This is a genomic window from Rhizobium sp. 05L419, assembly GCF_056397845.1.
In genome coordinates, this window is record NZ_JBFTOF010000001.1 from 222,587 (window position 1) to 278,893 (window position 56,307).

Sequence of the window (56,307 nt, forward strand, 5' to 3'; positions counted from 1 at the left end):
TCGGAGGATGGCATTATACCCAGCCATACTGTTCTTTCTCATCGTTGGCGGCTATTTCTCCTATCTCGCGGCCACGGACAACTTCCATACGGTCATTCCCGGAGAGGTCTATCGCTCGTCGCAACCGTCCGCCGAAGCGATCGCGGACCTGGAGAAGCGGTACGGGATCAAGACGATCCTGAACCTGCGCGGAGAATCCAACAAGCCGGAGTGGTACAACGCCGAAGTTGCGCAAGCCAAGGCGCTCAACATAACGCACATCGACTTCAGCATGTCCGCCGCCAGGGAACTGTCCGAGGAAAAGGCGCAGGCCCTCATCAAGATCATGCGCGATGCGCCGAAGCCCATCCTGATCCACTGCCGGTCCGGCGCCGACCGGACCGGACTTGCCTCGGCGCTCTATCTGGCGGCGATCGCCAATGCTAACGAAAAGACAGCCGAAGGCCAGATGTCGATCTTCTACGGCCATCTCGGGCTGCCTATTTCCCGCTCCTTTGCCATGGATCGCACGTTCGAGATGATGGAACCCCTACTTGGCTTCGCTCAATCCTGATTGTCGCGCGTAAATCAATCTGCAACATTGACCAGCTACCCGTGATCGCGCGACATTTTGCGTCGCAATGATTCCAGCTTTCCAATCGGGGCCAGCTCATGTTCCAGTACGATCTCGTTGTTGTGGGTAGCGGCCCGGCAGGCCGCCGTGGCGCAATCCAGGCCGCCAAACTCGGCAAGAAGGTGCTGGTCATCGAACAGGGCAAGCGTGTCGGCGGCGTCTCCGTTCATACCGGCACGATCCCGTCCAAGACGCTCCGCGAAACGGCGCTCAATCTTTCCGGCTGGCGCGAACGCGGCTTCTACGGCAAGGCTTACCGCGTCAAGGACGAAATCAGCGCCGACGATCTCAGGCGCCGACTGCTGATCACGCTTGATCACGAAGTCGAGGTTCTCGAGCATCAGTTCGCGCGCAATCGCGTTCAGCACATCCGCGGCAAGGCGAGCTTTGCCGATCCCTCGACGCTCGAGGTCGTCAAGGACGATGGCGAAGTGCTGAAGGTGACAGGCGCGAGCATTCTGCTTGCCGTCGGCACCAAGCCGTTTCGGCCGGACTACATTCCCTTCGACAACAGGACCGTTCTCGACAGTGACGAACTGCTGGAAATCCAGGAGCTGCCGCGCTCGATGACCGTCATCGGCGCAGGCGTCATCGGCATCGAATACGCGACGATCTTCAGCGCGCTGGACACCGCAGTCACGGTCATCGATCCAAAGCCGACGATGCTCGACTTCATCGACAAGGAAATCATCGAGGATTTCACCTACCAGCTGCGCGATCGCAACATGAAGATCATGCTCGGCACCAAGGCCGACAAGGTGAAGCGGCTAGACAATGGCAAGGTCGAACTGCTGCTCGACAACGGCCGCCGGTTGGTGAGCGACATGGTTCTGTTTGCAGCCGGTCGCATGGGCGCGACCGACACGCTCAATCTTGCTGCTGCCGGCCTGGAGGCAGACAGCCGCGGTCGTCTCAAGGTCAATCCCGAGACCTTCCAGACCTCGGTGCCGAACATCTATGCCGCCGGCGACGTCGTCGGCTTCCCGAGCCTTGCCTCCACCTCAATGGAACAGGGGCGCATCGCTGCGCGTGTCGCGATCGGCGCTGTCGCCAAGGAGCCGCCGAAGTATTTCCCCTATGGCATCTATGCCGTGCCGGAAATTTCGACCTGCGGCCTTACGGAAGAGGAGATGAAGGAGCGCGGCATCCCCTACGAATGCGGCATCGCCCGTTTCCGCGAGACCTCGCGCGGTCATATCATGGGTCTCGACACCGGACTGCTGAAGCTGATCTTCTCGCTGAAGACGCGCCGTTTGCTGGGCGTCCATATCGTCGGCGAGGGTGCGACCGAACTGGTCCACATCGGCCAGGCGGTGTTGAACCTTAAGGGCACCGTCGAGTATTTCGTCGAGAACACCTTCAACTATCCGACTCTCGCAGAGGCATACAAGATCGCTGGCCTCGATGCCTGGAACCGCATGGGCGACATCAAATCGGAACTTTGATGTCGTGCCCACCAGAAGACCGTTCCGGGCTTCTGGTGGTATATCCTTCTAAACCAATGACTTACATACGATATCGATCGTTCCGGGCAGAACGCTTTTCCGCTGGGTGACCCCGGGCAAAGCTTCCCTTGTAATATTCGCCGTCTCTGATAGCGTCCCCTGCATGGGGTTCTCTCTTACCAGCGAGTAACCGTGCGAGATCTGTCCGAGACTTCTGAACGGAATTTCCAGCTCATCCTGATCAAGCCGTCTCACTACGACGACGATGGCTATGTGATCCGCTGGTGGCGAGCGATGATCCCATCGAACTCGCTGGCTGCGCTCTATGGGATTGCCGCCGATTGTGCCGAGCGCAAGGTGCTCGGGCCGAATGTGGGCATCGACATAACGGTCATCGACGAGACCAACACCCGGGTCAACATCCCCTCCCTTCTCAGCCTTCTGAAGGCAAACGGCAATTTCGGCATGGTCGCTCTGGTCGGCGTACAGTCGAACCAGTATCCCCGTGCGCTGGATATCGCCCGGCCGTTCCGCGATGCAGGCGTTGCCGTGTCGATAGGCGGCTTCCATGTTTCCGGATGCCTTGCAATGCTCGACGGCAAGGCGGTGGGTCTCGATGCCTGCCGGGAGATGGGAATCTCGATGTTTGCCGGAGAGGCGGAAGGGCGTCTCGACAAGGTGCTGCAGGACGCCGCTTCCGGCAGGCTGGCGCCGCTCTACAATTTCATGAACGACCTGCCGAGCATCGAGGGCGCGGCCGTTCCCTTCCTGCCGAAGGCCAATGTTGCGCAGACACTCGGCCTCAGCACAAGCTTCGATGCCGGCCGCGGCTGTCCCTATCAGTGCTCCTTCTGCACCATCATCAACGTGCAGGGTCGAAAATCGCGCTTTCGCACCGCCGACGATGTCGAGAAGCTGGTTCGGATGAACTGGGCGCAGGGCATCCACAAATTCTTCATCACCGACGACAACTTCGCCCGCAACCGGGATTGGGAAGCGATCTTCGACCGGCTGATCGAGCTGCGGGAGAAGGATGGCATTCCACTCGGCCTGATGATCCAAGTCGATACGCTCTGTCACAAGATCCCGAATTTCATCGAGAAATCCAAGCGTGCCGGTGTGACGCGGGTATTCATTGGCCTGGAGAACGTCAATCCGGACAACCTGACGATCGCCAAGAAGAATCAGAACAAGATCACCGAATACCGCAAGATGCTGCTTGCCTGGAAAGCCCAGGGCATCATGACGCTTGCCGGCTACATTCTCGGGTTCCCCGCCGATACGGCGGAATCGATCAGGCGCGACATCGCCATCATCCAGCACGAACTTCCCCTCGATGTGATCGAGTTCTTCTGCCTGACGCCGTTGCCCGGCTCGGAGGATCATCAGACGTTGTGGAAGAAGGGTGTCGAGATGGATGCCGATCTCAACATCTACGACGTCGAGCATGTCTGCACCGCGCATCAGAAGATGAGCAAGGCAGAATGGGAGAGCATCTACCAGGAGGCTTGGTCTCTCTATTATACGCCCGAGCACATGAAGACGCTGCTGCGCCGCGCCGTCGCGACCGGCGTCCCGCTTGCGAGCCTCGTCAAGATCCTCGTGTCCTTCGCCACGACCGTGCCCCTTGAAAACGTGCACCCGCTTCAGAGCGGCCTGCTTCGGCTGAAGCATCCGTCGGAGCGACGCCCCGGATTGCCGCATGAAAGCGCACTCGTCTTCTGGCCACGATTCATCTGGGAGACAGCCGCCAAACATGCGTCACTGGGCGTAACCATTGCGCGGCTGGCGACAACTGCATTCTTCATTGCGCGCGACAAAGCGACGAAGACCTATATGGATCAGGCGCTGACCCCGGTCGGCGACCATGAGGACGAGACGCTCGAACTGTTCACCAAGACGGCAGGCGGCCTCGCAGCAGTCTCGCATATCAAGAAAATTGCGGAGCTGACGCATGCACACCGGGCCGGCTGAGCCTGATGAAGGGGCGTATCGTCTTTCCTGAACCCCGTCCAACGGGGCAGGTCGGGTTGGAGTTTCTCGCTACATCGGCGCGACAGCGGCTGGATCAGATCGAGCACCACGGCAGTCCGAAGCGTAGCGATGAATTCAACGCGCTCCTTCACCCCGCCGTCCTCGAGTTTCGCGTGGGAGAAGCCGGGCTAACCTGCGCCGGAACGCAAAAAACCCCGCAACGAGGCGGGGTTTTCCATTGGGATCGAACGGCCGAAGATTACTCGGCGCTGTCCTCGGAAGCCTTCTTCTTCGGAGCGGCCTTCTTCTTCGGAGCAGCGGCTTCTTCGCCTTCGGCGGCTTCAACCTTTGCAGCTGCCTTCTTCTTCGGCGCAGCCTTCTTGGCTTCGTTCTCGGAGCCTTCACCTTCTTCTTCGGCGAGCAGCTCTTCCTTGGTTACCTTCTTGTCCGTGACGTCGATCTCGGTCAGCAGGTGGTCGATGACCTTTTCTTCGAAGATCGGCGCGCGGATCGAAGCGGCGGCACCCGGCTGGCTGCGGAAGAATTCGAGGATCTGCTTTTCCTGGCCCGGGTACTGACGCAGCTGTTCGTAGATCGCGCGCTGCATTTCGTCTTCGCTCACTTCGACGCCGGCCTTTTCGCCGATTTCGGAGAGGACGAGGCCGAGACGGACGCGGCGCTCAGCGAGCTTCTTGTACTCTTCGCGAGCCTGTTCTTCAGTCGTGTCTTCGTCTTCGAAGGTCTTGCCGGACTGCGCGAGGTCGTTGGAAACCTGGCTCCAGATACCGTTGTATTCAGCTTCGACGAGCGAGGTCGGGGTCTCGAACTTGTACATTTCGTCGAGCTGGTCGAGGATCTGACGCTTCACCTTCTGGCGGGTCAGCGAGCCGTACTGCGACTCGATCTGTCCGCGGACGATTTCCTTCAGACGGTCAGCCGATTCAAGGCCAAGCTTCTTTGCCAGTTCGTCGTTGATTTCAACGTCAGCTGGAGCAGCAACATCCTTGACGGTGACGTCGAAGGTGGCTTCCTTGCCAGCGAGGTTCTTGGCCGGATAATCAGCCGGGAACGTAACGTTGACGGTCTTTTCTTCACCGGCCTTGGTACCGACCAGCTGATCTTCGAAGCCGGGGATGAAGCGGCCGGAGCCGAGAACGAGTTCAGCGCCCTGATCGGTGCCGCCTTCRAAGGCTTCGCCGTCGACCTTGCCGACGTAGTCCATCGTGATGCGGTCGCCGTCGGCAGCCTTGCCCTTCTTCGTTTCGTATGTACGGGCGCTTTCAGCGACCTTCAGGACTTGCTCGGTGACTTCCTCGTCGGAGATGTCAACGACTTCGCGTGTGATCTTCACACCCTTGACGGACTTCAGTTCGATCGGCGGCAGGACTTCGTAGGAGAGCGTGAACTCAAAATCCTGCTCAGCGGCGAGGATCTTGTCCGCTTCGTCCTTGTCTTCCGTCATCGCGACCTCAGGCTGCGTTGCGGACTTTTCGCCACGCTCGGCAAGGATGGCGGTCGGCTGCTCGCGGACGATCTCGTTGACGAGGTCGGCCATGATCGACTTGCCATACACCTTCTTCAGGTGTGCAGTCGGAACCTTGCCCGGGCGGAAGCCGTTGATCCGGACCTTGTCCTTCACGTCGGCAAGACGCTCGTTCATCTTGACTTCCATGTCCTTGGCCGGGATTACGACCTTGATTTCGCGCTTCAGCCCTTCAGCGAGCGTTTCGATAACCTGCATGTCTTCCTACCTTCATTTCGTGGCGGCCGTGCCCAGACGCCGTTCGTTTCGATGAGCACGACGCCGGAAAGTTGCCGGGCGTGGCTTGTTCTCAATTCTTATTCATTCCGCCCCAGGCGGAACGGCGCTTGCTACCGGGCAATCGAGGGACACCTGGTCGGTCCCCCCGCCTGCAAGCTCTTGGTGCGGGTAGAGAGACTTGAACTCCCACGCCTTGCGGCACCAGAACCTAAATCTGGCGTGTCTACCAATTTCACCATACCCGCGTTCTCAAAAGCCGCATGCATATGCCTGCACATGAGGCCTTCCGGAGCGCGGCGTCTCTATAACACCCGATTTGGTAGAGGCAAAGGAAAAATGAAGGCCTGATGACAGGGATTTTTGCCTATCCAGCCGGCCTTCCACACGATACCGCTCCAAGTCAGTAAAGGGGCTCCTCGTAGGCAGGCTTGCCGTCCACCAGCAGGCTCCGTATCTGGGGTGTTCCGTCGGCGGCAACGCGTACCGCAATTGAAACCTCGCCCTCCTGCCGCGCCTGCTCCAGCGCCAAGCCCGCGCCCTCAGGCACGTAATAGCGCTCGATGCCATAATCGACATGGATGCCCTCGGCCTGAGCGGTGCCATAGCTGTAGAATGGCCTTGTATGCAGAACGGCCGTGGCCTCCTGTTCCGGCAGAGGCTGGAACGATGATTCGACAACACCCCAGAAGCCGCCCTCGCCTTGCTTCACCCGCACCCAAAGGCTCCGTTCTCCCGGTTCCTTGGGAATCTCACCGGTGATCGACCGAACCGGAACCGAGGATATGTCATAGTTCAGCACGACATAATCGCCCCGCAGGAAATCACGCGGGTCGACAGGTGCGGTCTTCAGCAGCACATCCGTTCCGTTGCGCAGGATGGCCGCCCGGCTTTCGATCACATAACCAAGCACCGCCGTCTGGAGGGCGGCAACAGCGACGGCGGCGACGAGGTAGCGACGCCCGGACTGCTGTTTGAGTGAAAAGATACTCATAGGCTTGCCTCCCCTCCTGCCTTGCCGGCAAATCGGCGTTCGAGCCGGATGACGACCCAGGCGAGGAATGCCACGAACAGGCCTGAGCACAGGAAGAGACCGGAGGTCCCGAGGATCGAGCCAACCGTGACCGAAGCCAGGTAAAGCATCTCGACGGCAAACACCGTGTAGGCAAGGTAGCGAACGGCACCGTTGTCGCGCCCCTGCAGCGCAATGGCCAGGATGGCGGCCGCCAGCGTGACCAGCCCCAGGACAATGAGCCGTCCACCTTCGTCAATATCTACATGGAGGAAGAACAAGCCGATGACGGCAACGAGGAACACGTAGAAGGCCGGTGCGGCGCCGGCACTCCTCACCAGACCGGACAGCCGGGGCACAGGAAGGCTTACAAGAATGAAGGCCGCCATGCCGCCTGCGGCATAGAGCGCCGCAAGCCGGAGATCGGAATCCAGCGTATACAGCCATGCGAGCCAACCGACGAGCAACAGATAGGCAAGATGGCGGGCGCGATCCGCACCGGTATAGCGCACGAGGCCAATGACGGCCAAAGCCATGACCGGCGCCATCCAGGCATCGAAACGCATCCACCGCATGTTGGAGGCGTCGAGATAGACTGCAAAACTTGCCCAGGCCAGAAACCCCGCCACAGCGGCGACGACGCCCGAGCGAAACAAGACGGCCGAAACGGCTGCCATCGCGAACCAGAGATACATCACCGTCTGTTCGTCTCCGGACAGATGATACATCTGCCCGACGAGCGAGATCGCCCCGCCAAAGCTCAGAGTGCCGATGACCAGGAGCCCGTTGGCGGCCGCTACCGCCCCGCGCGCAAGCATGGCTGCTGCACCGAGATGAACGGCCCAGATCAAAGCTATGATCAGGCATACCCGCACGAGGCGTGGGATCGCCTCCCAGTTCGACGCAACGACGAGAAGGATTGCTGCGGCCAACAATATGGCCGCGAGGATCATCAGCACGTTGCCGAGGCTGAAGCTTGCCGGGCGCGCGTCATATTCCTTCAACAACGCATCAGCCGTTTCCCCAGCCAGCAGTCCCTTGCCGACCCACACCGATAAATCTCTTTCCAGACGCCCGCGGTACATGCCCCACTCCGCAATATGCGCGACGACGCGCCCTCAATCTGCAACGTTATAGACGGTGATTGGCCGCCGAGGAAACGGCCCCATGCAAATTCCTGTCTAGGGAAATTGGGGGCGGATATTAATTAAACGATAAGCTTCATTTGCTAATATAAATCCATCATGAAAGAGCTATGCGAAATCCGCATTGGTGCCACGAGAATATTGCACTGCAATATTTCAATAAGTCATACTATTTAGATCTCAAGAAGCATCGGGGATCGTTCCCCGATCTGGTACGCCGAATGCCTGCGGAGATGATTTCCGCAAAGAGATTCGGAGCTGCGCACTCCTCCTCCCAGCGCGCTCTGATAGACTGACGACGCTCCTCCTCCCAGTTGTCAGTCATTTACACAACGCCCACCGGATCCTCCCCCGGTGGGCGTTTTGTCTTCTCACGCAACATTTGAGTTAAGCCTCGGAAACCTCTAACCTTGCAGGACTTCAGCGACATCCGAATTCCGGTATTGGCCGCCTCCGCCGTACCGATGATCAACAGCAAAACTCCTGAGGCAAAAGACGGCTAGTGAGCGGGCAAGAGCAGGCACCAGGCGCCCACACTCGCCGATTGTCGAGATATTGCGACATACTCGGCGCCGAAAACACCTAACCGCACAGATTCTGCCTATTCATTAACCAGACTACGATGAAATCGCGTATTTCACACTATGAGCTTTGCATCCTGCGCATATGTGTCGTGAAAACTTGGCTCTACCGCTCCTTCGCGGTGCAACATATATTCTGCTCATCAAATACAGGTCAGCGCCGATGGGCGGCAGCTGGCAGACGCAGCCCTCGGAAAGGGGACCAAAATGAACATCACTCGCTCTTTCAACAACTGGCGCAAGTATCGTCAGACCATCAGCGAACTCGGCCGCATGACCAACCGCGAATTGCATGACCTCGGCATCGACCGTTCGGACATCCATCGCGTTGCGCGCGAAGCAACCCGTTAATACCAAGAGATCAGCTTCCTCCCAAGCAGATCGCCTTTCAAAAAAACGCCCGCTGCCTTCGGCAACGGGCGTTTTCTTTTGTCCAAATCACGGGATAACGCACTGGTTGCACAAAATCCTCCGCTCCCCCGTCTGCTCAAAAATTATCGCCTGCACGTTCCATGTGCATCACATGCACAATTGCATGGCAGGAGCCTAATAATTGCACTGCACAATTTCGCGGCGAACGCCTATATGAATGTCAACGGTTGAGGCGGCAATCACGCCGCCCACGATCATCATTCTGAGGAACAAGACCATGAACCCGATCCGCATTGCAAAGAGCTGGCTCAGCTACCGCCGCACGCTTAGCGAACTTGGCAGCCTCTCCAACCAGACGCTCTCCGACATCGGCGTAAGCCGCTACGAGATCCGCAACATCGCTTCCCGCGCCTTCCGCTAATAGCGGGGCGCGTGAAGCTTCCAAGACGGCGCCATCAGGCGCCGTTTTTGATTCCAGGGCCACGTTTTCCGGCCAGCGCGGTTTCGAAGAGACAACGGGTTGCCGCGCTCCTCATGAAGCGCCCGAGGCTCAAAGTTCGAGCGCCCGCAGTCTTTGAACCGCGAAATCCACGAAGCTGCGCGTCTTGGCGGACACATGCCGGCCCTCGGTGTGAACGACATGGATGGGCAGCGGCTCCTCCTCATAGTCTTCCAGAACCATCCGCAGCTGGCCGGCGGCAACCTGCCTGACGACCTGATAGGAGAGCGCGCGCGACAGCCCCCAACCCGTCACCGCCGCGGCAATCGACGCATCGACGGTGTTGCAATACAGGCGCGGATGAAGCGTCACCGCCGCATGGTTCGGAGCAAAGTGCCAATCGAGCGGCGCCGAAGAGCCGGTGTTCACGATCGTGACGTGCCGGGAGAGATCGCTCGGTGTCTTCGGCTCGCCACAGCGCGCGAAATAGGATGGCGCTCCGCAAACCACGCGGCGGACGCTCCCGACCTTGATCGCAGTCTGATCGGAATCCTGCAGGTGCCCGATGCGGATCGCGACGTCGATGCCCTCTTCCACAAGGCTGACTATCCGGTCGAACAGCAGGGCTCGGCCTGTGACGGCTGGATGCAATGCCAGAAACTCAGTCATGACGGGGATGATATGGAACTGTCCGAACAAAACCGGGGCGGTGACCGTCAGTATTCCAGACGCGGTGGCATGGGAGCCGCCCGCAGATGCTTCCGCCTCCTCGATTTCGGCGAGAATTCTCCTGCAATCATCGACATAGCGACTGCCGGATGGCGTAAGCTTCACGGAACGGGTCGATCGCACGAACAGCCGCGCGCCCGTGGCATCCTCCAGAAAGGCAATGGCGCGGGTAACCGCCGGAGGGCTCATGTGCAATTGCCGCGCCGCCTCGGCAAAGCTTGCCGTCTCGGCAACCCTAACCAACACCCTCATGCATTGAAGTCGATCCATCGCTCACCTGTTGGTTATTCCATTTTATGAAACAGTATCTTTCTAAATTTTGAAATTCCATATGCCTGGTGAAACAATTATCGTTTGCTCAATTCAACCGGAGACCAGGCCAATGAAACTCCATGTCCATCCCCTTTCGGGCCATTCCCATCGGGCTCGTCTCTTCCTCTCGCTGATCGGCGCCGACGTGGATATTATCGAAGTCGATCTTGCTTCCGGCGAGCACAAGAGCCCGGCCTTTCTCTCGCTCAATCCCTTTGGCCAGGTTCCGGTACTCGAGGACGGTGATGCCGTTATCACCGACTCCAACGCGATCCTTGTCTATATCGCCAAGAAGCATGGACCGGAAGGTTGGCTTCCGGATGATGCCGCGGGGGCGGCTGCGGTGCAGCGCTGGCTGTCGGTTGCTGCCGGCGAGATCGCTTACGGGCCAGCTGCCGCCCGGCTGGTGACCGTCTTCGGGGCCAAGTTCGACGCGGAGGAAGTGATTGCACGCGCTCACCGGATTCTCGCGTTGATCGACGCCCAGCTTGCCGATCGCGACTGGATCGCGGGCGGCCGGCCGACGATTGCCGATGTCGCGCTCTACAGCTACATCGCCCGCGCGCCAGAAGGAAACGTCGATCGTTTCATCTACCGTAACGTCACGGCCTGGCTTCAACGGGTCGAGGGCCTGCCCGGCTTCCATCCCTTTCAAAAGACACCTGTCGGGCTAGCCGACGCGGCCTGATATCCAATTGGCCCATCACGGCGGATACTGCCATCCGCGAAGGAGCGAGCCATGCTCACGAACGAGAAAGGCGAGACGCTCTCTCCCTGGCATGGGGGAGAGATTGCGCTGCAGGAAAGGGCGGGCGTCGCCGAGCGCATGGGCGAAGTCGGCCGGCGCGTCCTGCGCGATCACCTGATTGATCAGCACCGGCAGTTCTACCCGCAACTGCCTTTCATTGTCCTTGGGACGGTGGACGCCGAAAGCAATGCCTGGGCGACATTGCGCGCCAACCGTCCGGGCTTTCTGGAGAGCCGGGATCCCCATAGCCTCAGCGTCAACCTCCCGCGCGAGCCTGACGACCCCGCAGATCGAGGCATGGAAGACGGCGATGCCATCGGCATGCTCGGCATCGAACTGCACACGCGCCGGCGCAATCGGCTGAATGGGACGATCAGCCGAAAGACGACGGACCGCTTCGATGTGCGTGTCGGCCAGGCCTACGGCAACTGTCCGCAGTATATACAGCTGCGGGATTTCACGTTCGTGCGCGAAGGCATGCAACCCTCGGGGCAACGTCCGGTCGTGCTTGACAAGCTCGATCGGCGCGCCGCGGAGATGATCCGAAATGCGGACACCTTCTTCGTCGCCTCCTACGTCGAACGCGAGAACGGCGAGCGGCAGGTCGACGCCTCGCATCGCGGCGGCAAGCCGGGTTTCGTCAGGATCGGCGACGACGGCGCTCTGACGATTCCGGATTTTGCCGGCAATCTATTCTTCAACACGCTCGGCAACATCCTCGCCAATCCACGCGTCGGCCTCGTCTTTGCCGATTTCGAGAGCGGCGACATGCTGCAATTGTCGGGCGATGCCGAAGTTGTGCTCGATTCGCCGGAGATTGCAGCCTTCCAGGGTGCCGAACGCTTATGGCGCTTTCGTCCCCGGCAGATCGTCTACAGACCCGATGCACTGGCGCTCAGATGGCAATCGCGTGCCGACGGACACTCTCCCAACTCCTCGATGACCGGGAATTGGGATGAAGCGGCCGGCCGGATGCGCGCGGCGGAGCTTTCGCGCAGTTGGCGACCGCTGCGCGTTGCACGGGTCGTCCAGGAAAGCGCAAGCGTTCGCTCCTTCTATCTCGAGCCAGCCGACGCCGGCGGTGTTGTTGCTCATCTTGCCGGGCAGCACCTGCCGATTCGTATCAGACTGAGGGGATCGGACGCGCCAGCGATCCGCACCTACACGCTTTCAGTGGCGCCGTCCGATGGCATCTACCGCATCAGTGTCAAGCGTGAAGGCGTAGTCTCGACGCATCTGCACGACGCCATCGGGCCGGGCGACATCATCGAGGCGCGGGCGCCGACGGGTGCCTTCACGATCGACGCGCGGGAGGCGCGGCCTGCTGTGCTGCTTGCGGCTGGAATAGGCATTACGCCTCTGCTCGCAATGCTTCGGCATGTCGTCTATGAGGGGTTTCGAACGCGACGGATCCGACCGACCTGGCTGATCTACTCTGCGCACAGCAAGGCAGAGCGCGCGTTCAACGACGAGATCCAGTCACTCGTCGCAGCGGCCGGGGGCGTCGTCAGGTTCGTTCGGCTGCTCGGGGACGCCACAGGCGCCGTCGCCGGAGACTATGAGAAGCAGGGCCGTGTGGATATGGCGCTGCTCTCGGCGCTATTGCCGTTCGACGACTACGACTTCTATCTCTGCGGTCCGCCTGCCTTCATGCAATCGGTCTATGACGGCCTCCACGGCCTCAACATTGCCGATCGCCGGATTCACGCCGAAGCGTTCGGAGCAGCATCGCTTGCTCGCGCCGAAGACACCGCTGCAAAGAGTGCGCCGTTGCGCCCGGCAGCCGATAGCCCGGTGCCAGTGTATTTCATGCAATCGGGAACGGAGGCGCGCTGGGAGCCAGGTGGCGGCACACTGCTAGAACTTGCGGAAGCGCGCGGGCTGGCACCAGAATTCAGCTGTCGGCTCGGCCAGTGTGGAAGCTGCCGGACGAAGGTTTTGTCCGGCGCCGTCGCCTACACCCGGATGCCGACGGCCGATGTCGCCGAAAATGAGGCGCTGATATGCTGCAGTGTACCGGCTGCGGACAGTAGCGGCGCACGCCTGGAACTCGATCTCTAGGCTCCTCCTCTGTAGGATAAAGGTCGTGCGCGCATTTCGATTCTTCGGTTTCCTGCGCCGGCTCGGCGTGATAATCAGCCACGCATGAATAAGACCTCTTCCCAAACTCCCATCCACGTGGTCGGCGGCGGACTCGCCGGCTCTGAAGCGGCCTGGCAGATCGCCCAAGCGGGTGTCCCGGTCGTCCTGCACGAGATGCGCGGCCTTCGCGGCACCGATGCGCACAAGACGGACGATCTTGCCGAGCTCGTGTGCTCGAATTCGTTCCGCTCCGACGACGCGACCAGCAATGCAGTCGGCGTGATCCACGCTGAAATGCGGATGGCCGGCTCGTTGATCATGGCCTGTGCCGACAAGCATCAGGTGCCGGCCGGCGGGGCGCTTGCCGTCGATCGCGACGGCTTTTCGGCTGCGGTGACCGCGGCTGTCCACGGCCACCCGCTGATTTCAGTCGTTCGCGAAGAAATCACCGGCCTGCCGCCGAAGGAATGGGATCTGGCAATCGTTGCAACCGGACCACTGACGGCACCCTCGCTTGCAAGCGCCATCCAGGCGGAAACCGGCGCGGATGCGCTTGCCTTTTTCGACGCCATCGCCCCGATCATGTACCGCGAGAGCATCGACATGGATATCTGCTGGTATCAGTCGCGCTACGACAAGGTCGGCCCGGGCGGTACCGGCAAGGACTATATCAACTGCCCGATGGACGAAGCCCAGTATAACGCCTTCGTCGATGCCCTGATCGCCGGCGACACGGTCGGCTTCAAGGAATGGGAAGGCACGCCCTATTTCGACGGCTGCCTGCCGATCGAAGTCATGGCCGAGCGCGGGCGTGAAACGCTGCGCCACGGCCCGATGAAACCGATGGGACTGACGAACTCCCATAACCCGACCGTGAAGGCCTATGCGGTCGTTCAGCTGCGTCAGGACAATGCGCTTGGAACGCTTTACAATATGGTCGGCTTCCAGACGAAGCTGAAGTACGGCGCTCAGGCGGATATCTTCCGGATGATTCCAGGCCTGCAGAATGCGGAATTCGCCCGCCTCGGCGGCCTTCATCGCAATACCTACATCAATTCGCCAACGCTGCTGGACTCTTCGCTGACGCTGAAATCCCGGCCCGGCCTACGCTTCGCCGGCCAGATCACAGGCTGCGAAGGCTATGTCGAGAGTGCCAGCATCGGCCTGCTGGCAGGTCGTTTCGCGGCGGCGGAGCGCAAGGGCGAGGCAACATCGCTGCCTCCTGCGACCACGGCGCTCGGCTCGCTGCTTGGTCACATTACCGGTGGGCATCTCGTCACCGACGAAGAGCCCGGCAAGCGTTCGTTCCAGCCGATGAATATCAACTTCGGCCTGTTCCCGGAGCTTGAGCCGGGCTCGATCGTCAAGCCGGAGGGCGTCAAGCGCTTCCGAGGCAAGGACAAGACGATCATGAAACGGCAGCTGATCGCCAAGCGCGCACTTGCCGATTGCGCGGACTGGCTCGGCCATACCGTGCACCTGGCTGAAACAGCCTGATTCCAAGGCGGCGGATACTTACGGGTCCGCCTTCTCGTCGTGTCAGTGAGTGACCGGGCCGCTTGCCTTCTTCCAGGCGTCGATGCCGCCTTGGATATGAAAGGCAGACGCAAGCCCGGCGTCGTGCGCGGCTTGAACCGCCATCGCCGAACGTTCGCCGAAGGCGCAATAGAAGACGAGGCGCTTGTTGGTGGATTGCGCCAGCGCATGCAGCATGCCGCCGTCCCCGATGTTTTCCTCCAGGTCGGGATAGGGAACATGCAGCGAGCCCGGGATCGTGCCATTTCGCTGCCGTTCGCCGTTTTCGCGCAGATCGATCAGGGCAACATTGGCATCGCCGAGAAGCCCTAGCGCCTGCTGGGCCGTCAGTACCCAGCCATGACGGACGACCTCTTCCTGATTCAGCCCGACGTGCATGTTGGCCGGCACGGCAACATCCATCATCTTCGGGTTGGCGAGCTTCAGGTTGTTCATCACGTCGGCATATTCATCGACCGAGCGCACCTGCAGACGCGGATTGTATGCCTTCTCCTCGCCAATCGTCGAGACCGTGTCGCCCTTGTAGTCGTGGGCGGGGTAGACCAACGTGGTATCGGGCAGTTTCAGAAGGCGCCCGAAGATGGATTCGAATTGCGCCCGCGGATCGCCGTTCTGGAAATCGGTGCGGCCGGTCCCGCGAATGAGCAGCGTATCGCCGGTGAACACCCGGTCAGGTAGCGCAAAACTGTATGAATCGTCCGTGTGACCGGGCGTGTATATGACATCAAGCGACAGGCCTTCGATCGTAAGCTTGTCGTTGTCCGAGAGACGCATGGAGACGATATCGGCCTTCGTCTGCTCGCCCATGACGGTAATGCAGTGGGTCTTGTCGCGCAGGGCGCCAAGACCGGTGATGTGGTCGGCATGGAGGTGAGTATCCACCGCCTTGACGAGCTTGAGGTCCAGCTCGTGCACGAGCTGCAGATAGCGATCGACCTTCTCGAGAACTGGATCGATGATCAGCGCCTCGCCGCCCTGTCTGCTTGCCAGCAGATACGAATAGGTACTCGACGCGGGATCGAAAAGCTGACGGAAGATCATCCTCATCTCCTGCTTCCGTTTAGAGTGACCCTGCGACCCGGCTATCCGTGCGGCTGCGGCACGATCCGGATATAAGGCTTCGGAGCGGCCCAGCCTTGCGGATACTGCTTCTTGGCGTCGTCGTCGGAGACCGAGCCAGCGATGAAGACATCCTCGCCTTGCTTCCAGTTCACAGGCGTCGCAACCTTGTGCTTGGCCGTCAGCTGCAGGGAATCGATGACACGCAGCACCTCATCGAAATTTCGCCCGGTGGTCATGGGATAGACGAGGATCAGCTTGATCTTCTTGTCGGGACCAATGACAAAGACGTTGCGCACCGTCTGATTGTCGGCAGCGGTACGGTCGGTCGGATCGCCGGAGACCAGAGCCGGCAGCATGTTGTAGAGCTTCGACACCGCGTAATCGATGTCCGCGATCATCGGATAGTTCGGCCTGACGCCCTGCGTCTCTTCGATGTCCTTCAGCCAGCCGGCATGGCGTTCCAGTGGATCGACCGAGAGGCCGATGATCTTGACGTCGCGCCTATCGAACTCGGGCTTGATCTTGGCCATGTAGCCGAGCTCCGTCGTACATACAGGCGTAAAATCCTTGGGATGGGAAAACAGCACGGCCCAGGAATTACCGATCCAGTCGTGAAAACTAATCTTTCCTTGGGTGGTCTGGGCTTCAAAATCTGGAGCGATATCATTGATTGCGAGAACCATCTTGCACCTCCATCGCGTTGTGAACCGCGTACAAACGTTTGCCAGATGATTTAAATCTTGCACTTGTTTGGGTGGCAAGGCAACGCAAAACGGCGGCAGGCAACTCATCAAACCGGATGAGGCACTGCTTCAATCCATCGCTGCGCCAGCAAGGGCCACCCCGTCCCTATGGCCCTAGTGGCGGTTGGCGGCTGTGGGAATGCTCGCCTGAACCTCCCTGTCCGGCTCGGCGACATAATTGCCGAGCAGCCAGAGCGAAACTTCCGATGCCTCCTTGGGCGAGGCAAACTCGAACGTGCCGTTATGGTGGGGGGCGTCGAGGAATTCGATGGTCAATCCCTTGCCTGTTTCAGAGCTCAAGACACGCACCCTGCCCGGCTCGATGAGGTGGCAGGCATAATGTCTGAGCATGTTGCGCATGAGGCCCGCCTTGTTGTCGTGCAGGCGGACGAACACGGCCTGGCCGTTGGCGGTCGCCTGCAGCTGGCGGATCGCCTCGTTGGGGAATGCACGATTGAACTCGATGATCGCGAGCCCGGTATCGTGCAAGCCCTCTTCCTGGTTCCGTGCGGCCATGCGCACGCAGATAAAAGCGATAACGATCACGATGGCAAAAAGAACGCACCAGACGATAATGCTCACGCCGCTCTCCGTTCAAAACTGGCAACAACGACCATCATAGCGCACGAGGCTTGCGCGAGTTTAAACAGCATCAGATTTTCTTCCGCATGAGGGCCCGCGTCATGCTGATCTGCCGGCGCCACTGAGATTGTTGAAGCGACCGCTCGAACAGCGCCGCGCCAGCCTTCTGTGCCTTGACAAGGACGGGCCCCGCCAACGTGGCGGGCAGAAAGGCAGGAAACACGACAGATGAGATCGAGACGCCTCTCGCCCTTTCGAGATGATCGCGCCCGAGCCCGGCAAAAGCCTCGATCGCCGCGGAAATGCGCATCTTGTCGGGCCCCGCGAGAAACGTGTCTCGGTCGAGACCGGTCGCAGCGAGAATTTCCAGAGGAATGTAAAGTTGGCCCCGATGACGATGCAGCGGCATTAGCAGAAGCAACCCGGCGATCGCCTGGGCCACCCCCGCATGGCCGGCGGCTTCGGCGGAGCGCACCGCGTCCTCCGGCCCAAGCACGAGACTTGCGAGTTGGATCAGGGCCGACGCCGTTTCACCGGCATAACCTTCCAGTGAGACGCGCGTCTCCATCGGATCATCGTAGAGATCGAAAATGCGCGCATCGATCATGTCGACAAGCGTCTGCCGAGGCAAGCGGTAGGCCTCGATTGCCGACAACAGAGCAGACGCAACCGGGTTTGCTTCCGTCGCTCCATGCGCATTGCCTTCCAGAAGATCACGCCAGTATTGCATGCGCACTTCACCGGGAAGCGGTTCGTGGACGAGGTCGCGGATGCGGGCAAGCTCTGCGTTGAAGGCATAGAGTGCCGCCAGAGCGCCGCGCTTGTCCAGCGGTGACAAAAGGCAGGCAAGATAGCGGTCGCGATCGCTGTCGCGCAGCATCGCCAGGCAGATATCCTGGTTCTTCGACAACAGATCGGCCATGCTCAAACCGCGATCAATGCCGCGGCCACAGCGCGGGATTCCAGAAGCATGATGTTGAATGTGCGCACCGCCGCGCCGGTATTCATCGGATCGGAGGAGATCCCGGCGGCTTTGAGCGCCGCCTTCAGATCGGCCGGTATCAACCGCATGTCAACGCCTGTGCCGACCAGCAGGAACTCGATATCGCCCGCCTCGGCGAGGACCCGCTGGAAATTCTCGATCGACAGCGGTTTCGTCGCATCCATGTCCCAGCCATGGATGCCGGAGGGCAGGCAGAGGATCGAACCGCGATGCGACATATCGGCAAAACGGAAGCCGCCATTTCCGTAAGTGTCGATCGGGGCGCGTCCGGGAAAATGCGCCTCACGTATTTCTATGCCTCTAGCCATATTCTCACACTGCCGGATTGCCGGATCGGGAATCCGGTTCCGCTGCTTTCTTGTCTTGATCATTGTCGAGCGCATCCGGGCGAAGTTTGAAAACAATCAGCACCGGTGCTGCGATGTAAATGGAGGAGAAAGTGCCCAGGGCAACGCCGATGAGCATGACGAATGCAAACGAGCGAATAACCTCGCCGCCGAAAAGCGAAAGTGCCGCGAGCGCGAGCAGCGTGGTCGCCGCCGTCAAGACCGTGCGTGACAGCGTCTGATTGATGGACGCGTCGATCAGGATCGGCAGCGGCATCTTTCGGTAGCGCTTCAGATTTTCGCGCAATCGGTCGTAGACCACCACGGTGTCGTTCAAGGAGTAGCCGACGATCGTCAGGAGTGCCGCCACGCTCGTCAGATTGAACTCTATTCCTGTGAGGACGAATAGGCCCAGCATGAGGATGATGTCATGCAGCGTCGCCACGATAGCACCTACGGCGAACTGCCATTCGAAGCGTGCCCAGATATAGATGAGGATGACCAAGAGCGAGGCCAAAACGCCAAGTGTCGCGGCCCTCGTCAGTTCGCCCGATATCGCCGGACCGACGACTTCGACGCGGCGGAAATCATAGTCCTGACCGAGCTCATCGCGCACCAGCGTGATCGCCGATTGCTCGGCATTCTCACCGCCACCCTGGGACTCCAGCTGGATCAACGCGCTTGAGGTATCCTCGAGGCGACGAGCCGAAATATTGCCGATATTCAGATCGCTGAGGCGCGCGCGGATATCGTCAGTGTCGGCTGCGCCCTGCCTTGCCTTGACCTCTACGATCGAGCCGCCGGCAAAATCGACGCCGAGATGCATGCCGACGGTGGCGAATCCGATCATCGCAGCAATCGACAAGGCCGCCGATACGGTAAACGTGTAGCGGCGGATCCCCATAAAGCGAATGTTTGCGTGGTCGAAGATGCCTGTGTGAACATCCTTGGGCAAATGCTTCGGGTGACGTCTGTGAAGCCAGGTTACGACAATCCAGCGTGTCAGCGTGACGGCTGTGAAAACAGTCGTCACGATGCCGGCGGCAAGCGTCACCGCGAAGCCGCGGACTGCGTCGTTGCCCAGGAAATAGAGGATCACGGCCGCAATGAAGATCGTGACGTTCGCATCGAGGATCGTCATGATCGCCTTGGAGAAGCCGCTCTCGATCGCCTCGGCAAACGGACGGCCGCTCTTGGCCTCTTCGCGAATGCGTTCGTAAATCAGAACATTGGCATCAACGGCCATGCCCATGATGAGGACGATGCCGGCTATTCCGGGCAACGTCAGGGTCGCGCTTATCAGGCTCATCACGGCGAGAATCAGGATAAGATTCAGCAGCAGCGAAAGCGCGGCGATGATACCCAATCCGCGATAGAAGCCGAACATCAGGCCTATCACCAGCATCGCCGCCACGACCCCGGCCAGGAGGCCCGCCCGTGTCGATTCAGCGCCAAGAGCAGGGCTGACAGTGCGTTCTTCGACGGTCGTCAGCGTGGCGGGCAGTGCCCCAGCTCTCAGCATCAGTGCGAGATCGTATGCTCCGTCTTCGGTAAAGCTGACGGGGATGATACCCGTGCCGTCGACGATCGGGGCGGTGATGAGCGGTGCTGCCATCACCTGACCATCGAAGATGATCGCGAGATGGCGGCCGATATTCTGCCGCGTCTTCTGCGCCAGACGCTCAGTCCCTTCCGCATCGAGCTTGTAGCTGATCGACACCGCCTGCGTCTGAGCATCCGCCGCCGATTGCACGTCGGTGATGTTCTTGGCCGCGATAAAGTCCGTGCGGTCAACGAGATAGGGAATCGGCGGGTCGTCCAGCGAGTAGAGTACCTCCGAGGTCGCCGGCCAGCGTCCACCAAGCGCGTCCTGGCCCGACATGCTCTCGTCGATCATCCGAACGGAGAGCTTGGCGGGTTCGTTCAGAATTCCCTTCAAGCGCTCGGCGTCGACGGCGCCGAATACCTGCACATCGATCCGATCTGCGCCTTCGGCCCGAACCTCGAAATCAGCGCTGCCTGCCTCAGCAATGCGGCGACGGACGATCTCCACGGACTGCGCCTGCGCAGCGGCTATGCCGCTCTCGATCGCGGTGTCGCCAATCTGAAGGGTGAGTTGGCCGCCATCGCTCTGCTGCAGCCTGACGTTCTGGCTCGAACCACCGAGCAAGCCGCTCTTGGTGGTCGCAGTCAGGCCCTTGAGGGAATCGATTGCCACCTGAACCTGGTTCGGATCGGTGATCTTCACGGTAACGGTCTGATCGTTGCCTGTCAGCCCCGTATAGCGAATGTTGGCCCGGCGCAGCGTGCCGCTGATCTCGCGAACCGTACTCTCTAGCCGCTCCCTGGCGATATCGGCGCGCTCGATCTGGAAGACCAGATGCGTGCCGCCCTGCAGGTCCGCCCCCAGGGCGACGCGATTGTGGGGCAGCCAGGACGGCAAAAAGCCGAGTTTCCTGTCCGACAAGAGATTGGGGGCCGCAACCATCACGGCCACCAGAACCACGAACATGATCAGAACGGTCTTCCAGCGGGAAAAATGAAGCATTTTCTCTCGACTATTTCAGATCCGGGCAATCCGGTTCGCGGATATGTATGGTCTCTGTTACGCGGCGTCTGCCTTTACAGGTTCGCCCTTGACGCGGACTTCGGAGATACCGGTGCGGACGACGCGAACGCGCACGCCATCGGCAATTTCCACTTCGACTTCCTTGTCGTCAATGACCTTGGTGACCTTGCCGACGAGACCGCCACCGGTGACGACCTGGTCGCCGCGACGGATCGCCTTCAACGTCTCCTCGCGCTTCTTTGCCTGGGAGCGCTGTGGACGGATCAACAGGAAATACCAGACGACCATCAGCGGCACGAACAGGATGATCATTTCAAAGCCCGAACCGAACGGCGACGCCGCGGTGTCGGTTGCGGCCTGGGCGAATGCCGGGGTGATGAACATGCTAAACTCCTCAAAACTTTTCCGGTGGCGAAACGTCGCCATTTCTCGGGTGGCCGGACTATAATTATGGTCTTTGCGATTGCAACAGAAACAGCTGGAAACCGTACCGATTCCAGTGCCTCTTAACCTTTCCGCTGGCAAAAGGCCATGCTACCTCCCAGCGAAATCAATAAACTGCATCCGGGAGGAGCCGCCATGACCGAAGAGTTGAATAATAGCGTCATTCTGGCGGAACTGCGCCGTCTGGCGGATGCTGTCGAGCGCCTTGCTGGCCCGGCGCCCGGAGCCAACGACTGGGACGCGGCAGACTGCTTCGTGTGGTCTCCTGCCCGCCTCCACCTCCAGCCCGTCGCGCGGCCGAACCGTGTCGCCCTGAAGCTCATCCGCGGCGTCGACCGTGTGCGCGATATCCTGCACGAGAACACTGTTCGCTTCGCCGATGGGTACCCGGCCAACAACGTTCTTCTTTGGGGCGCGCGCGGCATGGGTAAATCCTCGCTGGTGAAGGCCGTGCACGAGGATGTCAGGAGCGAAAGCGGCGTCTTGTTGAAGCTGGTCGAAGTCCACCGCGAGGATATCGCCAGCCTGCCGACGCTGCTTGACCTGCTCAAGGACACACCCCACCGCGTCATCGTCTTCTGCGACGATCTGTCCTTCGACCACGACGATACCGCCTACAAGTCGCTGAAGGCGGCGCTTGACGGCGGCGTCGAGGGCCGGCCGGACAACGTGCTGTTCTATGCGACCTCCAACCGCCGGCACCTGCTGCCACGCAACATGATGGAGAACGAGCAGTCGACCGCGATCAATCCGTCCGAGGCGGTCGAAGAGAAGGTGTCGCTTTCCGACCGCTTCGGCCTCTGGCTCGGCTTCCACAAGTGCAGCCAGGAGGACTACCTGACAATGATCGATGGCTATGCCGATCATTTCAAGCTGACCCATGACCGCCAGAGGATGCACGCGGAAGCGCTCGAATGGGCAACGACGCGCGGGGCGCGCTCCGGCCGCGTCGCGTGGCAGTATATTCAGGATCTCGCCGGCCGCATGCGGATCCTTCTCGATCGCGCCTGAAACGCCGAGGATGCTCCTCCAAACGACAAAAGCCCGGCTTTCGGCCGGGCTTTTGCATAGTCCTCGAGACGCAATACCTATTCGAGGAAAGTGATCGGGTTCACAGGGGTCGCGTCCTTGCGGACTTCGAAGTGAACCTGCGGCTGCTTGACGTTGCCGCTCATGCCGGAGACTGCGACCGTCTGGCCGCGCTGGATCTTTTGGCCACGGGCAACGCTCAGCGTGTCGGCATTGCCGTAGACCGTGACGGTACCGTCATCGTGGCGCACGAGAACTGTGTTGCCGAGCTCCTTCAGGCCGTTGCCGGCATAGATGACCACACCGTTTTCGGCGGCCTTGATCGGCGTGCCCTGCGGCACGGAGATGTCGATACCGTCGTTTCGGCTGCCGTTCACATTGGCCCCGTAGGCGGCGATGACCGCTCCACGGACTGGCCAGCGATACTTGGAGATTCCGGTCGCCTCGGGGGCAGCGGACGCAACCTCCTTCTTGGCGGCTTCATCGACGGTTTCGGTCGCGACCGGTGCCTTGTAGGTGGCCGGCTGAGCGGCTGCCGTGGCCGTTGCAGCCGCTGGCTGCGCGACCGGCTTCGGCTCGGCCTTGGCCGGGATCGACGCCGTCTTCATGCCATCCGGGGAGCTGGCGCCATTCGGCAAGTTGAGTTCCTGGCCAATGCGGATCGAACCGGCCGAAAGGTTGTTTGCAGCCTTCAGCTCATCGATGCTGCTGCCGGTCGCCCTGGCAATCTTGGCAAGCGAGTCACCCGGCTTTACGACATAGGTGCCACCTGCGCCCTTCGGGCTCTTGCCCGCGCCCGGCGCCTTGCTGGTCGGATCGGCGTTCGCCAACGACTTGTCGCGGGCGGAATTTGCTCCAGGAACAACCGCGAGGTTTTGCTCGTGCGATTTGCCGGGCTGTGGCGACTGGCCGTTCTTCGAGAGGTCGGCGGCCTGGGCCGATGCCTTGGCGGCATTGCCTCCATTGTAGGTCGGGATCAGGACGACTTGACCGGGCTTGGCGGCGGAAGCCGTCTTCAGGCCGTTGGCACGCAGAATTTCCTTCTCCGGAACACCGTAGCGCTTGGCGAGTATCGCAACGCTCTCGCCGGGCCGGAGCGTCACGGACGGTGCGTTTGTGGAGGACCAGCCGGACACCTTAGGTGTCGTACCGGTGACGATCGCGTCCGTGTCCACCTTCGGCGGCACCAAGACCGACGCAGATCTCGTGGGTGTGGTCGACGCGGGGAAAGGCTGAGCGAGCGCGACTTGCTTTTCGCGGACCGGCGCGACCGTGCCTGGTGCTGAAAGTTCCGATCGCTGCACGGAGACGGGAGCCGAGGCCATGCGGGCGCTGGAGCCGTAAGCGGGCTGGGCCGGATAAGATTGGCTCATCGCCTGACCGCCTGCCGAATAGCCACCTTGCAAATCCGCTTGCGGCACAGGATCAGCCTGCAAGCCGCTGGCGCTTCTGCGCGGAATGGAACCGGTCGTCAACTGGTCCTGACCGGACGAAGAAAACAGACCGCCGAAACGTGTCACATCGGAACTGCATCCCGTTGCGACACTCGCCAGGAAAGCCGCAATCAGGACATTACTGGCAGACTTCCCGAACTTTGGCGAAAGACTGAAACGCATGACTCGACCCACTAAATGACGCAACCGTTTGTGGGATTATTAAAGCGCGTTAGTATTACCACCCGGTTAAGGCGTAGGAATCAGTGCGATTTTTTTGAGAGATTGCTAACCATAGACGCACGAGGCGTTCAGAGCTGGGATGCAATGCGCGGCACGATGGGCAGGTAGGGAGAGTTGAACAGCTCTTCGCGCTCGAAACGACTGCCGGTCTTCGTCAAGCGCACAAGACGGCATTCCGTGTCCGAAATCATCAGCGGGGCGATCATCGAGCCGCCCGATACAAGCTGGTCCGCATAAAAGCGCGGCATCGCATTGAATGCTGCGGTGACCAGTATGCGATCGAAGGTCCCCTCGCCCTGCAGGCCGGCGCTGCCATCTGCCTGACGGACAATGACATTGCGGATCCCCATCGACTCGATGCGCCGCTGCGCGTTGCTCGCGAGCGTCTTGTAGCGGTCGATCGTCAGAACGCGTTCGGTCATGCGGGCCATGACGGCCGTCATGAAACCGCTGCCCGTGCCGATTTCCAGGACGCGCTGGCCAGGCTTGACCTTGAGGCTATGCAGGACGCGCACCGCCAGATCGGCGCCCTCGAGGAAGGATCCGCATTCGATGGGGATTGTACGGCTGGAATAGGCCTGTTCCGCAAACTGCGGCGGCACAAAAAGCGAGCGCGGCGTTTGCTCGACGGCGGTCAGCAGGTCGATATCGGACACGCCTTCCGCACGCAGCCTCAGAACGAGCGCGGCAAACCCTTCCTTCTCCATCAGACGTGACGTCAATGCGATTTACTCCGTACCCGAAAGCGTCCGCCTCACGCGGTCCTGTACGGAATAATCAGTCAGATCCAGTTTCAAAGGTGTTACCGAAACCTTGCGATGTTTGAGGGCGTGAATATCCGTGCCCTCAATGAAGGCGCCGGCACGCTCTCCGAACTTCAACCAATAGTAGGGAAATCCGCGGCCATCGGCGCGGGCGTCAACCTGCAGGTTGAAGGCAAGCTTGCCCTGCGCCGTCACCTCAACGCCCTCGACCTCTTCGGGCCGACAGTTCGGGAAGTTGAGATTGAGGAAGGTCCCCTCTGGCAGATCGAGCGATATCAGCTTTTCGAGTAGTGCTGGCGCGTGCGCCTCGCAGACGTCCCAAGGAACGATGCGTGCACCGTCCTCATGGAGATAAGCCTGGCTCAAGGCGACGGAGCGCACGCCCTGCATCGTGCCTTCGATGGCCCCGGCGATCGTTCCCGAATAGGTAACGTCGTCGGCAACGTTGGAGCCGGAATTGACGCCCGAGAGCACGAGGTCCGGCTTCAGTTCCATGACCTGCTTGATACCCATGATKACACAATCGGTCGGCGTGCCCCTCAGCGCAAAGTGCTTGTCGGATATCTTGCGCAGGCGCAACGGCTCGGAGAGGCTCAGCGAATGCGCAAGGCCGCTCTGGTCCGTTTCAGGTGCGACAATCCAAACATCGTCGGAGAGTGTGCGCGCAATCCGTTCCAGCGTTGCGAGGCCTTCTGCATGAATGCCGTCGTCGTTGGTGAGCAGAATGCGCATCGTCTCAAGCTGCCCGTTCGATCTTCGTCAAGCCGCCCATGTATGGCAGCAGCGCGTCCGGCACCGTGACGGAGCCGTCTTCGTTGAGATAATTTTCGAGTACTGCGATCAGGCAGCGTCCAACCGCCGTCCCCGAACCGTTCAGCGTGTGAACGAACTTCGTCGCCTTGTCTTCTTTGCCGCGATAGCGCGCATTCATACGGCGCGCCTGGAAATCGCCGCAGACGGAGCAGGACGAGATTTCGCGATAGGTATTCTGTCCCGGCAACCAGACCTCCAGGTCGTAGGTCTTGCGCGAGCCGAAGCCCATATCGCCAGTGCAGAGCGTCATCGTGCGGAAATGCAGGCCAAGCCGCTTCAGAACTTCTTCGGCGCAGGCCGTCATGCGCTCGTGCTCTGCGATCGAGCTCTCGGCATCGGTGATCGATACGAGTTCGCACTTCCAGAACTGGTGCTGGCGCAGCATGCCGCGCGTGTCGCGCCCGGCCGAACCCGCCTCGGAGCGGAAGGACGGCGTCAGGGCGGTGAAACGAAGCGGCAGCTTTTCGTGATCGAGGATTTCCTCCCGCACAAGGTTGGTGAGTGTCACCTCGGCGGTCGGAATGAGGTAGCGGCCATCAGTCGTCCTGAAGAGATCTTCCTCGAACTTCGGCAGGTTGCCGGTGCCGAACAGCGCTTCGGCGCGCACCATCAGGGGAGAGCTGACTTCGGTGTAACCGTGCTCGCTCGTATGGAGGTCGATCATGAACTGGCCGAGCGCTCGCTCCAAACGCGCCAAAGGGCCCGTGAGCACCGTGAAGCGCGAGCCGGAGAGCTTCGCAGCCTTTTCGAAATCCATGTAGCCGAGCGCTTCGCCGATTTCGTAGTGTTCCTTTGGCGTGTGGTTCCAGCGCGGCTTTTCCCCCACCACGTGGGCGACCACGTTGCCATGCTCATCCTCGCCGACCGGGACGTCGTCGTGCGGGATGTTCGGGATGCGCGCAAGCGCGTCGTTGAGTTCTTCCGAAAACTTGCGGTCGTCCTCTTCAGCCGCTGGAAGCAGCACCTTGAGGTCACTGACTTCCGCCTTCAGCTTTTCGGCAAGCTCGCCGTTTTTCTGCGCCATCGCCGCGCCGATTTCCTTCGAGGCGGCGTTGCGGCGGGACTGCATGTCCTGCACCTTCTGAACGGCGGAGCGGCGTTTCTCGTCAAGCGCGACCAGGCTTTCGGACAAGGGCACGGCGCCACGCTTGGCAAGGGCTGCGTCCAGCGCTTCGGGATTCTCACGGATCCATTTGATATCGAGCATTGTCGTTCCAGGTCGTTGCAAAAGGGATAACCCGGTCAAAGCCTGACCGGGCTTCGACCGGATGTTCGGAAGCGCTCATCGAGAGAATTTCGGGAGGACCGCTCAGACGCTGTCCGTCTTGGCAACGTCCGCGGACCCGTCAGCCTCTTTGACCGTCTCACGAGCACGCTGGCGCTCCACGAGTCGCGCCGCGTAGATGGAAATCTCGTAGAGAATGATGGTCGGCAGTGCAAGGCCGATCTGGGACATCGGATCGGGGGGCGTCAGCACCGCCGCGACAACGAATGCGAGCACGATCGCGAACTTCCGCTTCTCCCGAAGCCAATCCGACGTCAGAAGTCCGACACGTGCCAGCAGGGTTGTGATCACAGGGAGCTGGAACACGAGGCCGAAGGAGAAGACCAGCGTCATGATGAGACTGAGATATTCGGATACCTTCGGCAACAGCGAGATCGCGACATCGCCCTCGCCCGGCGCCTGCTGCATGGTCAGGAAGAACCACATGACCATCGGCGTGAAGAAGAAATAGACCAGGGATGCGCCCATGAGGAACAGCACCGGCGACGCGATCAGAAACGGCAGGAAAGCGGCGCGCTCGTTTTTGTAGAGGCCGGGCGCCACGAACTTGTAGATCTGCGCAGCGATGATCGGGAAGGCGATCACAAGACCCCCGAACATCGCGACCTTCACCTGCGTGAAGAAGAATTCCTGGGGTGCAGTGTAAATAAGCTGCGCCTTGGACACATCGAGATGCGCCCAGATGACCGCCCATTTGTATGGAAAGACCAGGGCATTGAAGAGATGCTTGGCAAATACGAAGCACACGATGAAGGCAATGAAAAACGCACCGATCGACCACATGAGCCGCTTGCGCAGCTCCATCAGGTGCTCGATCAACGGCTGCGGCTTGTCTTCGATATCACCGCTCATGCGTCGTCCTTCTTCTTTTTCGCTGCCGTCTTCTTCGGAGCGGCTGTGGCCTCGACGGCGACGGCTGTCGGGTTCTTTGCTGCCGTGGTTTTTGATGGTGCCCGCTTGGGCTTTTCGGCCGGAACAACGGCAATGGCCGCAGCAGCATCGGCCTTGTCCGCTGCTTTGGCGCGTGGCTTGCGCGCTGCCTTTGGCGTCGCCGAAACGGAGGTGCCTGGCATTTCAGCTGCGACAGCCGCCTGAGGCGTCGGAGGCGACATGACGGGAGGTGTCTCCGGCAGGATCATCGAAGGCTCAGGGGTAGACATGACAGTCGGCGGGACTTCGGTCTTGTTTTCCACCGTCGTCGACTTCTGCAGGTCGGCCTTGATTTCATTGCCCATCTGCCTGAGCGGGTTCATGGCTTCGCGCAGACTGTTGACAGGGTTCAGCTTCTGCGCATCGCTCAAAGTCTGCCGGACGTCATCCAGATCCGCCTCACGCAACGCTTCATCAAACTGAGCCCGGAATTCGCCTGCGACCTTTCGGGCACGCTGCATCATTTTTCCGAACGCACGAAGCATCGGCGGCAGATCCTTGGGACCAACCACTACAATCAGTACGACCGCGATGACAAGCAGCTCGGTCCAGCCAATATCGAACATTCAAGGCTCCTGGGCGGGAAACGCGGGGGCTGCGTTTGCCCGGACGTAGTTACTTCGTTTCGTCGGCCTTGTGATCGACGGTCTTGCCGGTGGTCGTGGCCTCCGGGGCGTCATCCTCGGTAATGCCCTTCTTGAAACTCTTGATGCCCTTGGCGACGTCACCCATCAGTTCCGGAATCTTGCCGCGACCGAACAACAACAGCACGATGACCAGAACGATCAGCCAGTGCCACATGCTAAAAGAACCCATTACGCTAACTCCCTGTTGCGATGTCTCTTGATGTAAGAATTTCCAGCATCAATTCCAACATCTAAATTCGCCTTGGATTGATGCTTAATGTCACGGGATCGCCCATTGTGACAAGTCGTCCAGTCTTCGAAAAGTTCGGATGCGCATTGTTTTCGCCATCAGTGGCGAAACAAAGACAAGTCGAACTATTCTTCGGCTGCACCGCCGGGCGCCAGAAGGCCAAGCTCCTCGAGATCCAGCTGCGTAATCGGATCTTCGTCCTCGGTCAGCTCGTCACTCATCAGCGGTGACGGGATGTTGAAATTTGCGGGGATGCGACCGGAGAGCAGGCCTGCTCCCTTCAGCTCTTCGATTCCCGGAAGATCGCGCAGTTCCTCCAGCCCAAAGTGGTCGAGAAAGTCGCGCGTGGTTCCGAGTGTCACCGGCCTGCCGGGCGTGCGGCGGCGACCACGAAAGCGAACCCAACCTGCCTCCATCAGGACATCAAGCGTGCCGCGAGAGGTTTGCACGCCGCGGATATCCTCGATCTCGGCACGCGTCACCGGCTGGTGATAGGCTATGATCGCGAGGACCTCCAAGGCCGCGCGCGAGAGCTTCCTTACCTCGTCCTCGTCGCTGCGGATGACGAAGGACAAGTCGGCGGCGGTGCGGAAAGCCCACGCGTCATCGACCTGCACAAGGTTGACGCCGCGATGCGCATACTGATCCTTCAGCCGCAGCATGATGGCGCGAACGTTGAATACCCTCGACAGCCTGTCGGCGATGAAGCCTTCAGACACAGGCTGTGCAGACGCGAAAACCAGGGCTTCGGCGATGCGCTCGGCCTCAGCCTCCGCACGGAGGTCCTCGGTCGCCTCCCCGTCGCTTTCGCGGTCGATTGCATCTTCGAGATCAGTCAAGCCGGTTGCTCCTGTTCGACGATCTGTAGTGTCGCATGTCTTGGTCCTCGCCGCAGGTATATCGGCTGGAAAGCGCCGTCCTGGCGGATCTCCAGCTTACCCTCGCGCACCAGCTCCAGCGACGCGGCAAAGGCGCTGGCAATCGCTGTCACTCGATCTTCGGGGGACGCCATGTAGCGATATAGATGCTGTTCAAGCGCTGTCCAATCGACAATTTCACCGATCAGGCGCGTCAGCAGTTCGCGGGCATCGGTCAGCGACCAGACGTTGCGACGCGCAATCGTGACCTGGCTCACGGCCTGACGCTGGCGCAGCGAGGCATAGGCTGTCAGCAGATCGTAGAGACTGGCATCGTAAGCAGACCGCGGCCGATCCGGAATATGCTCCGGAGCACCACGCGCGAACACATCGCGACCGAGGCGATTTCGATTGATCAGCCCGCCGGCGGCCTCTCGCATTGCCTCCAGGCGTTTCAGGCGGAAGGCAAGCGCTGCCGCCATTTCCTCGCCCGATGGGCCGTCTTCCTTGGCCTGCTGGGGTATGAGCAGCCGCGACTTCAAATAGGCCAGCCATGCCGCCATGACGAGGTAGTCGGCTGCAAGCTCAATCCGGATGCGTCGCGCGCTGTCGATGAACTGCAAGTACTGTTCGGCAAGCGCCAGGACCGAAATGCGTGACAAATCGACTTTCTGGTTGCGAGCGAGATAAAGCAGAAGGTCAAGCGGGCCTTCGAAGCCCGCAACGTCGATCAGCAGCGCCGGGTCGTTGGACGCGCGTTCGACACTATTGTCCTGCCAAAGCTTATCCATCGGCGCTACGGCCGCCCGTAGCCGTTCCGGGGCTTTTGTCGTGTTCACGCGCCGTGCTCCTTCTGCGATCAGACCGTCGCAAACATTCCATCGAACTCGGCCCGGATCGTAGCCTCCTGCGTTGCGTCAGGCGTCGGAAAGCCACTCTCCACTGCCGTCGCCCGCTCAAGCGGCTTGCCATCGAGGACCGGCACGTTGGCCACGATCTGTTGCATCTCGTCCATATGCCCATTGCAATGCAGCACGATATCGCATCCGCCCGCAATAATATTCGCTGCACGCTCGCCGATCGATCCGGCCAGTGCGTTCATCGACGTATCATCGGAAAGCAACAGGCCATTGAAACCGATACGCTTGCGAATGATCCCGTCTATCACCTTGCGGGACGTCGTCGCCGGATTGTCCGGATCGATCGCGGTGAAGACGACATGACACGTCATTGCCAGGAGTTCGTCCTGCATGGCAATGAACGGCGGGAAATCATGCGTTTCCAACTCGTCCAGCGAGACGCCGACAGCCGGCAATTCATGATGGGAATCGGCCAATCCGCGACCATGGCCCGGCATGTGCTTCATGACAGGCAACAGCCCACCGGCCTTAAGCCCTTCGGCGGCCGCCATGCCCATCTCGGTCACTGTCGTCGGATCGCCGCCGTAGGCACGGTTACCAATGACGTTGCTGCCGCCTTCGACCGGAACGTCGAGAACCGGAAGGCAGTCAATATTGATGCCCAACTTCGACAGGTCGAACGCGTGCAGGCGCGACATCAACCAGGCGGCGCGCTTGCCTTGCGCTTTGTCCTGGCGGTAGAGGTCGCCGAGCTGCTGTCCAGAGGGGTAGTGCTGGAAGATCGGCGGACGGATTCGCTGTACGCGCCCACCTTCCTGGTCAATCAGGACCGGCGCGTGCCAGCCGACACTTTCGCGCATTTCAGCGACGAGATCGCTGATCTGCTGCGGTTCGGAGATATTGCGTCCGAAGAGAATGAAGCCCCAAGGGCGTTCGGCCTTGTAGAAGGCCTTTTCATCGGGTGTGAGGGAAAGGCCGCTGCAGCCCAGGATCATTGCTTTTGATTCGGTCATACTCGAATCATAGTGGTGCGTGGCCGAAATACGAGCGGCGTCAACCATCATTCACAAAAAACGGCGGGACATTGCCCGCCGTTTCCAATCGATTTGTGTCGAGCGTTACTTCGAAATAAGGCACGAGCCGCCAGCGGCGCGATACTTTTCGCAGATTGCCGCTGCTTCATCCTTGGAGGAAGCAGGAATGCGAACGCGGTAGAACGTCCCCTTGCCGGCGACTTCCGCCTTGCGGATCTCGTAGCTGCGGCCGCTGAGCACGCCCGCGAATTTCTTCGACAGGCTGGCATAGGACTTCTTCGCCTCCGCTTCGGAGGGCAGCGACGCAATTTGCACGCCGTAGCCGCCGGATGGGGCGGTGGCCGGCTGAGGCTGCGTTGCAGCCGGCGGCAATACGGCCGCCACGTCCTTCGGCGCGGGCTGTGCCGATACGGCGGGTGCAGGTGCGGCGGGTGCGGCGGCTGCGACCGGGCGCGTCGCCGGAACCGGCGCGGTGTCGGTCTTCGTACTTGTTACGGCACGTACCGGCGGATCGACGTTCTCAGGCGTTGCTGCGGCAGCCTTGGCAAGGACATTCTCGGAAGCCTGCGCAGAAGACGGCGTTACGCCTTCGACAGGCGTCGAGCGGATGTCTGCGGAGGTCATCTGGCCCGAAGACGGCACTGTCACAGCCGGTGCGACGGCCGGCTTGGCACCCGCGGTGATTTTTTGCGTCTGCACAGTGGTCGGCTTCGGAAGCGTCGCCTGGGCGGGCTCCGGCTCCGACGCCGGCTCCTCGCGAGCCACCAGGGTGCCGTCCGGCTTGACGATCATAGTGCGGACCTTGCGGGCAGAGACAGCCGGCACCTTATCGACGTCGTCCGCATTGTCAGCAGCAGCCTGCGTGGCATCATGCGTCGGCAAAAGACGTGGATCCTGGGTATCGCCCACCGGCGTTGCCATTGGCGGCACTGCAGTATCGCTGTCGTTGTCCTCCGGCAGCGTTTCAGGTGTCAGCGTACGCTGAACAACATCAACCGGCTGTTCATCGCTTGAAACCAGAGCCTTCTGCTTCGGCGCTTCGGCCGAGGCGCCGCCAACACTGTCGTAGACGGCCTTGTCTTGGTTCGGCACTGTTTTGCCGCCCGGATTTTCGGGCACGACCTTCACCGGCTCCTTGTCGGCGGTGATGACGCGCGGCTCGCCGGAGGCAATTCCGATGCTGCCGTCCCGCATCAGGAACGAATAGCCTGCATAGGCCACACCTCCAAAGACGACGATAACGGCGGCCGCCGCCAGCATGCGCTTCATCGATCGGGCGCGGCTCATATCCTCGGCATCGCTCGCCGATTGGATCTGAACCTCGGAAATGTTCTCGCGCCGCTGCTGCAGAGGCTCATTGACGCTGCGGCGGAAATCCTCTTCGAGGGCCCGCTCGAACTCGTCGAATCCCTGTGACTGAGGCGGCTGGCCGGCTGCAGGAATCGGCGCCACTGACATCGGGGCGCGGGTCCGCCAATCCTCGGCAGGCGCCCTTGCGGGCGTTTCGATCGGCTTGGCAGGCGCGAGCAGATTGGCGATCTCGGCATCGACGTCGAAGTCGAAGTCGGAGGTTGCGACGACCGGTTGCGGCTTGTCGACCGGTGGGAGCGTCGGAACATGCATTTCTTCGACGGCTTCCGGATGATACTCGGCGTCCGAGATCATCGACGGGTCGAACGGCAATTCGTCAGCGGCATCGGCAGCAAATGCGGTCGAGATCGGCGCCACCGCGACCGGCACAGCGGCAACCGCCGCCGGTTCACGGGAGACAGCGGCCGGTGCCTGATACACCGGGGCAGACGGGATAGCAGACGCGGGGCGCGGGGCCGGCTGGTGGGCCGCCGCAGCCGCTGCCGGTTTCGGCTGTTCCACCTCGCGGGCGAAGACCGGCTCGACGAAATCGAGATCGGCTAACTCGAGCTCGATGCCTTCGAGGTCGAGTTCGAAATCATGCCCAGCGAACGGGTCTTCCGCTTCAGGCTGCGCCTTGGCGACCGCGGGCTGCGGCTCCGGCTTGCGTTCAGGCGCCGCTGCAACGGGAACGACCTGTTCGGGTGCGTAGACCGGCGCAGACACCGTCGGCGAAACGGGTGCAGCTTCCACCGCGGAAACCGCCGCGACCTGACGCTCCGGCACCGGATAGTGCGAAACATCCTCAAGAAGGTCATCGATGTCGAAGGCGATATCGTCGAGTTCGGCAGGCGGCGCTTCTGTCAAGGCGGCATCGGCCTGAACCGTACCGTCCTTTGCGGCGGCTGCCAGATCGAATGCCTCGTGGTCAATCAGCGGCTCAGCAGCCGGTGTCTCTGCTGCTGTTTCGAACGTCTCGTGGCGGTCGATTTCCGCTGGGAACCCCGCCGCCGCAGACATTTCGAATTCGGTCACGGGCAAAGCGGCAACCGGCTCGTAAGTCTCAACGGGCGCTGGAGCCGACACATCCGCGGCGACAACAGGCTCTTCGCGACGCGCGGGATGGAAATTGGCGATCGGCAACCGGATGCTGGCGGCCGACCATTGCGGCGCCTTTGCCGGCTGCACCGGGGTTGGAGCAGCACTGATCGAAAGCTCCAACTCCTCGATCAGGTCACGGGCACCGCCGGATATCGGCTCAACCGGCCGAGACACGGCGGACGCTGCCCAGTCGACGGAGGAAAGAACCGTACGCATATCAGACTGCTGCTCGACCACGGGAAATTCGTGTTCGCGGCCCAGGTCCGCAACAGGCGAAACGTCATACGCAACGGGCTCGGCATCGTATGCAGGCTCCGGTTCGACGAAGGCAGGCTCGATCGGCAAATCAACAACCGCAGGCGCAGGCGGAGCATCATAGCGCTCAAATTCGCGCAGCAACTCGTCTTCAAGATTGAAGGCAGGCTCCTGCCGTGCAGCATCGGCGACCGTATTGGCCGCCACGCGAGGTTCAAAGCCGACGATACGCGCAAGTTCCGCCAAAGGATCGTCGTCGGCAAAGAGGTCCGTATTCTTACGCGTGTCATACGCCCGCTGTTTGTCTGCCATACTCATCCACTCGCAAATGCAAAGGTTTCGTGCCAGCGCATTGTGGGTAAATGGTGACGCTACCGCATCTCTTCCGGCGCAGCGGTCCCTGCAATCGCAAGTCCCGACTTCAAAACCGACGCAACGGCGTACACCAGCCCTAGTCTGGCTATACTCGATTCTCGGCTCTTATCGTTAATAAATCGTAAGTCTACCTGATCCTTGCCTTTATTCCAATGCGCATGGAAAGAACTTGCCAGATCGTAGAGGTAAAATACCACACGATGCGGCTCCTGTGACTGGGCTGCCGACTCGACAAGCCTCGGGAACTCCGCAACCTTCGCAACCAGCTGTAATTCCGCGGGATCCGATATTTCGGACACCGCTGCGGCAAGGTTCGCCGGGGATACGTCGAGGTCGGAAAACGCCCCTTTCGCCTGCCGGAAGACGGACATGCAACGGGCATGAGCATACTGCACGTAAAAGACCGGATTGTCTTTCGATTGCTCCGTTACTTTGGCGAAATCGAAGTCCAGCGGTTCCGAACTCTTACGGTAAAGCATCATGAAGCGCACCGAATCGCGGCCGACTTCTTCAACCACATCGCGGAGCGTGACGAAATCACCCGAGCGCTTCGACATTTTCACCGGCTCGCCGTCGCGGAACAGCTTGACGAGCTGGCACAGAAGAACGGTGAGCTTCGCCTTGCCTTCAGAGACGCCGCGCGCGACTGCTTCCAGGCGCTTGACGTAGCCCCCATGGTCGGCGCCAAGCACGTAGATCATCTCSTCGAAACCGCGGTCGAACTTGTTCTTGAAGTASGCRACGTCRGCGGCRAAATAGGTGTASGAGCCGTCCGACTTGATSAGCGGGCGATCCATGTCGTCGCCGACTTCAGTCGAGCGGAACAGAGTCTGTTCGCGATCCTCCCAGTCTTCCGGCAGCTGGCCCTTCGGTGGCGGCAGCGTCCCCTTGTAGACATGGCCCTTGAAGGTCAGATCGTTGATTGCGGTGCGGATCGCGGCAGCGCCGTGGGCATGCAGCGTCCGCTCGGAGAAGAAGACGTCGTGATGCACGTTCAAGGCCGCGAGATCTTCGCGGATCATCACCATCATTGCGTCTATGGTGCGATCCTTAACGATCGGCATCCACTGATCTTCCGGCATGTTGTGCAATCGGACGCCGTAGTCACGCGCCAGTGACTCGCCGACGGGCACGAGATAATCGCCCGGGTAGAGACCCGACGGAATCTCGCCGATCTTCTCGCCGAGCGCCTCGCGGTAGCGCAGGAAGACCGAGCGAGCCAGGACGTCGATCTGCGAGCCGGCGTCGTTGATGTAATATTCCTTCACCACGTCGAAGCCGGCAAAGGACAGCAGATTGGCCAGCGCGTCGCCGACAACGGCGCCACGGCAGTGGCCGACATGCATCGGACCTGTCGGATTAGCGGAGACGTATTCGACATTGACGCTCTTGCCGACGCCAAGCGTCGAGCGGCCGTAGTCGGTGCCTGCCTCGATCATCGATGCCAGAATGCGCTGCCAATAGCCGACCGCGAGCCTGATGTTGATGAAGCCCGGACCGGCAACGGAGACGTCGGCGACGTCGGCATCTTCCTTCAGCTTGGCAGTGATGATCTCCGCCAGGGCACGGGGGTTTGTCCCCAGCGGCTTAGCCAGGACCATTGCAGCATTGGTCGCCACATCGCCATGGCTTGGATCGCGCGGCGGCTCAATAGCGATGCGGCCGAAATCCAGCTCGGATCGCTTTTCCATGACCAGATCAATCTGTTCAAGGGCGGTCTTAATCCTGGCTTCGAAATCGGTAAAAAGGTTCATCGCACTGTTCCACGCATAGGCTAGCCACAAGGGCATTTGCCCGACTTTTGCCGGGCGACCGCTGCCTATCGCAAATCCGGAGTATGGTCAAACAATCGCCTGTGGGCACTGATCGCATAGGTATCTGTCATGCCGGCGAGATAATCGCCGACGTGACGCGCCTTCGGAGCCGTGGAAAGGCCGGCGATGTGATCGACCCAATAGTGGCTCTGCATCTCCTTGGGATTGGCCATGTATGCCCCGAACAGATCCGTAACGATCTGCGCGGCGCCAGCGCGAATGCGCATTATCTCGGGATGACGGTAGATGCGCTTGAACAACATCGCCTTGATCTGGCTGTCCGTTTCCGCCATCGCTGGAGAGAAGGTCGCGATCACGCGATTGGCCCCGCGGACGTCATCGGCGCTCTGCGGCTTTACCTCGACCAAGCGTTCCTGCGCGACCGAAATAACGTCTTCGACCATGCGCGTGATCTGGCGGCGCATGATCTCGTGGGTGAAACGGCTCGGCTCGAGGGTGGGATAGCGTTCCCTTACCTCACCCATGAGGCCAGCGAGGAAAGGTATTTCCTCCAGCATGTCAAACGTCAGGTAGCCGGAGCGCAGTCCATCATCGATGTCATGCGTGTTGTAGGCAATATCGTCCGCTATCGCGGCCGCCTGCGCCTCGAGGCTGGCAAAGGTATCGAGTTCGAGGTCATGAAGCTCGCAGTAATCGAGGATCGGTTGCGGCACCGGGCCCCGCGTTCCGACGCCGTCACTGGTCAGAAGCGGGCCATTGTGTTTGACGAGTCCTTCAAGGCTTTCCCAGGTCAGGTTGATGCCGTCGAAGTCGGCGTAGCGGCGTTCGAGCTTGGTGACGATGCGCAGCGACTGGGCATTGTGGTCGAAGCCGCCGTAAGGCAGCAACACCTCGTGCAGGGCGTCCTCGCCGGTGTGGCCAAAGGGCGTGTGGCCGAAGTCGTGGACGAGAGCCACGCCCTCCGCCAGATCCTCATCCAGCTTCAGCGCCCTTGCAAGCGCACGGGCGATCTGCGCCACTTCGATGGTGTGCGTCAGGCGCGTCCGGTAGTGGTCACCATCCTGGGCAATGAACACCTGCGTCTTGTGCTTCAGGCGGCGGAAGGCGGTGGTGTGCACGATGCGGTCTCGGTCACGCTGAAAGTCCGAACGGGTCGGGCTGGAGCCTTCCGGATAGAGCCGTCCGCGCGTCGTCCAAGGGTCCGCCGCATAGACTGCCCTGTCACTGTTGCCGAAACCTAATGCACGCCTGTCGATCGTCATTCTTCACCGTCACTCGCCATCTCGCCGCGGCTGCCCATTGACGCCGCTTTCCGCTCTTCATACCTATAGAGACGGTAAACGGCAAAGAGGCCCTTTCTTAGCCACTTTTCCACAAACCGCACTTTCGTGATATAAAGCGCAAGTGTCTTTGAAATCAGTCGTTTGTAACTGGCGGCTGCAACACCGTTCTCTCCGGATCTTGACCCCGGCAGGAGTAGATATGACTGATACGAGTGTAACCCTTTCCGACGCCGCGGCAAAACGAATCGCAGTGATCGTCGGTACCGAGCCCGGCAAGAGCGCATTGCGGGTGTCTGTCGAAGGTGGCGGCTGTTCGGGCTTTTCCTACAAGTTCGATCTCGCCGATGGCGTACACGATGACGACATCGTCGTCGAGAAGAACGATGCCAAGGTGCTGATCGACAGCCTCTCGCTCGTCTACATGGCGGGATCGGAGATCGACTTTGTCGATAACCTGCTTGGCCAATCTTTCCAGATCAAGAACCCGAACGCCGTCGCTAGCTGCGGCTGCGGAACCAGCTTCTCGATCTAGTTCCTTTCCGATCTATCCACATCGAACCGGCCGAAGAATGCCTTCGGGCCGGTTTATCGCCTTGTGGTTGGCTGAAAGAGCGCGGTAGAAGAAGGCGACCAGCGGAAACAGGACCACCCATGAAGATCGCGACCTGGAACATAAACGGCGTCAAGGCGCGCATCGACAATCTCACGCAATGGCTGAAAGATTCCGACCCGGATATCGCCTGCCTGCAGGAGATCAAGACGGTCGACGAGGGGTTTCCCAGGCTCGAGATCGAGGCACTCGGCTATCACGTGGAGACGCATGGCCAGAAGGGTTTCAACGGCGTGGCGATCCTCTCCAAGTCCAAGCCGGACGAGGTCAGCCGAGGACTTCCGGGCGATCCGCTGGACGAGCAGGCCCGGTTCCTCGAGGCGGTGTTCTCGCTGCCGGGCAACCGCGTCGCCCGCGTCTGCTGCCTCTACCTGCCGAACGGCAATCCAATAGAGACGGAAAAATACAGCTATAAGCTCGCCTGGATGGAGCGGCTGCGCAAATTCGCCGCGGAGCGCCTGGCCTACGAAGAGATCCTCGTCCTCGCCGGCGACTACAACGTCATCCCCGAGCCGCATGATTGCTTCGATCCGAAAGTCTGGGAGAACGACGCGCTCTTCCTGCCGCAAACGCGCGAGGCCTTCCGCAGGCTGGAAAGCCTTGGCCTGACGGATGCCGTCAGGGCGACCACAGATGCGGTTCCGGCCTATACGTTCTGGGACTATCAAGCCGGTGCCTGGCCGAAGAACAATGGCATCCGCATCGACCACCTGATGCTCTCGCCGGAGGCAGCCGACCGCATGACGTCGACGGCAATCGAAAAGCATGTTCGCGCCTGGGAAAAGCCCTCCGACCATGTCCCTGTCGTCGCTTATTTCGACTTTGCGGCCTAGTCAAAACGTCAAGTGACTGCGGCATTCGCCCCGAGGGTCTAATCCGTGTTGCTTGTGGCGATCTTGTGCGACATCGAGATCGCGGTCCGGCGGTCGCTCTCGGTCGCCACCGAAAACGCCTGCTCCTGCAGGGACTCCATCCAGCTGCAATCCTTCGGCTTGCAGCGGTCGAGCGCCGCGGTCATCAGCGCCAGGCCGTTGGCGGCCTGCCCCTCCTGGAAGAGAATATTGCCGAAAACGGCCATGGCACCCGGATGGCCGCTCTTGCGAGCCTGATTGAGCCATTTCTTGGCCTGCTGGGCGCTGGTGCCGCCGCCTTCGCCCGCAAGCATCATCTGCGCGAGCTGGAACTGCGCTTCCGGCACGCCGAAGGTGGATGCAACCTGGAAATAGAGCTGGCGCGCCTGGCTGAGATCAGTCTTCACCGGGCTACCCGGAATACCATGCTTGTAATAATTGGCGAGCGACAGCAGCGCATTGACGAAAAAACCGGTATCCTCGGAGCCCGGCTCCACGCCCTGCTGCGCGATCTCGCTGTAGATCTTGAAGGCTTCGAAATCATTCTGCGTTACGCCATCGCCATCGGCATACATGTTGGCAAGCGCCCAGCGCGAACCCGTATGCCCCTTTTCTGCTGCATACTTGTATGCTTCGACGGCCTCTTCCTTCTGGCCGTTCTTGTATGCCTTGAAACCGAACTTGAAGAGATCGAACGGACCGGATTCCTTGGTGACGCCCGACTTTATGTCGAACGCGCCGGCCGGACAGGCAATCGCCGCGCAACACGCGACGGAAAGCCCCATAAGCATCAATCTGAAAGGTCTGAACTCGAACGTCAGCATTTCACTCGATTTCTTTCGTTTCCACCCATGCCAGCCATCGTGGACGTTCCGTCTCTACGACCTGCTGACGCAGTCCCTTCGGCGAGCGATCCCGCGGTGAGCTCAAAGGCCCCTTTGCCCGCGTCGCATCCAGCCTCGCGCTCTCCTCCAAGAGCTTCCATTCCATGCGCATCGACGCTATCCGCCCGCTTTCCGGCGCGGCACACCTGCGATGCCACCAACTTCATTTTTGCGAGGCCGCGGTACGGCATTTCGCTTTCAGGACATAGGTAATCACCAATTGTGACAAAACCTGAGCGATTGTTACCCGACACCGATTCCGGCAACCGCAACGTCCTGAAAAGCGAAGAGAAGGAAAGACTGGAAGGCGCTGCATCCGAGCGAAGGGTTTTGACTGAAACAGCCTGCAACCAAAGCGAAATGACAGAAACGGCATCAATATTGCCGCACCTCTCGTTTGCCTTCTCTGCACTTGATAAAAACCGATCCATCTTACTCTTTACGCGCATCCCAAGCCTGTCATTCCCTCGCCCCGAGCTTAGCGCTGCGCCTAGTTTGTGGCGGGAAATGGACATTTTGCCGTGAAGCGGACCTTACGTGAATGCTGGTAAAAAGCTGTTGCTGAATCGTCACAAAATGACACGGTGGTTGAGCATGATTAACGGTCTGTAGACAAAGAAAAGCCCGACGATTTGCCGGGCTTTGATTTGCACTGATCTTCGAGGATCAGAACTTGACCTTGATGCTGGTCGAAATGGCTGCGACCAGATCATTGCCGAAGGAATAGCTTACGTCGTTGCCGTAGGTGACACCATCCTGCGTCAAAGCACCGGAGGATCCACTGGTAAGGACACCGACAGCACCTGCGAGGCGCCATTCAATATTTTCAGTAGGGCTATAGGCGGCTCCAAGACCAAGCGTCCAGCTATCCGTCTGCGCACCGTAACCGTGACTGGTTCCACGATCCCATGTGACGCTTACAGCCCCGCTCCATTGATCAGTGAACTTATGCCCCACTCCCCCAGTGACCGTCCAACCGTCCTGATAAAGCAGGTCAAGGGACGTCAACTGGTTCTTGGATGTGCAGCTCGTGCCCCGTGTTGCCGTTGGGCACAGGGCGATCGATTGCAACACGCTCCAGTTTGTCCACTTAACCGAACCGAATGCTAACCAATCTGGGGCAATACCCGTCTGCAGCCTCATTTCAAGCGAGTCTGGGGCTTCGGTCTCCCCATAGACATTGGTAATTGCACCGAACGGTGCCGCATTCAGAGGTGCAAACGGCGCCGAGACTTGCGTTAGGTCAACCGTACCGCTCAGGCTGTCATACTTAACTCGGCTATTGTAAACCAAGCTTGCACGCATCGCATACTCAGGAATTTCGTAAGCCAAGCCGGCCCGCCAACCCCAACCGCTATCCTCAAGGTCCAGACGACCGATGCCGGTCCCAGTGCCAAGTGCCGCAGGAATCGTGCTGACGAGCCGTTCCTTGAAGCCATCCACCTCTTGATAGAACGTACCGCCGATTAGGCGAAGCTGCCCTGGTCCCACGTCAAATTTGTAAGAGCATGTTGCGCCGTAGTTATGAGTCGAAATCTTCGTCTCAATATTATTATTGGCACCTGCCCAATTCGCGCCAGGGTTCGTATGAGCACCGAATGGTTCGGAATAATCGAACAAGCAATCGACAGCATCACCAACACCGGCCTTGAAGCCAATGTACGGAACCGCGTAGTTCTCCGTATCATCCGCAGTGTTTGGTCGGTTGTTCAGGTTCCCGCCACCGGGGTATGGAGTCGTGTTCGTATCCCTGGCATTATCCAGCTTGCGCTGCGGCATGACGTAGATCACGCCCGCCTGAATAGAAAACTGCGAGGCATCGAACAGCTGGTCGATGTTGTAGCCGCCGCGATCAAGCCCGCCCGCGAAGGACGGCTGCGCCAGCGTTGAAAGTAGAGCAAGCGACAAACCGCCTGCCAAAGCCATACGAGATGCCAATGTGTCTCCCCCACTCCGGCAATTACAATGGCGAGACTGTGCAGGCGATCCCGGCAAATGGCAACTTTGGCACGGGATACGATTGGAAAGTGAGCTAATGGATCATTTACGTAAAAAATTGACGGGCACGTCAATTTTTTAGCTATTTAGAAAAAACTTCCAATATCTACCTGATAGCACTCCAAAATGAGGATGATCGTGCCCCTTCCGGACCCGTCTGTAACCCTCAGACAACACTCTTATTTTTCGCCGGAAGAGCGTGGAAAAGATGTAAAATCAAGCGCAGACAGTGCTTTGGATGCCAAGCCACCATAGTGAAATGGCGAAATGCTAGCTCACCAACGAAAAAGGCGCCCGATTCTCTATCGGGCGCCTTGGGAATTAAATACTACTTTCCGTTGATCTTACGCCGCTTCGGCTACACGCGAGAGTGCAATACGCAGGCTGGCGATCTGCCCCGTCAGCTCTTCCAAGCGGTCGCGCTCGGCGGTCACGACTTCCGGGTTGGCGTTGGCCACGAACTTTTCATTGGACAGCTTTCCGTTGATCCGGGCCATCTCGCCTTCCGTCTTGCTAATCGCCTTTTCGAGGCGTGCCTTCTCCGCGCCGAGATCGATGAGCGCACCGAGCGGCAGGCAGGCAGTCGCTTCGCCGACGACGATCTGAGCGGCCCCCTTTGGCGCCTCCTGGGTCAGCGAAATGTGATCGACGCGGGCCAACCGCTTGATCGCGGCATCATGCCGGGCCAGGCGTTCGCGCGTCAGTCCGTTGGCGTTGACGACGACAAGCGGCGCGATCGCTGACGGCGGCACGTTCATCTCGGCACGGACCGAGCGAATGCCGGAAACGAGGTCGATCAGCCAGTTGATCTCGTCTGCTGCCGCGTCGTCGGCGTAGGACGGTGCAGGCCACTCGGCATGGCAGATCAGGTTGTCACGCTCGACGCCCTCTCCGGCGGTATGGGCCCATAGCTCTTCGGTCATGAAGGGCATGAAGGGGTGCAGCAGCTTGTAGATCTCTTCGAGAATATAAGCGCTGCAGGCCTGGGCCTCCTTCTTGGCGCCTTCATCAGTACCGCTGAAGACCGGCTTCAGCAGTTCGAGATACCAGTCGCAGACCTGGTTCCAGACGAAGCGATAGAGCGCGCCGGCGGCGTCGTTGAAGCGATAGGCCTCGATCGCTTCCGTGACATCGCGCTCGGCACGGGCAAGTTCCGTCAGTATCCAGCGGTTGATCGTCAGTTCCGCAGCTTCGGGAATGAAATGCGGATCGCTAACGGCGCCGTTCATCTCGGCAAAACGCGTGGCATTCCAGAGCTTGGTGCCAAAGTTGCGGTAGCCGGCGATGCGGGCTGGGTCGAGCTTAACGTCGCGGCCCTGGGCAGCCATGATCGCCAGCGTGAAACGCAGTGCGTCGGCGCCGTATTCGTCTATCAGCTCCAACGGGTCGATGACGTTGCCCTTCGACTTCGACATCTTCTGGCCGTTCTTGTCGCGGACCAGCGCGTGAATGTAGACCGTGTGGAAGGGTTCGACCGGATTGCCGTCTTCATCCTTCATAAAATGCATGCCCATCTGCATCATACGAACGACCCAGAACGGGATAATGTCGAAACCGGTGACGAGGACATTGGTCGGATAATAACGCGCAAGTTCTGGCGTCTGCTGGGGCCAGCCGAGTGTCGAGAAGGGCCAGAGGGCGGACGAGAACCAGGTGTCGAGGACGTCCTCGTCGCGGGTGAGGATTTCGCCTGGCCTGAAATTCTCAAGCAGGTCCTCGACATAAGCCTTCATCGGCCCCTCGTGCGACAGGTAGTGCTGGATGGCGGCCTGCAGCGCTTCTTCTTCGGATTTCTCGACGAAAACCTGACCATCCGGACCATACCAGGCCGGAATCTGATGTCCCCACCAGAGCTGGCGAGAAATGCACCAGGGCTGAATGTTCTCCATCCATTGGAAGTAGGTGTTTTCCCAGTTCTTCGGGACGAACTTCGTGCGGCCTTCGCGAACGGAGGCAATAGCCGGCTGGGCCAGGGTCTTGTTGTCCACCCACCATTGCTCGGTCAGGCGCGGTTCGATCGGCACGCCACCGCGATCGCCATGCGGAACCATGTGCTTGTGCGGCTCGATCCGGTCGAGCAGTCCCGCCTCTTCGAAGATCTCGACGATGATATTGCGCGCCGTGATACGATCCTGGCCTTCAATCCGATCCCAGGCTCCGTGCAGGGCGGCAGGATGATCGAGGCCTTCCAAGAAGTCCTCGTTCTCCTTGATGTTGATCGTCGCATCGACATTCATGATGTTGATTGCGCGCAGCCCCCTGCGCTTGCCGACTTCGAAGTCGTTGAAGTCATGTGCGGGTGTCAGCTTGACGGCGCCAGTACCGGCCGTCGGATCGGCATAGTCGTCGGCAACGACGGGAATTCTTCTGCCGACGATGGGCAGGATGACATGCTTGCCGATGATAGCCTTGTAGCGCTCATCGTCCGGATTGACCGCAACGCCGGTGTCGCCAAGCATGGTTTCCGGCCGGGTCGTGGCAACCGTCAAATAGTCCCGCGTCTCAAATTCGGTCGGATTTCCGTCCTCGTCAAAGGCAACGGGGTGCTGGTAGGTAACACCCTCTTCCAGCGGATAGCGCAGGTGCCAAAGATTGCCCTTGACCTCGATCTGCTCGACCTCCATGTCCGAAATCGCCGTCAGGAGTTTCGGATCCCAGTTGACGAGTCGCTTGTCCTTGTAGATCAGCCCTTCCTTGTAGAGCGTGACGAAGACTTCGAGAACGGCGGCAGAAAGCCCCTCGTCCATCGTGAAGCGTTCGCGCGACCAGTCACAGGAAGCGCCGAGCCGCTTCAGCTGATTGAAGATCAGGCCGCCGGATTCCGCCTTCCATTCCCAGATCTTCTCGACGAAGGCCTCGCGGCCCATTTCGCGTCGGCCCGGCAGCTGTTGCTCCATCAGCTTTCGCTCGACAACCATCTGCGTGGCGATGCCCGCATGGTCCATGCCCGGCTGCCACAGCACATCCTTGCCGCGCATACGCTCGAAGCGGACCAAGACGTCCTGCAGCGTATTGTTGAGCGCATGGCCCATGTGCAGCGAACCGGTCACGTTCGGCGGCGGGATGACGATGGTGAATGTCTCGGCGCCCGGCTTGGCATTGGCGCCCGCGCGGAAGGCATCCGCCTCATCCCATTTCGCGGCGATTTTCGGTTCGACGGCAGCGGAATCGTAGGTCTTTTCGAGCATTTGGGGACCAGATCTGGAGGTTCTATGATGCGGTTGGTAAATAGGATGGTTGCTGGCAAGTCAATAAAAAAGCCGCCCCGGAGACTGGAGCGGCTCTAAAGACAAAGCGGTTCCGATCAGCGACGCGGACCGCGCGCCACGCGCTCGATTTCCTCGCGCACGAGCCGTTCGACGAGCGTCGGCAGGTTGTCATCAAGCCAATCGCGCAGCATCGGGCGCAGCATATCCTCGGCGATCTCGTCCAGCGAGCGCCGCTCGGCACCATCGATTGCGGCAGCAAGCTCTTCGAACGAACGGGCGATCTGCAAACCCGCATCCTGCGAAAGGAGCGCCTGCTGCGTGTCTTCCATGATGCTGGGGAGCAAGCGATCCGAAAGCGGAGCAGCGACGGCGACCTCCTGTGTGTCCGCTGTCTGGACAAACTCCGGCTGCAGCTGCATTGCGGCCGGCCTCGGCAAGTCGTACTGCGGCTCTACCGGCTTCTCAGCCGCAATTGCCTGCGGCGCCGGCGTTGCAACCGGCGCGACAGAAGCTTCGGCGATACGGGGCATTTCGACCGGGTGCTGCGGCGCCTCGAACATATGTGCCGGAACTTCGCCGCGCATTTCCTGCTGACGGAACCCGGCCGGCACTTCGCGCTGAAGCTGAACGGTGTTTCGCTCGGAGGCAGCACGAACGCGAGCGGCAACATCTGCAAGCGACATCGCGCGAGCAGGCGCTTCCAGCGCCGGCGCGTAGCCCGCAGAATTGGCTGCGACAAAACGGGGATCGGGCTGAGGAATCGTCTCCGGGAACTCCACGCCGGCATAGGCCTGGTCGACGGTCAAATGGATATCGGAGTCGCGGTCGTCCTCATCCGCACCGTAAACAGCAGGCAGCGATGCGGAAAGGGCCTTGCCCGCTCCTGGTTCATTGCTTTCGATGATCTGGCGGATGGACGCCAGAATTTCTTCCATTGACGGTTCACGCGCTACGCTTGGCTGAGCCATATCTATCCCCGTTATTCAGAAACAACGACCGGATTGCGTGAAGTGGGCATCCGAATCACCCGGACTGTAGGATAGCCGAACGGGGAAAAAAATCATCGCGAATCAAATGAATGCCGCCATGCACAGTTTTCTCCGGGGGCCGAAACATGGTGCAGAAGCGACGAATCAGGAACGGGAGCCGAAGGCGCCCGCAACCGAAGCCCAATGTGGCAAAAAGCGTCTAGAATACGAACTCGCGCGCCTTGGCAAAACCCGGAAGCGGCTTCACGGAGGCATTGAAGAAGACGTTTTCCGACACCGCGCCACGCTCGCCGACGAAGACCTTTGCGCGCGCCGAGCCGCCGTATCCCTGAACCGTCACGAGGCGGCCGCCATCGCGAAGCTGGGAAAGCAGCGCCTGCGGAACCTCCTCGACAGCACCGCTGACGAAGATCAAATCATAAGGCGCGCCGGCGGCGCTGCCCATGCCGAGCGGCCCTGTCACAACGGAGACATTCGGATATTCGACCAGATTGGCTTTGGCTGCAGCTGCGAGGTCCTCGTCCTCTTCGACCGCAACCACCGAGCCCGCGAGCAGAGACAGTAGCGCCGACACATAGCCAGTACCGCAGCCGATTTCGAGAACGACGTCGTCCTTCCCGATCTCCGCGAGCTGGAGAAGCTTGGCTAGCGGGGACGGCTGCATCAGGAAACGAGCCAGCTTGCCGGCGGCTGCCGGACAGATTTCGACATCGTTGTCGACATAGGCAAGTACCTTCGACTTTTCCGGGACAAAAGCCTCGCGCGGCACCGCAACGAACGCCGTCAGCACGGAATGCGAGGTGACGTCCGTCGTGCGGATCTGGTTGTCGACCATATTGGCGCGTGCTGTTTCGAAATCCATCTTGTCCTCTCGCCCAAAAGCGGTTCTGTCTGCTCGTCTCTTAATCTTCGGGCAACTGCCTTTCAAGGCTTACCCTCCACCTGCGGCAAGAATTAAGGACGCAGCCGCCTTCGCGCAGCCCCCAACGCAATCGCCCATGGAATAAACCCCGCCTATGTGATATTATTGCAACCGAGGGTTCTACGGAGGAGGAGCATCATGTCCATGATAGTTCAGAATTTTTCGGTGTTCGACTTTTTCATCGTTGCGACGCTGCTTGGAATCTTCTGCTGCGGCCTGTTCGACGGTGAAACAAGCTGAAGCCTTGTCGCGCCTGGCGGTAGCCGACACGAGACTGTTCAGGTTGCTGTCAGCTTCGTGACCAATAGTCATATCCTTTGAACACGCGGCGAGTGAAAATGACCAGATCTATCGTATTCGGCGGGGTCTTTGTCTGTACTCTGGTGACCCTGGTGCTCATGATACCGCTCGTTCACGGCGGCGCACCCAATGTCACCACCAATGGTATTTCACCAATGCCTACGCTGCAGCGGATCAATTGAGTGCCGCATAGCGGATTTCGGAAGGCGCCGCGACCGCACAGGCTACCCGTTCAAGCCCGAAAGCAAAATGCCGAAAACATCGGCGTATTTCAGACGCTTAATGACCGCTGGATATAGCGAAATCGGGCGATATCAAGCGCTTGCCGGCCATCCTGCCACACTCAGCCTGAAATTAATTCCTTGCTGCCACACTCTGCCACACCCTACGCGCCATCATCATTGGATTCTGCAATCTCTCACGGCGAGATCGTTTTCTAAATGAGAGACATCCACCACTTTGAACAGATTGTGCTGGGAGTCGCCATTCGCTGTCACGGGCGATCATAACACACCAGCGCCCGTTCAAGAGGTGGTGCCACTACTCGTACCTGGAGATGCTCAACCGGATTATGACGATCAGGATCAGCAGAAAGATGCTCGCGGTGCCCCCCGACGAACAGAACCAGTACCCATTCCCAAAATCCGCGCGGCCACATTTCGACCTCCCATCCGACCCTAGCTTCAAAACCATGCAGATCGCGATAGTGAAGCTTATCAGCTGGCCGAACAAGCTTTCACGGAATACTTCGTCCGCAACTATCCGGGCCCTGACACCATCATCTTCGATCCGAAATGGCATGCCCCGAAGCTATTCGCGGCGGCCACTCGCGTATGGGACACCCCACCGCCTGCACAGAATGTAGTGGTGAAGCCTGCCGTCACCACCACGGAGGCGACGCCCAAAACGGAGCAGAGCACGAGGGAGCCGTTCTGATGGCTGCCTTACACCAACACATGAGCTTCTGCTGCCGCACATATGAAGGCTTCCCGGGCAACATCGATATGCGCCATGTGGTTCATAGCCTCCACGCAACGGCGCTTGGCAGCGTCAAGATGGGGGCCATCGCGCAATGGCCACCTGTGCTCCAGGTAGTTAATGGCCTCCGCTGGGCCGCGAATGAACTCGGATGGGCGTTTTCCAATGTGAATGGCGACCGGCGCCGCCCACCGGACCTCGATGGCATGGCTGTGTGTGTTCATGGCAAACCTCCATCTTTCCAAAGCGCCGTTTCTAGACCGGTACAGCCCGTAAATTGGGAGGCGTCGGAATGTTCCTAGTCCAACATAGACGCCTCAATCGCAGCGGCGACAAAGGCCTCCCTTGCGTTATCGAGGGACCCATATTGATGGACCGCACTCTTGCAAGCAGCTACCGCTTTTCGATAGGCGGGACCTCGCTCGGTCGACCATCTGATCGAAAGGTAGGTCAACGCGTCATCAGGGCCATTGATGGTCTCCGACACTCCGTCACCAACCATGACATAGACGGGGATATTCCACAGGCTAAGGATCAGACCTTCTTCATTTTGAGCGCTCATCTTCCTGCTCCATTTGCTCTCAGATCGCCCATTAGTAGTTATTTAGTTCACGCAATCACTGGGGCAATGGTTCTCAAGGAGACGCCCGTGAAGCGCGGCATTGGCGGCATCCGGCAGAGATCCGACGGCATTCCCGGCTACGGAACCTCGGCCCCACCACCTGCAGAGATGACGGGGGTTACCGAGCCTGTCGACGATACCGGTGAAAAGCGGGGATAGCATGGGAACGACCGTTGATATCAGCCGCAATGTGCCGCGCCTTGAACTGAACAGGTCTGAGGTCGCTCTTGCCATTGGCGTGAGCGTAAACACGGTCGATCTCATGGTTGAGGAGGGTTTTCTTCCGAGGCCGCGGAAGTGGCATAGCAGAAAGGTGTGGCTCGTCGCTGAGGTCGCCGCCGCTATGTCTGAGTGGCCAGAGGACGGCATTCCGAAGCAGGGGGAAGACGCTGACGACGGTGATGACTGGCGGGCGTCTGCATGACAGACGTGGCCAATATCGATCTGCCTTACGTGGAAGAACAAGATCCGCCATGGCACGACGCGCTATTACCTGCGCATCGATGGGGCCCGCATCTGCCGCCTTCCTGACGACATTAACAGTGAGGAGTTCACCTCTACGTATTGGAAGGCCCGCAAGGCCGCAAAGCCGGCCATGGAGAGCGTTGGCGAGCCAAAGGCAAAGCCAAACAGGTTCAGGTGGCTCTGTATGGAGTATATGCGGAGCTATTCCTTCACCTCGCTCGACCAGACAACGCAGACGCGCCGTCGCAATATCATGGAGAGCATGTGGGCGGAGCCACTGAGCGACAAAGATGATCGGCCCTTTTCCGATATCCCTCTGCCCAAGTTGACGGTGTCTCACCTCGAAGTTCTCAGAGATCGCAAGAGGGAGGCGCTGTTCGCTGCCGACGAGCGGCTGAAGGTCCTGCGCCAGGTGTTCGACACCAGGAAGGACGCGAAGCCCATCACCACGAACATCGCGCGACTGGTCGAGCCCTTCAACGAGCATTCCGACGGGCACGAGACCGCCACCCCCGACGACATTGCCAAGTTCATCGAACACCATGGGACCGGATCCACGGCGGTGCTCTACGTCGCCATCCAGATGTACACCGGCTTTCGAGTGTCGGATCTCGCGGTCCTCGGCCCCCAGCACCGCCGCAAGGATTCCTTCAAGCTCGGCCTGTTCAAGAACTGAAACCGAACCCCGTCGACATCGACATCACCATTCACCCCATCCTTGAGGCGGTACTGGCCACGCACAAGGTCACGGCTATGACCTTTCTCGTGACCGAGTTCGGAAAGCCGTTCAGCGTGAAGGGCCTGGGAACCGCATTTCGGACTGGTGGCGACAGGCTGGCATGCCTCACCTCACCTCACCTCTCATTCGGTGCGAAAGGGACTGGCTACGGATGTCGCCCACAACGAAGCGACCGACAGCATGCTCGAAGCCATGTTCGGCTGGAAGGATTCGAAAACGTCGAAGATTTACACGCGGAACGCGGAAAAAGCGCGCCTTGCACGGCAGACCGTTGAGAAGATTAATTGGGATGGAATCGGTACAAAATTGCTGCCGATGAAGGACGGAATCGAGGGCTGAAACGGGAACGCATTGCCACACCTGCCTTTTGGTGTGGCGGAACGGTTCAAGTTTAAACTGCCACACCTCTAATAATACGCAGCAAAATCAAACACAATGTGGAAAAAGAAAAATTGGAGGCCTCGCCCGGAATTGAACCGGGGTGCAAGGATTTGCAGTCCTCTGCGTCACCACTCCGCCACGAGGCCTCACAACGCTCGCTGTATCGAAGCGCTGGCGGGCATTTAGAATGAATAGAAATCGAGCGCAAGAGGGTTGTTTCAAACTTATCGCATTTTGATGGATCGTGTGACGCGCAGGGCTGCCGGATCGATGAGCCTCAGCGCTGCGCTCGATTTCAGAATGACGATCAGGGGTTTGACCTCATCCAGTCCGCGTCGTCACCATCGCGAAACGCACTGGCGTCGCGAGCCATAGTTTGGCTGATAAGTGTTGTCGGATGCGCGGTAGGACCGATAGCGGCTATAGCACCAATCGACGTGGGAGCTGCCGTAGGATCGAGCACGCGGCTGCGATGCGATGATGCCGCCGATGATCGCCCCTACCGCGAGGCCACCGATTATAGCAGCGGCGCCGTTGTCATTGTGGCGGTAGTAGCCGCGATCGTTGTAACCATCGCGGTAGTATCGATTGCTGTTGCGGTATCCGTTGTCACCGTAGCGATAGCGACCGCCGCAGCGATAGACATTGCACCCGTCGTACCGGTTGTTGTTCGCACCCGAGTCGCCAAAGCTTCCACGGCTTTGGGCGGAATGCGGATCGCTGGAGTTTTCCGCAAATGACGGCGAAAAGCTTGTCAGCGCAGTTGCGAGTGCCAAAACGATGGTTGCCAGTCTTTTCATTGTCGTACCTTTCAAAGCAAACTCAATCTGTCACGCATAGACATATAAACCTAACGCTGCGCAGAGGCGCATGTTCCACCCACATCCATCGTTGTGGCGTAGTGGCCACCGCAGACAACAAACAGAAAAAGAATCGGCCAACTCCATTTGTGACACTTTTATTGCACGTCCCGCTATTTTATGACGGGCAACCAAAAATTATCGAACGGATGGATCGAATGCTCAGCTGGTTTCGCAAACTTCTGCCACGAGAAGACCGGTTCTTCGACCTCTTCGCTCAGCATTCAAGGACCATCGTCGGCGCCGCCGAAGCGCTGAACGAACTACTTGCCGGCAAGGATGCGGAGCGCCATTGCGAGCGCATCGTAGCGCTTGAGCACGAGGCGGACGATATCACCCGCGAGGTACTGCTGGCCGTGCGGCGCAGCTTCATCACGCCATTCGATCGCGTGGACATCAAGGATCTGATCCAGTCGATGGATGACGCCATCGACATGATGCACAAGACGGTCAAGACGATCCGTCTATTCGAGCAGAAGGAATTCGACCCCCTGATGCAGGAAATGGGCGCGGCGATCGTGCAGGCCGCGCATCTGATTGCGGAAGCTATCCCGCTGCTCGACCGCATCAACACCAACGCTCCCAGGCTTACGGCGATTGCCGAAGAGGTCACGCGCGTTGAAGGGCGTTCCGATGAACTGCACGACCGCGGTTTGAAGGAACTCTTCTTCCGCCATGGCGCGTCGAATGCGATGGCCTATATCATCGGCAGTGAAATCTACGGCGAACTTGAGAAGGTCGTCGACCGCTTCGAGGACGTCGCCAACGAGATCAGCGGCATCGTGATCGAGAACGTCTGATGGACGCCACCCTCGCCTTCCCGTTGCTCGCCGGATTGATCGCGATCGCGTTGTTCTTCGACTTCCTGAACGGTCTTCACGATGCGGCGAACTCGATCGCGACGATTGTTTCTACCCGCGTCCTTCGCCCGCAATATGCGGTCGCATGGGCGGCATTCTTCAACTTCATCGCCTTCCTGTTCTTCGGCCTGCATGTGGCTGAGACACTCGGCACCGGCATCATCGATCCCGCCATCGTCTCGCCGCTTGTCATTTTCGCAGCGCTGATGGGCGCCATCGTCTGGAACATCGTCACCTGGGTCTTCGGCATCCCATCCAGTTCCTCACATGCGCTGGTCGGTGGTCTCGTCGGCGCCGGGCTTGCCAAGGTCGGATTCAGCTCGATCGTCTGGAGCGGCCTGTTGAAGACGGCGGGTGCCATCGTGATGTCACCGATGATCGGCTTCCTGCTGGCGCTCTTTCTCGTGCTTATCGTTTCCTGGATCTTCGTTCGGCAGACGCCGTTTGCGGTCGACCGCACCTTCCGCATCTTGCAGTTCGTGTCCGCATCGCTTTATTCGCTGGGTCATGGCGGCAACGACGCGCAGAAGACCATGGGGATTATCGCCATTCTTCTCTATTCGCAGGGCTATCTCGGCGGCAGTTTCCATGTTCCGCTGTGGGTCGTTCTGTCCTGCCAGTCGGCCATGGCGCTTGGCACGCTGTTCGGCGGCTGGCGCATCGTTCACACGATGGGATCGAAAATCACCCGGCTCAATCCGATGCAGGGCTTTTGTGCGGAAACGGGGGGCGCGCTGACGCTCTTCGGCGCAACGTGGCTGGGAATTCCGGTCTCGACCACTCACACCATCACCGGTGCGATCATTGGCGTCGGGGCCGCGCGGCGGGTGTCGGCGGTGCGCTGGGGTCTCGCGGGCAACATAGTGGTCGCCTGGGTCGTAACCCTACCGGCGGCAGCGCTGATTGCCGCGACGGTCTATTGGGTCGCAGGCTTCTTCGCCTGATCAGGAGGCGGGCTTCCGCCTCCTCTGCCACCACACGGAAAATCGCCGCCTCATCCGGCGTGCGACGTGCAGGTCGTGCGACAAGACCAAAATGCCGAGCGGCACCATCCAGAATCCGAGAATCGGCAAAAATCCCAAAAGGCCGCCAGCAACAAGCAACCCGCCAATCGACACGCGGGCCGCGCGCGATCGCGGCAGCGGGATGCGTGTCGAGCCCATTACGATGTGACCAGTCGAATGATCGATGCCAAAACGCTTGGCGCCTGGTTTTCCGGTGGTATCATGCCTGTCAGTCATCCACAGGAGATGGGGATAAACAGGCTGAATGCAAGCGGATGTCATTTTTTTGAAAAAACCGCTTGGCAAATCGAGCAAGCATTTGTATTAGCCCACTCACACCGCGGCGAGCGGTGATCCCTGGTAGCTCAGCGGTAGAGCATTCGACTGTTAATCGACAGGTCGCCGGTTCGAATCCGGCCCGGGGAGCCAGATTTAGAAGGGCTGCGTTACAAGCGCAGCCCTTCGTTTTTCCAGCGTTTGCAAACATTTAGAGACACCCCTTCAAGCTGGATCATTGGCGGCATTTGCTAGCCTCTTGCGGTTTTGGCTACATTTTGGGATACATTGCGGACTACATCGGGACTAAACCGCCGAAGGAAGCCGCCCTCATGGCCAATGACGATATCTCGCGATTCGTGGTCAAACACCGACTAGCGGCATTTATCGGTACTACAGACGCGTACCGATCGAGGTCGCGCCGCTCGACGGCCGCGTCCACGTCAAGCAATCCCTGAAGACGAAGAATCACAAGGAAGCGCTCAGCCGCGCCGCGAACGTCCACCAGGCGCTTGAGACGCTGTGGAAGGCCCTTCTGCATGGCGAGGGCAAGGAATCGCCCGTGGCACGCTACGAGGCCGCGCTGAAGGCAGCCCAATCGCTGGGGTTCACCTACAGGCCGGCAGCAGATGTTGGGGAAGCTGACCTCGTCGAGTTCGAGCGTCGCATCGCCGTTGCGGAAGACGCGTTCGACCAGTCAGAGACAATCGTGGACGCCGTCATGGGGACAGCCGACGAGCCGACCCCTACACTGAACGACGTCTGGAAGCTCTACGAAGAGCATAACGAGGCGGGATGACAGGAATGTCTCCCGACCAGTTGCGCAAGCACAAGAACTCACGCCTGCGCGCCATCGACTACGCCAAGAGCCAACTTGGCGAAGACATGGAACTCGGCCGGATCGTTCGCGCCGACATTCTCCGCTACCGCAGCTGGTGGACCCAGAAGGTGAAGACCGAGAACCTGAAGGCCTATACGGCGAATCGCAGCTTCAGCGACATGCTCGGCATGCTGACGGTGGTCGATGAAGCGCTCCACACGAACTACAAAGAAGTCTGGACAAAAAGCCGGATCAAGGAAACCAACGCCAACAAGCTCGACAAGCGCCGACCCTTCTCGGTCGACTGGATACGGAGCAAGATCCTTGCCCCCGATGCACTGCAGACCATGAACCTCGACGCGCGCCCCCCTCGTGGGTGTCGCCCTATGGGCTGCGAAGCAATATCCGGAAGGCTTCCCCCGCTACCAGGACAAGGCTGACGTCGCGTCTGCCCTGATCAACAAGATGATGAAGAAGGAGGAGCTGCGCCCTACCCGCCTTCACACGCTCTACTCCTTCCGCCACACGTTCCAGGATCGCATCGAGAATGCCGGTTTCCGATCGCATGCAGACTGATTTGATGGGTCATGAGTTCGGCCGGCCGGTCTACGGTGACGGCTCGGAAATGAAGCGGCGCCAGGCGCTGCTGGAATCCATCAAGTTTCAATGGGCCGAGCCAATCGCATGACCGACCTAAGCCGTTACCACCTTCTGTATGTGCCCGTGAGGTACTTCTTGACCTCTCATCGAGCCGCATCTGATGGCAGGTCTGGAATTCGGCATCTGGACGAATACCTCAGCTCCAGTCATTTCCTTATCGCTGATTGGAAATCATCTGGACCGGGGTTTGCGCCACCCTGAGAACGTCAATTGACCTCTTTCAGGTCGACGCTCGCTCCTGCATCAACGAAGGCCTACGAGAAGGTGTGAAAGCCGAATTGGCCGAAATTAAGCAGCGGCGCTCGGAGTATCCCATCTGCTGGGAGTTTCTGAAAAAGGAACGAGACGACATCATGCACGAGTATCAATGGTCGGCTTACGAGATGTGGATGAACGCCGAAGGCCATATGGAGCCGCCTAGCCTATCCCTTCTGAGCACTCGCGCCGATGATTATCGGTCGGTTTTGGTGATGAAAGAGGGACACTACAAAGGTCACGACTCGGTCGAATTATTGCGCGAGGCGGCAGACTGGGTTGATGCCCGGATAAATTCGGCGATCGTAAGAGCCGGCCTTGACCCAAACGAAGATCGCAATCTGGTGAATTTTCAAAAAAGACCGCCTTCACACGATGTGCCGCCGCTGCTTTGGACAACAGTGCTCGGCGGTGACGAACCCTAGGGCGTAGCGCCCTACGTCCCGAACGACGTGGGGGCTCTCGAAAGCCCGCAACTCCAGGCTTTTTCCATCAGGGTTTTGTATGTTTGTTCTATCCCTAGAAATCCTCTCGCTTCCGCCCATATCGGCCGCCTGGCGAAACTTCGGTTGTTAAGGAGAGGCGGCGTCATTCGAGGGACGGGCGCTTGTGCCGCCCGCCCTCGGGTTTCACCTCTGTTCAATTGCTGCCCTTGGCAGCGATCGCCCTTTGCAGGTCTTCGAGTTCCTCGCAGCCGCGCGGGCAAAGCGCTTTCAGCGACGACACCTGCTGCTCGGCCTTGGCCATCTCGCCGGTTTCCACGTAGAGTTCGCCTAGATATTCCCGCGCTGCTCTGTGATCAGGCTGTAGCTCAAGCGCCTTCGTGTAGTAGGTCAGCGACGTTCGGTAGTCGCCCGTCTTGCGCAGCGTATATCCCATCAGATT

General features: G+C 59.7%; 57 protein-coding genes, 3 tRNA genes and 1 pseudogene (2 of these 61 only partly in view). 24 read left to right on the forward strand and 37 right to left on the reverse strand.

Annotated features, from left to right (window positions below; all coding sequences use genetic code 11):
• The 3 genes from AC1DMK_RS01145 to AC1DMK_RS01155 form a co-directional block, all read left to right on the forward strand.
• Positions 1-553, forward strand: the 3' portion of a protein-coding gene (locus tag AC1DMK_RS01145; RefSeq protein WP_051973978.1) for a dual specificity protein phosphatase family protein. It extends 38 nt beyond the left edge of the window; 553 of the gene's 591 nt are visible here — the last part of the coding sequence; its start codon lies off the left edge, out of view; its stop codon occupies positions 551-553.
• A gap of 98 nt (positions 554-651) precedes the next feature.
• Positions 652-2,058: a Si-specific NAD(P)(+) transhydrogenase gene (sthA, locus tag AC1DMK_RS01150; RefSeq protein WP_037061408.1), complete on the forward strand. Its 1,407-nt coding sequence runs from the start codon at positions 652-654 to the stop codon at positions 2,056-2,058.
• A gap of 192 nt (positions 2,059-2,250) precedes the next feature.
• Positions 2,251-4,032, forward strand: coding sequence for a radical SAM protein (locus AC1DMK_RS01155; RefSeq protein WP_037061405.1), 1,782 nt, complete (start codon positions 2,251-2,253; stop codon positions 4,030-4,032).
• Positions 4,033-4,291: 259 nt separating this feature from the next.
• On the opposite strand, the gene tig is transcribed toward AC1DMK_RS01155, so the two are convergent.
• From tig to AC1DMK_RS01175, 4 genes are all read right to left on the reverse strand, one after another.
• Positions 4,292-5,773, reverse strand: coding sequence for a trigger factor (gene tig, locus AC1DMK_RS01160; RefSeq protein ID WP_037061403.1), 1,482 nt, complete (start codon positions 5,771-5,773; stop codon positions 4,292-4,294).
• 181 nt (positions 5,774-5,954) lie between these two features.
• A tRNA-Leu gene (locus AC1DMK_RS01165) sits at positions 5,955-6,039 on the reverse strand.
• A 155-nt stretch (positions 6,040-6,194) separates the two neighbouring features.
• Positions 6,195-6,785: a GDYXXLXY domain-containing protein gene (locus AC1DMK_RS01170; RefSeq protein WP_477856678.1), complete on the reverse strand. Its 591-nt coding sequence runs from the start codon at positions 6,783-6,785 to the stop codon at positions 6,195-6,197.
• A complete protein-coding gene (locus AC1DMK_RS01175) occupies positions 6,782-7,888 on the reverse strand; it encodes a DUF2157 domain-containing protein (protein ID WP_477856680.1) in 1,107 nt (368 codons plus the stop codon). Before AC1DMK_RS01175 ends, AC1DMK_RS01170 begins: the two co-directional genes overlap by 4 nt.
• A gap of 848 nt (positions 7,889-8,736) precedes the next feature.
• On the opposite strand from AC1DMK_RS01175, the gene AC1DMK_RS01180 reads away from it, so the two are divergent.
• Together AC1DMK_RS01180 and AC1DMK_RS01185 are read left to right on the forward strand one after the other, a co-directional pair.
• Complete coding sequence (locus AC1DMK_RS01180) at positions 8,737-8,880, forward strand: YjiS-like domain-containing protein (RefSeq protein WP_080725595.1); 144 nt, start codon at positions 8,737-8,739, stop codon at positions 8,878-8,880.
• A 298-nt stretch (positions 8,881-9,178) separates the two neighbouring features.
• The gene (locus tag AC1DMK_RS01185; protein ID WP_080725599.1) at positions 9,179-9,322 is read left to right on the forward strand and encodes a DUF1127 domain-containing protein; all 144 of its coding nucleotides are present in this window, start codon (positions 9,179-9,181) and stop codon (positions 9,320-9,322) included.
• A 129-nt stretch (positions 9,323-9,451) separates the two neighbouring features.
• On the opposite strand, the gene AC1DMK_RS01190 is transcribed toward AC1DMK_RS01185, so the two are convergent.
• The gene (locus AC1DMK_RS01190; protein WP_477856682.1) at positions 9,452-10,339 is read right to left on the reverse strand and encodes a LysR family transcriptional regulator; all 888 of its coding nucleotides are present in this window, start codon (positions 10,337-10,339) and stop codon (positions 9,452-9,454) included.
• A 112-nt stretch (positions 10,340-10,451) separates the two neighbouring features.
• Here AC1DMK_RS01190 and AC1DMK_RS01195 point away from each other — a divergent pair, with 112 nt between their 5' ends.
• The 3 genes from AC1DMK_RS01195 (at position 10,452) to trmFO (ending at position 14,708) form a co-directional block, all read left to right on the forward strand.
• Positions 10,452-11,069, forward strand: coding sequence for a glutathione S-transferase (locus AC1DMK_RS01195; RefSeq protein ID WP_037065702.1), 618 nt, complete (start codon positions 10,452-10,454; stop codon positions 11,067-11,069).
• Between the two features lie 51 nt (positions 11,070-11,120).
• Positions 11,121-13,190, forward strand: a complete 2,070-nt coding sequence (locus AC1DMK_RS01200) for a 2Fe-2S iron-sulfur cluster-binding protein (RefSeq protein ID WP_477856684.1) — start codon at positions 11,121-11,123, stop codon at positions 13,188-13,190.
• Positions 13,191-13,274: 84 nt separating this feature from the next.
• Positions 13,275-14,708 carry a methylenetetrahydrofolate--tRNA-(uracil(54)-C(5))-methyltransferase (FADH(2)-oxidizing) TrmFO gene (gene trmFO, locus AC1DMK_RS01205; protein ID WP_477856686.1) on the forward strand — a complete coding sequence of 478 codons (1,434 nt, stop codon included), beginning with the start codon at positions 13,275-13,277 and terminating at the stop codon, positions 14,706-14,708.
• 42 nt (positions 14,709-14,750) lie between these two features.
• Here the strand turns inward: trmFO and AC1DMK_RS01210 are convergent, their stop codons facing one another.
• The 7 genes from AC1DMK_RS01210 to yajC all read right to left on the reverse strand — a co-directional run bounded on the left by AC1DMK_RS01210 (position 14,751) and on the right by yajC (position 21,416).
• Positions 14,751-15,788 carry an MBL fold metallo-hydrolase gene (locus AC1DMK_RS01210; protein WP_037065717.1) on the reverse strand — a complete coding sequence of 346 codons (1,038 nt, stop codon included), beginning with the start codon at positions 15,786-15,788 and terminating at the stop codon, positions 14,751-14,753.
• A gap of 41 nt (positions 15,789-15,829) precedes the next feature.
• Positions 15,830-16,492 (reverse strand): peroxiredoxin, encoded by a 663-nt coding sequence (locus AC1DMK_RS01215; RefSeq protein ID WP_037065719.1) that lies wholly within the window; start codon positions 16,490-16,492, stop codon positions 15,830-15,832.
• Between the two features lie 174 nt (positions 16,493-16,666).
• Positions 16,667-17,134, reverse strand: coding sequence for a hypothetical protein (locus AC1DMK_RS01220; protein WP_037065720.1), 468 nt, complete (start codon positions 17,132-17,134; stop codon positions 16,667-16,669).
• Positions 17,135-17,204: 70 nt separating this feature from the next.
• The gene (locus AC1DMK_RS01225; protein WP_477856689.1) at positions 17,205-18,056 is read right to left on the reverse strand and encodes a phytoene/squalene synthase family protein; all 852 of its coding nucleotides are present in this window, start codon (positions 18,054-18,056) and stop codon (positions 17,205-17,207) included.
• Positions 18,057-18,058: 2 nt separating this feature from the next.
• Positions 18,059-18,445 carry an Mth938-like domain-containing protein gene (locus AC1DMK_RS01230; RefSeq protein WP_037065722.1) on the reverse strand — a complete coding sequence of 129 codons (387 nt, stop codon included), beginning with the start codon at positions 18,443-18,445 and terminating at the stop codon, positions 18,059-18,061.
• 4 nt (positions 18,446-18,449) lie between these two features.
• The gene (secDF, locus tag AC1DMK_RS01235) at positions 18,450-21,011 is read right to left on the reverse strand and encodes a protein translocase subunit SecDF (RefSeq protein ID WP_477856691.1); all 2,562 of its coding nucleotides are present in this window, start codon (positions 21,009-21,011) and stop codon (positions 18,450-18,452) included.
• A gap of 57 nt (positions 21,012-21,068) precedes the next feature.
• Positions 21,069-21,416, reverse strand: coding sequence for a preprotein translocase subunit YajC (gene yajC, locus AC1DMK_RS01240; protein WP_037065726.1), 348 nt, complete (start codon positions 21,414-21,416; stop codon positions 21,069-21,071).
• A 195-nt stretch (positions 21,417-21,611) separates the two neighbouring features.
• On the opposite strand from yajC, the gene AC1DMK_RS01245 reads away from it, so the two are divergent.
• On the forward strand, positions 21,612-22,487 hold the full coding sequence (locus AC1DMK_RS01245; protein ID WP_477856693.1) for an ATP-binding protein: 876 nt from the start codon (positions 21,612-21,614) through the stop codon (positions 22,485-22,487).
• 77 nt (positions 22,488-22,564) lie between these two features.
• On the opposite strand, the gene AC1DMK_RS01250 is transcribed toward AC1DMK_RS01245, so the two are convergent.
• The 13 genes from AC1DMK_RS01250 to AC1DMK_RS01310 all read right to left on the reverse strand — a co-directional run bounded on the left by AC1DMK_RS01250 (position 22,565) and on the right by AC1DMK_RS01310 (position 37,718).
• A complete protein-coding gene (locus tag AC1DMK_RS01250; RefSeq protein WP_477856695.1) occupies positions 22,565-24,121 on the reverse strand; it encodes a peptidoglycan DD-metalloendopeptidase family protein in 1,557 nt (518 codons plus the stop codon).
• Between the two features lie 128 nt (positions 24,122-24,249).
• Positions 24,250-24,903, reverse strand: coding sequence for a protein-L-isoaspartate(D-aspartate) O-methyltransferase (locus AC1DMK_RS01255; RefSeq protein WP_037065729.1), 654 nt, complete (start codon positions 24,901-24,903; stop codon positions 24,250-24,252).
• Positions 24,904-24,909: 6 nt separating this feature from the next.
• On the reverse strand, positions 24,910-25,677 hold the full coding sequence (gene surE, locus AC1DMK_RS01260) for a 5'/3'-nucleotidase SurE (RefSeq protein ID WP_477856697.1): 768 nt from the start codon (positions 25,675-25,677) through the stop codon (positions 24,910-24,912).
• 4 nt (positions 25,678-25,681) lie between these two features.
• The gene (gene serS, locus AC1DMK_RS01265) at positions 25,682-26,965 is read right to left on the reverse strand and encodes a serine--tRNA ligase (RefSeq protein ID WP_477856698.1); all 1,284 of its coding nucleotides are present in this window, start codon (positions 26,963-26,965) and stop codon (positions 25,682-25,684) included.
• 102 nt (positions 26,966-27,067) lie between these two features.
• Entirely contained in the window at positions 27,068-27,895 is an 828-nt protein-coding gene (tatC, locus tag AC1DMK_RS01270; RefSeq protein ID WP_037065732.1) for a twin-arginine translocase subunit TatC, read from the reverse strand.
• Entirely contained in the window at positions 27,892-28,539 is a 648-nt protein-coding gene (tatB, locus tag AC1DMK_RS01275) for a Sec-independent protein translocase protein TatB (RefSeq protein ID WP_037065733.1), read from the reverse strand. The genes tatC and tatB overlap by 4 nt, the downstream gene beginning before the upstream one ends.
• 49 nt (positions 28,540-28,588) lie before the next feature.
• The gene (locus tag AC1DMK_RS01280; RefSeq protein WP_037065734.1) at positions 28,589-28,789 is read right to left on the reverse strand and encodes a twin-arginine translocase TatA/TatE family subunit; all 201 of its coding nucleotides are present in this window, start codon (positions 28,787-28,789) and stop codon (positions 28,589-28,591) included.
• Positions 28,790-28,974: 185 nt separating this feature from the next.
• A complete protein-coding gene (gene scpB / locus AC1DMK_RS01285) occupies positions 28,975-29,688 on the reverse strand; it encodes an SMC-Scp complex subunit ScpB (protein WP_477856701.1) in 714 nt (237 codons plus the stop codon).
• On the reverse strand, positions 29,685-30,497 hold the full coding sequence (locus AC1DMK_RS01290; RefSeq protein WP_477856892.1) for a segregation and condensation protein A: 813 nt from the start codon (positions 30,495-30,497) through the stop codon (positions 29,685-29,687). Before AC1DMK_RS01290 ends, scpB begins: the two co-directional genes overlap by 4 nt.
• A gap of 68 nt (positions 30,498-30,565) precedes the next feature.
• The gene (gene nagZ, locus AC1DMK_RS01295; RefSeq protein WP_477856703.1) at positions 30,566-31,579 is read right to left on the reverse strand and encodes a beta-N-acetylhexosaminidase; all 1,014 of its coding nucleotides are present in this window, start codon (positions 31,577-31,579) and stop codon (positions 30,566-30,568) included.
• Between the two features lie 105 nt (positions 31,580-31,684).
• Positions 31,685-34,618, reverse strand: a complete 2,934-nt coding sequence (locus AC1DMK_RS01300; RefSeq protein ID WP_477856705.1) for an SPOR domain-containing protein — start codon at positions 34,616-34,618, stop codon at positions 31,685-31,687.
• Positions 34,619-34,677: 59 nt separating this feature from the next.
• Positions 34,678-36,435, reverse strand: a complete 1,758-nt coding sequence (gene argS / locus AC1DMK_RS01305) for an arginine--tRNA ligase (protein WP_477856707.1) — start codon at positions 36,433-36,435, stop codon at positions 34,678-34,680.
• Positions 36,436-36,500: 65 nt separating this feature from the next.
• Complete coding sequence (locus AC1DMK_RS01310; RefSeq protein WP_477856708.1) at positions 36,501-37,718, reverse strand: deoxyguanosinetriphosphate triphosphohydrolase; 1,218 nt, start codon at positions 37,716-37,718, stop codon at positions 36,501-36,503.
• Between the two features lie 220 nt (positions 37,719-37,938).
• On the opposite strand from AC1DMK_RS01310, the gene erpA reads away from it, so the two are divergent.
• Entirely contained in the window at positions 37,939-38,271 is a 333-nt protein-coding gene (gene erpA / locus AC1DMK_RS01315) for an iron-sulfur cluster insertion protein ErpA (protein ID WP_037065742.1), read from the forward strand.
• 119 nt (positions 38,272-38,390) lie between these two features.
• Entirely contained in the window at positions 38,391-39,182 is a 792-nt protein-coding gene (gene xth, locus AC1DMK_RS01320; RefSeq protein ID WP_477856709.1) for an exodeoxyribonuclease III, read from the forward strand.
• Between the two features lie 38 nt (positions 39,183-39,220).
• On the opposite strand, the gene exoR is transcribed toward xth, so the two are convergent.
• The 8 genes from exoR to AC1DMK_RS01360 form a co-directional block, all read right to left on the reverse strand.
• Complete coding sequence (gene exoR, locus AC1DMK_RS01325) at positions 39,221-40,024, reverse strand: exopolysaccharide production regulator ExoR (protein WP_037065744.1); 804 nt, start codon at positions 40,022-40,024, stop codon at positions 39,221-39,223.
• Positions 40,018-40,515, reverse strand: coding sequence for a hypothetical protein (locus AC1DMK_RS01330; RefSeq protein ID WP_477856711.1), 498 nt, complete (start codon positions 40,513-40,515; stop codon positions 40,018-40,020). Before AC1DMK_RS01330 ends, exoR begins: the two co-directional genes overlap by 7 nt.
• A 235-nt stretch (positions 40,516-40,750) precedes the next feature.
• A complete protein-coding gene (locus AC1DMK_RS01335) occupies positions 40,751-42,022 on the reverse strand; it encodes an OmpP1/FadL family transporter (RefSeq protein WP_477856713.1) in 1,272 nt (423 codons plus the stop codon).
• Between the two features lie 404 nt (positions 42,023-42,426).
• Positions 42,427-45,270, reverse strand: coding sequence for a valine--tRNA ligase (locus AC1DMK_RS01340; RefSeq protein WP_477856715.1), 2,844 nt, complete (start codon positions 45,268-45,270; stop codon positions 42,427-42,429).
• Between the two features lie 116 nt (positions 45,271-45,386).
• Positions 45,387-46,259: a PopZ family protein gene (locus AC1DMK_RS01345; protein WP_477856717.1), complete on the reverse strand. Its 873-nt coding sequence runs from the start codon at positions 46,257-46,259 to the stop codon at positions 45,387-45,389.
• 220 nt (positions 46,260-46,479) lie between these two features.
• On the reverse strand, positions 46,480-47,142 hold the full coding sequence (locus AC1DMK_RS01350) for a protein-L-isoaspartate O-methyltransferase family protein (protein ID WP_037065759.1): 663 nt from the start codon (positions 47,140-47,142) through the stop codon (positions 46,480-46,482).
• 1,304 nt (positions 47,143-48,446) lie between these two features.
• Positions 48,447-48,704 carry a DUF982 domain-containing protein gene (locus tag AC1DMK_RS01355; RefSeq protein WP_037065761.1) on the reverse strand — a complete coding sequence of 86 codons (258 nt, stop codon included), beginning with the start codon at positions 48,702-48,704 and terminating at the stop codon, positions 48,447-48,449.
• Positions 48,705-48,778: 74 nt separating this feature from the next.
• Positions 48,779-49,042, reverse strand: a complete 264-nt coding sequence (locus tag AC1DMK_RS01360; RefSeq protein WP_477856720.1) for a DUF982 domain-containing protein — start codon at positions 49,040-49,042, stop codon at positions 48,779-48,781.
• 87 nt (positions 49,043-49,129) lie between these two features.
• Between AC1DMK_RS01360 and AC1DMK_RS01365 the strand changes: the two genes are divergently transcribed.
• The 4 genes from AC1DMK_RS01365 (at position 49,130) to AC1DMK_RS01380 (ending at position 50,645) form a co-directional block, all read left to right on the forward strand.
• A complete protein-coding gene (locus tag AC1DMK_RS01365) occupies positions 49,130-49,261 on the forward strand; it encodes a hypothetical protein (RefSeq protein WP_477856721.1) in 132 nt (43 codons plus the stop codon).
• A 1-nt stretch (position 49,262) separates the two neighbouring features.
• A complete protein-coding gene (locus tag AC1DMK_RS01370; protein WP_477856723.1) occupies positions 49,263-49,526 on the forward strand; it encodes a hypothetical protein in 264 nt (87 codons plus the stop codon).
• A 234-nt stretch (positions 49,527-49,760) separates the two neighbouring features.
• Complete coding sequence (locus AC1DMK_RS01375; protein ID WP_477856724.1) at positions 49,761-50,243, forward strand: hypothetical protein; 483 nt, start codon at positions 49,761-49,763, stop codon at positions 50,241-50,243.
• A gap of 147 nt (positions 50,244-50,390) precedes the next feature.
• Positions 50,391-50,645, forward strand: coding sequence for a tyrosine-type recombinase/integrase (locus tag AC1DMK_RS01380; protein WP_477856725.1), 255 nt, complete (start codon positions 50,391-50,393; stop codon positions 50,643-50,645).
• Positions 50,646-50,759: 114 nt separating this feature from the next.
• Here the strand turns inward: AC1DMK_RS01380 and AC1DMK_RS01385 are convergent.
• Both AC1DMK_RS01385 and AC1DMK_RS01390 read right to left on the reverse strand, forming a co-directional pair.
• Positions 50,760-50,833 (reverse strand) — tRNA-Cys (locus AC1DMK_RS01385).
• 192 nt (positions 50,834-51,025) lie between these two features.
• Positions 51,026-51,487: a BA14K family protein gene (locus tag AC1DMK_RS01390; RefSeq protein ID WP_037065764.1), complete on the reverse strand. Its 462-nt coding sequence runs from the start codon at positions 51,485-51,487 to the stop codon at positions 51,026-51,028.
• A gap of 218 nt (positions 51,488-51,705) precedes the next feature.
• Here AC1DMK_RS01390 and AC1DMK_RS01395 point away from each other — a divergent pair, with 218 nt between their 5' ends.
• Entirely contained in the window at positions 51,706-52,347 is a 642-nt protein-coding gene (locus tag AC1DMK_RS01395; protein ID WP_037065766.1) for a DUF47 family protein, read from the forward strand.
• Entirely contained in the window at positions 52,347-53,351 is a 1,005-nt protein-coding gene (locus AC1DMK_RS01400) for an inorganic phosphate transporter (protein WP_037065768.1), read from the forward strand. Before AC1DMK_RS01395 ends, AC1DMK_RS01400 begins: the two co-directional genes overlap by 1 nt.
• Here AC1DMK_RS01400 and AC1DMK_RS01405 read toward each other — a convergent pair whose 3' ends face one another.
• The gene (locus AC1DMK_RS01405; protein WP_037065844.1) at positions 53,352-53,648 is read right to left on the reverse strand and encodes a membrane protein; all 297 of its coding nucleotides are present in this window, start codon (positions 53,646-53,648) and stop codon (positions 53,352-53,354) included.
• On the opposite strand from AC1DMK_RS01405, the gene AC1DMK_RS01410 reads away from it, so the two are divergent.
• The 7 genes and pseudogenes from AC1DMK_RS01410 to AC1DMK_RS01440 all read left to right on the forward strand — a co-directional run bounded on the left by AC1DMK_RS01410 (position 53,589) and on the right by AC1DMK_RS01440 (position 55,847).
• A complete protein-coding gene (locus AC1DMK_RS01410; protein ID WP_196246798.1) occupies positions 53,589-53,765 on the forward strand; it encodes a hypothetical protein in 177 nt (58 codons plus the stop codon). The two genes, AC1DMK_RS01405 and AC1DMK_RS01410, sit on opposite strands and share 60 nt — an antisense overlap.
• Positions 53,766-53,840: transfer RNA gene (locus AC1DMK_RS01415), tRNA-Asn, on the forward strand.
• A gap of 256 nt (positions 53,841-54,096) precedes the next feature.
• Positions 54,097-54,162: pseudogene (locus tag AC1DMK_RS01420) on the forward strand (hypothetical protein); the annotation flags it as partial.
• A gap of 87 nt (positions 54,163-54,249) precedes the next feature.
• On the forward strand, positions 54,250-54,486 hold the full coding sequence (locus AC1DMK_RS01425; protein ID WP_477856728.1) for a hypothetical protein: 237 nt from the start codon (positions 54,250-54,252) through the stop codon (positions 54,484-54,486).
• Positions 54,487-54,491: 5 nt separating this feature from the next.
• The gene (locus AC1DMK_RS01430; protein ID WP_477856730.1) at positions 54,492-54,947 is read left to right on the forward strand and encodes a hypothetical protein; all 456 of its coding nucleotides are present in this window, start codon (positions 54,492-54,494) and stop codon (positions 54,945-54,947) included.
• Between the two features lie 107 nt (positions 54,948-55,054).
• Positions 55,055-55,195, forward strand: a complete 141-nt coding sequence (locus AC1DMK_RS01435; RefSeq protein ID WP_477856732.1) for a hypothetical protein — start codon at positions 55,055-55,057, stop codon at positions 55,193-55,195.
• 238 nt (positions 55,196-55,433) lie between these two features.
• Positions 55,434-55,847: a hypothetical protein gene (locus AC1DMK_RS01440; RefSeq protein ID WP_477856733.1), complete on the forward strand. Its 414-nt coding sequence runs from the start codon at positions 55,434-55,436 to the stop codon at positions 55,845-55,847.
• 214 nt (positions 55,848-56,061) lie between these two features.
• Here AC1DMK_RS01440 and AC1DMK_RS01445 read toward each other — a convergent pair whose 3' ends face one another.
• Positions 56,062-56,307: the 3' portion of a tetratricopeptide repeat protein gene (locus AC1DMK_RS01445; protein WP_477856735.1), read on the reverse strand. It continues 219 nt past the right edge of the window; 246 of the gene's 465 nt are visible here — the last part of the coding sequence; its start codon lies beyond the right edge, outside the window; it ends in the stop codon at positions 56,062-56,064.

Bases quoted from the DNA above. Each gene is read 5' to 3' on its own strand.
- AC1DMK_RS01330 (WP_477856711.1), bottom strand. From the start codon at position 40,515: ATGGATCGGTTTTTATCAAGTGCAGAGAAGGCAAACGAGAGGTGCGGC.
- AC1DMK_RS01175 (WP_477856680.1), bottom strand. From the start codon at position 7,888: ATGTACCGCGGGCGTCTGGAAAGAGATTTATCGGTGTGGGTCGGCAAG.
- sthA (WP_037061408.1), top strand. From the start codon at position 652: ATGTTCCAGTACGATCTCGTTGTTGTGGGTAGCGGCCCGGCAGGCCGC.
- exoR (WP_037065744.1), bottom strand. From the start codon at position 40,024: ATGCTGACGTTCGAGTTCAGACCTTTCAGATTGATGCTTATGGGGCTT.
- AC1DMK_RS01350 (WP_037065759.1), bottom strand. From the start codon at position 47,142: ATGGATTTCGAAACAGCACGCGCCAATATGGTCGACAACCAGATCCGC.
- AC1DMK_RS01375 (WP_477856724.1), top strand. From the start codon at position 49,761: ATGCGGAGCTATTCCTTCACCTCGCTCGACCAGACAACGCAGACGCGC.
- yajC (WP_037065726.1), bottom strand. From the start codon at position 21,416: ATGTTCATCACCCCGGCATTCGCCCAGGCCGCAACCGACACCGCGGCG.
- AC1DMK_RS01370 (WP_477856723.1), top strand. From the start codon at position 49,263: ATGGGAACGACCGTTGATATCAGCCGCAATGTGCCGCGCCTTGAACTG.
- AC1DMK_RS01410 (WP_196246798.1), top strand. From the start codon at position 53,589: ATGATCGATGCCAAAACGCTTGGCGCCTGGTTTTCCGGTGGTATCATG.
- AC1DMK_RS01225 (WP_477856689.1), bottom strand. From the start codon at position 18,056: ATGGCCGATCTGTTGTCGAAGAACCAGGATATCTGCCTGGCGATGCTG.
- AC1DMK_RS01250 (WP_477856695.1), bottom strand. From the start codon at position 24,121: ATGCGTTTCAGTCTTTCGCCAAAGTTCGGGAAGTCTGCCAGTAATGTC.
- AC1DMK_RS01180 (WP_080725595.1), top strand. From the start codon at position 8,737: ATGAACATCACTCGCTCTTTCAACAACTGGCGCAAGTATCGTCAGACC.
- AC1DMK_RS01345 (WP_477856717.1), bottom strand. From the start codon at position 46,259: ATGGCTCAGCCAAGCGTAGCGCGTGAACCGTCAATGGAAGAAATTCTG.
- AC1DMK_RS01395 (WP_037065766.1), top strand. From the start codon at position 51,706: ATGCTCAGCTGGTTTCGCAAACTTCTGCCACGAGAAGACCGGTTCTTC.
- AC1DMK_RS01430 (WP_477856730.1), top strand. From the start codon at position 54,492: ATGTCTCCCGACCAGTTGCGCAAGCACAAGAACTCACGCCTGCGCGCC.
- AC1DMK_RS01190 (WP_477856682.1), bottom strand. From the start codon at position 10,339: ATGGATCGACTTCAATGCATGAGGGTGTTGGTTAGGGTTGCCGAGACG.
- serS (WP_477856698.1), bottom strand. From the start codon at position 26,965: ATGCTCGATATCAAATGGATCCGTGAGAATCCCGAAGCGCTGGACGCA.
- AC1DMK_RS01200 (WP_477856684.1), top strand. From the start codon at position 11,121: ATGCTCACGAACGAGAAAGGCGAGACGCTCTCTCCCTGGCATGGGGGA.
- erpA (WP_037065742.1), top strand. From the start codon at position 37,939: ATGACTGATACGAGTGTAACCCTTTCCGACGCCGCGGCAAAACGAATC.
- tatB (WP_037065733.1), bottom strand. From the start codon at position 28,539: ATGTTCGATATTGGCTGGACCGAGCTGCTTGTCATCGCGGTCGTACTG.
- AC1DMK_RS01230 (WP_037065722.1), bottom strand. From the start codon at position 18,445: ATGGCTAGAGGCATAGAAATACGTGAGGCGCATTTTCCCGGACGCGCC.
- AC1DMK_RS01170 (WP_477856678.1), bottom strand. From the start codon at position 6,785: ATGAGTATCTTTTCACTCAAACAGCAGTCCGGGCGTCGCTACCTCGTC.
- AC1DMK_RS01210 (WP_037065717.1), bottom strand. From the start codon at position 15,788: ATGATCTTCCGTCAGCTTTTCGATCCCGCGTCGAGTACCTATTCGTAT.
- AC1DMK_RS01290 (WP_477856892.1), bottom strand. From the start codon at position 30,497: ATGGATAAGCTTTGGCAGGACAATAGTGTCGAACGCGCGTCCAACGAC.
- AC1DMK_RS01195 (WP_037065702.1), top strand. From the start codon at position 10,452: ATGAAACTCCATGTCCATCCCCTTTCGGGCCATTCCCATCGGGCTCGT.
- AC1DMK_RS01245 (WP_477856693.1), top strand. From the start codon at position 21,612: ATGACCGAAGAGTTGAATAATAGCGTCATTCTGGCGGAACTGCGCCGT.
- nagZ (WP_477856703.1), bottom strand. From the start codon at position 31,579: ATGACCGAATCAAAAGCAATGATCCTGGGCTGCAGCGGCCTTTCCCTC.
- AC1DMK_RS01360 (WP_477856720.1), bottom strand. From the start codon at position 49,042: ATGAGCGCTCAAAATGAAGAAGGTCTGATCCTTAGCCTGTGGAATATC.
- tatC (WP_037065732.1), bottom strand. From the start codon at position 27,895: ATGAGCGGTGATATCGAAGACAAGCCGCAGCCGTTGATCGAGCACCTG.
- AC1DMK_RS01215 (WP_037065719.1), bottom strand. From the start codon at position 16,492: ATGGTTCTCGCAATCAATGATATCGCTCCAGATTTTGAAGCCCAGACC.
- secDF (WP_477856691.1), bottom strand. From the start codon at position 21,011: ATGCTTCATTTTTCCCGCTGGAAGACCGTTCTGATCATGTTCGTGGTT.
- AC1DMK_RS01405 (WP_037065844.1), bottom strand. From the start codon at position 53,648: ATGACTGACAGGCATGATACCACCGGAAAACCAGGCGCCAAGCGTTTT.
- AC1DMK_RS01435 (WP_477856732.1), top strand. From the start codon at position 55,055: ATGCCGGTTTCCGATCGCATGCAGACTGATTTGATGGGTCATGAGTTC.
- AC1DMK_RS01340 (WP_477856715.1), bottom strand. From the start codon at position 45,270: ATGCTCGAAAAGACCTACGATTCCGCTGCCGTCGAACCGAAAATCGCC.
- xth (WP_477856709.1), top strand. From the start codon at position 38,391: ATGAAGATCGCGACCTGGAACATAAACGGCGTCAAGGCGCGCATCGAC.
- AC1DMK_RS01390 (WP_037065764.1), bottom strand. From the start codon at position 51,487: ATGAAAAGACTGGCAACCATCGTTTTGGCACTCGCAACTGCGCTGACA.
- AC1DMK_RS01185 (WP_080725599.1), top strand. From the start codon at position 9,179: ATGAACCCGATCCGCATTGCAAAGAGCTGGCTCAGCTACCGCCGCACG.
- AC1DMK_RS01300 (WP_477856705.1), bottom strand. From the start codon at position 34,618: ATGGCAGACAAACAGCGGGCGTATGACACGCGTAAGAATACGGACCTC.
- AC1DMK_RS01355 (WP_037065761.1), bottom strand. From the start codon at position 48,704: ATGAACACACACAGCCATGCCATCGAGGTCCGGTGGGCGGCGCCGGTC.
- AC1DMK_RS01280 (WP_037065734.1), bottom strand. From the start codon at position 28,789: ATGGGTTCTTTTAGCATGTGGCACTGGCTGATCGTTCTGGTCATCGTG.
- trmFO (WP_477856686.1), top strand. From the start codon at position 13,275: ATGAATAAGACCTCTTCCCAAACTCCCATCCACGTGGTCGGCGGCGGA.
- AC1DMK_RS01310 (WP_477856708.1), bottom strand. From the start codon at position 37,718: ATGACGATCGACAGGCGTGCATTAGGTTTCGGCAACAGTGACAGGGCA.
- AC1DMK_RS01400 (WP_037065768.1), top strand. From the start codon at position 52,347: ATGGACGCCACCCTCGCCTTCCCGTTGCTCGCCGGATTGATCGCGATC.